51 protein-coding genes and 3 pseudogenes (1 of these 54 running past the window's edge) are annotated in these 57671 nt (G+C 35.3%); 10 read left to right on the top strand and 44 right to left on the bottom strand.

Annotated features, from left to right (window positions below; all coding sequences use genetic code 11):
- The 7 genes from AACZ49_RS13505 to metG form a co-directional block, all read right to left on the bottom strand.
- Window positions 1-1285 carry the 5' portion of a serine hydrolase domain-containing protein gene (locus AACZ49_RS13505; protein ID WP_339655843.1) on the bottom strand. The gene continues 2 nt to the left of window position 1, outside the view, so only the first 1285 of its 1287 coding nucleotides appear in the window; its start codon is at window positions 1283-1285; the stop codon is cut by the window's left edge — 1 of its three bases falls inside, at window position 1.
- A gap of 175 nt (window positions 1286-1460) precedes the next feature.
- Window positions 1461-1775 carry a phosphatase PAP2 family protein gene (locus tag AACZ49_RS13500; protein ID WP_339655841.1) on the bottom strand — a complete coding sequence of 105 codons (315 nt, stop codon included), beginning with the start codon at window positions 1773-1775 and terminating at the stop codon, window positions 1461-1463.
- Window positions 1776-1802: 27 nt separating this feature from the next.
- Entirely contained in the window at window positions 1803-2117 is a 315-nt protein-coding gene (locus tag AACZ49_RS13495) for a hypothetical protein (RefSeq protein WP_339655839.1), read from the bottom strand.
- Window positions 2118-2289: 172 nt separating this feature from the next.
- Window positions 2290-3192 carry a histone deacetylase gene (locus tag AACZ49_RS13490; RefSeq protein WP_339655837.1) on the bottom strand — a complete coding sequence of 301 codons (903 nt, stop codon included), beginning with the start codon at window positions 3190-3192 and terminating at the stop codon, window positions 2290-2292.
- A gap of 8 nt (window positions 3193-3200) precedes the next feature.
- A complete protein-coding gene (locus AACZ49_RS13485; RefSeq protein WP_339655835.1) occupies window positions 3201-5327 on the bottom strand; it encodes a Tex family protein in 2127 nt (708 codons plus the stop codon).
- Window positions 5328-5396: 69 nt separating this feature from the next.
- Window positions 5397-6443: a cellulase family glycosylhydrolase gene (locus tag AACZ49_RS13480; RefSeq protein WP_339655832.1), complete on the bottom strand. Its 1047-nt coding sequence runs from the start codon at window positions 6441-6443 to the stop codon at window positions 5397-5399.
- Window positions 6444-6595: 152 nt separating this feature from the next.
- Window positions 6596-8704: a methionine--tRNA ligase gene (gene metG, locus AACZ49_RS13475; protein ID WP_339655829.1), complete on the bottom strand. Its 2109-nt coding sequence runs from the start codon at window positions 8702-8704 to the stop codon at window positions 6596-6598.
- A gap of 208 nt (window positions 8705-8912) precedes the next feature.
- Here metG and AACZ49_RS13470 point away from each other — a divergent pair, with 208 nt between their 5' ends.
- The gene (locus tag AACZ49_RS13470; protein ID WP_339655826.1) at window positions 8913-9044 is read left to right on the top strand and encodes a hypothetical protein; all 132 of its coding nucleotides are present in this window, start codon (window positions 8913-8915) and stop codon (window positions 9042-9044) included.
- Between the two features lie 106 nt (window positions 9045-9150).
- Here the strand turns inward: AACZ49_RS13470 and AACZ49_RS13465 are convergent, their stop codons facing one another.
- The gene (locus AACZ49_RS13465) at window positions 9151-10854 is read right to left on the bottom strand and encodes a DUF1501 domain-containing protein (protein WP_339655823.1); all 1704 of its coding nucleotides are present in this window, start codon (window positions 10852-10854) and stop codon (window positions 9151-9153) included.
- An 11-nt stretch (window positions 10855-10865) separates the two neighbouring features.
- Window positions 10866-12359 (bottom strand): DUF1800 domain-containing protein, encoded by a 1494-nt coding sequence (locus AACZ49_RS13460; protein WP_339655820.1) that lies wholly within the window; start codon window positions 12357-12359, stop codon window positions 10866-10868.
- Between the two features lie 186 nt (window positions 12360-12545).
- Here AACZ49_RS13460 and AACZ49_RS13455 point away from each other — a divergent pair, with 186 nt between their 5' ends.
- Entirely contained in the window at window positions 12546-12905 is a 360-nt protein-coding gene (locus AACZ49_RS13455; protein WP_339655817.1) for a YraN family protein, read from the top strand.
- A gap of 89 nt (window positions 12906-12994) precedes the next feature.
- Window positions 12995-13654 carry an aspartate kinase gene (locus tag AACZ49_RS13450; RefSeq protein ID WP_339655814.1) on the top strand — a complete coding sequence of 220 codons (660 nt, stop codon included), beginning with the start codon at window positions 12995-12997 and terminating at the stop codon, window positions 13652-13654.
- Here AACZ49_RS13450 and AACZ49_RS13445 read toward each other — a convergent pair.
- From AACZ49_RS13445 to AACZ49_RS13390, 12 genes are all read right to left on the bottom strand, one after another.
- Complete coding sequence (locus AACZ49_RS13445) at window positions 13651-14970, bottom strand: thioredoxin-like domain-containing protein (RefSeq protein ID WP_339655811.1); 1320 nt, start codon at window positions 14968-14970, stop codon at window positions 13651-13653. The two genes, AACZ49_RS13450 and AACZ49_RS13445, sit on opposite strands and share 4 nt — an antisense overlap.
- A 154-nt stretch (window positions 14971-15124) precedes the next feature.
- Window positions 15125-15469, bottom strand: coding sequence for a hypothetical protein (locus AACZ49_RS13440; RefSeq protein ID WP_339655809.1), 345 nt, complete (start codon window positions 15467-15469; stop codon window positions 15125-15127).
- Complete coding sequence (locus AACZ49_RS13435) at window positions 15453-15782, bottom strand: hypothetical protein (protein ID WP_339655806.1); 330 nt, start codon at window positions 15780-15782, stop codon at window positions 15453-15455. Before AACZ49_RS13435 ends, AACZ49_RS13440 begins: the two co-directional genes overlap by 17 nt.
- Window positions 15783-15891: 109 nt before the next feature.
- Window positions 15892-17160 carry a serine hydrolase domain-containing protein gene (locus AACZ49_RS13430; RefSeq protein WP_339655803.1) on the bottom strand — a complete coding sequence of 423 codons (1269 nt, stop codon included), beginning with the start codon at window positions 17158-17160 and terminating at the stop codon, window positions 15892-15894.
- A 42-nt stretch (window positions 17161-17202) separates the two neighbouring features.
- Window positions 17203-18216: a 3-dehydro-L-gulonate 2-dehydrogenase gene (gene yiaK / locus AACZ49_RS13425; RefSeq protein WP_339655800.1), complete on the bottom strand. Its 1014-nt coding sequence runs from the start codon at window positions 18214-18216 to the stop codon at window positions 17203-17205.
- A 164-nt stretch (window positions 18217-18380) separates the two neighbouring features.
- Window positions 18381-18713, bottom strand: coding sequence for a TerB family tellurite resistance protein (locus AACZ49_RS13420; RefSeq protein ID WP_339655797.1), 333 nt, complete (start codon window positions 18711-18713; stop codon window positions 18381-18383).
- A gap of 1 nt (window position 18714) precedes the next feature.
- A complete protein-coding gene (gene mfd / locus AACZ49_RS13415; RefSeq protein ID WP_339655794.1) occupies window positions 18715-22083 on the bottom strand; it encodes a transcription-repair coupling factor in 3369 nt (1122 codons plus the stop codon).
- Between the two features lie 127 nt (window positions 22084-22210).
- Entirely contained in the window at window positions 22211-23014 is an 804-nt protein-coding gene (locus tag AACZ49_RS13410; protein ID WP_339655791.1) for a tryptophan-rich sensory protein, read from the bottom strand.
- Window positions 23015-23080: 66 nt separating this feature from the next.
- Entirely contained in the window at window positions 23081-23746 is a 666-nt protein-coding gene (gene pdeM / locus AACZ49_RS13405) for a ligase-associated DNA damage response endonuclease PdeM (RefSeq protein WP_339655788.1), read from the bottom strand.
- 13 nt (window positions 23747-23759) lie between these two features.
- Window positions 23760-26228: a ligase-associated DNA damage response DEXH box helicase gene (locus AACZ49_RS13400; protein WP_339655786.1), complete on the bottom strand. Its 2469-nt coding sequence runs from the start codon at window positions 26226-26228 to the stop codon at window positions 23760-23762.
- Window positions 26228-27838 carry an ATP-dependent DNA ligase gene (locus AACZ49_RS13395; RefSeq protein WP_339655783.1) on the bottom strand — a complete coding sequence of 537 codons (1611 nt, stop codon included), beginning with the start codon at window positions 27836-27838 and terminating at the stop codon, window positions 26228-26230. Before AACZ49_RS13395 ends, AACZ49_RS13400 begins: the two co-directional genes overlap by 1 nt.
- Window positions 27835-28860 carry a ligase-associated DNA damage response exonuclease gene (locus tag AACZ49_RS13390; RefSeq protein WP_339655780.1) on the bottom strand — a complete coding sequence of 342 codons (1026 nt, stop codon included), beginning with the start codon at window positions 28858-28860 and terminating at the stop codon, window positions 27835-27837. The genes AACZ49_RS13395 and AACZ49_RS13390 overlap by 4 nt, the downstream gene beginning before the upstream one ends.
- A 102-nt stretch (window positions 28861-28962) precedes the next feature.
- Between AACZ49_RS13390 and AACZ49_RS13385 the strand changes: the two genes are divergently transcribed.
- Window positions 28963-29385 carry a TerB family tellurite resistance protein gene (locus AACZ49_RS13385; protein WP_339655777.1) on the top strand — a complete coding sequence of 141 codons (423 nt, stop codon included), beginning with the start codon at window positions 28963-28965 and terminating at the stop codon, window positions 29383-29385.
- 44 nt (window positions 29386-29429) lie between these two features.
- Here the strand turns inward: AACZ49_RS13385 and fbp are convergent.
- A pseudogene (gene fbp, locus AACZ49_RS13380) lies at window positions 29430-30415 on the bottom strand (class 1 fructose-bisphosphatase).
- Window positions 30416-30523: 108 nt separating this feature from the next.
- On the opposite strand from fbp, the gene AACZ49_RS13375 reads away from it, so the two are divergent.
- From AACZ49_RS13375 to AACZ49_RS13365, 3 genes are all read left to right on the top strand, one after another.
- Entirely contained in the window at window positions 30524-31006 is a 483-nt protein-coding gene (locus AACZ49_RS13375) for a GNAT family N-acetyltransferase (protein ID WP_339655775.1), read from the top strand.
- A 41-nt stretch (window positions 31007-31047) separates the two neighbouring features.
- Window positions 31048-32295 carry an aspartate kinase gene (locus tag AACZ49_RS13370; protein WP_339655773.1) on the top strand — a complete coding sequence of 416 codons (1248 nt, stop codon included), beginning with the start codon at window positions 31048-31050 and terminating at the stop codon, window positions 32293-32295.
- An 81-nt stretch (window positions 32296-32376) separates the two neighbouring features.
- Entirely contained in the window at window positions 32377-34194 is a 1818-nt protein-coding gene (locus AACZ49_RS13365; protein ID WP_339655772.1) for a lysophospholipid acyltransferase family protein, read from the top strand.
- A 1-nt stretch (window position 34195) separates the two neighbouring features.
- Here AACZ49_RS13365 and AACZ49_RS13360 read toward each other — a convergent pair whose 3' ends face one another.
- The 17 genes and pseudogenes from AACZ49_RS13360 to serS form a co-directional block, all read right to left on the bottom strand.
- Entirely contained in the window at window positions 34196-34696 is a 501-nt protein-coding gene (locus AACZ49_RS13360) for an N-acetyltransferase family protein (protein WP_339655770.1), read from the bottom strand.
- A gap of 11 nt (window positions 34697-34707) precedes the next feature.
- Entirely contained in the window at window positions 34708-35193 is a 486-nt protein-coding gene (locus AACZ49_RS13355; RefSeq protein ID WP_339655767.1) for a DUF6428 family protein, read from the bottom strand.
- A gap of 15 nt (window positions 35194-35208) precedes the next feature.
- Window positions 35209-35532, bottom strand: coding sequence for a metalloregulator ArsR/SmtB family transcription factor (locus AACZ49_RS13350; protein ID WP_339655764.1), 324 nt, complete (start codon window positions 35530-35532; stop codon window positions 35209-35211).
- A gap of 81 nt (window positions 35533-35613) precedes the next feature.
- Window positions 35614-36102 (bottom strand): NINE protein, encoded by a 489-nt coding sequence (locus tag AACZ49_RS13345; RefSeq protein WP_339655762.1) that lies wholly within the window; start codon window positions 36100-36102, stop codon window positions 35614-35616.
- 55 nt (window positions 36103-36157) lie between these two features.
- Window positions 36158-36544, bottom strand: a complete 387-nt coding sequence (locus AACZ49_RS13340) for a VOC family protein (protein WP_339655759.1) — start codon at window positions 36542-36544, stop codon at window positions 36158-36160.
- Between the two features lie 31 nt (window positions 36545-36575).
- A complete protein-coding gene (locus tag AACZ49_RS13335; RefSeq protein ID WP_339655757.1) occupies window positions 36576-37031 on the bottom strand; it encodes a DUF1801 domain-containing protein in 456 nt (151 codons plus the stop codon).
- Window positions 37032-37976: a 2-hydroxyacid dehydrogenase gene (locus AACZ49_RS13330; protein WP_339655755.1), complete on the bottom strand. Its 945-nt coding sequence runs from the start codon at window positions 37974-37976 to the stop codon at window positions 37032-37034.
- Window positions 37973-38194 carry a hypothetical protein gene (locus AACZ49_RS13325; protein ID WP_339656004.1) on the bottom strand — a complete coding sequence of 74 codons (222 nt, stop codon included), beginning with the start codon at window positions 38192-38194 and terminating at the stop codon, window positions 37973-37975. Before AACZ49_RS13325 ends, AACZ49_RS13330 begins: the two co-directional genes overlap by 4 nt.
- A 68-nt stretch (window positions 38195-38262) precedes the next feature.
- Window positions 38263-38649 (bottom strand): annotated as a pseudogene (locus AACZ49_RS13320) (alpha-amylase family glycosyl hydrolase); the annotation flags it as partial.
- A 155-nt stretch (window positions 38650-38804) separates the two neighbouring features.
- Window positions 38805-40157 carry a magnesium transporter gene (gene mgtE / locus AACZ49_RS13315; RefSeq protein WP_339655753.1) on the bottom strand — a complete coding sequence of 451 codons (1353 nt, stop codon included), beginning with the start codon at window positions 40155-40157 and terminating at the stop codon, window positions 38805-38807.
- Window positions 40144-41010 carry a 16S rRNA (adenine(1518)-N(6)/adenine(1519)-N(6))-dimethyltransferase RsmA gene (gene rsmA, locus AACZ49_RS13310; RefSeq protein WP_339655750.1) on the bottom strand — a complete coding sequence of 289 codons (867 nt, stop codon included), beginning with the start codon at window positions 41008-41010 and terminating at the stop codon, window positions 40144-40146. Before rsmA ends, mgtE begins: the two co-directional genes overlap by 14 nt.
- A 20-nt stretch (window positions 41011-41030) precedes the next feature.
- The gene (locus AACZ49_RS13305; protein WP_339655747.1) at window positions 41031-41663 is read right to left on the bottom strand and encodes a DUF4286 family protein; all 633 of its coding nucleotides are present in this window, start codon (window positions 41661-41663) and stop codon (window positions 41031-41033) included.
- A gap of 86 nt (window positions 41664-41749) precedes the next feature.
- Complete coding sequence (locus tag AACZ49_RS13300; RefSeq protein WP_339655744.1) at window positions 41750-43507, bottom strand: tetratricopeptide repeat protein; 1758 nt, start codon at window positions 43505-43507, stop codon at window positions 41750-41752.
- A gap of 99 nt (window positions 43508-43606) precedes the next feature.
- Entirely contained in the window at window positions 43607-44251 is a 645-nt protein-coding gene (locus tag AACZ49_RS13295) for a DUF1801 domain-containing protein (RefSeq protein ID WP_339655741.1), read from the bottom strand.
- An 85-nt stretch (window positions 44252-44336) separates the two neighbouring features.
- Window positions 44337-44662: pseudogene (locus AACZ49_RS13290) on the bottom strand (multidrug efflux SMR transporter).
- Window positions 44663-44795: 133 nt separating this feature from the next.
- The gene (locus AACZ49_RS13285) at window positions 44796-45209 is read right to left on the bottom strand and encodes an OsmC family protein (RefSeq protein ID WP_339655738.1); all 414 of its coding nucleotides are present in this window, start codon (window positions 45207-45209) and stop codon (window positions 44796-44798) included.
- 1366 nt (window positions 45210-46575) lie between these two features.
- On the bottom strand, window positions 46576-47847 hold the full coding sequence (gene serS, locus AACZ49_RS13280; protein WP_339655735.1) for a serine--tRNA ligase: 1272 nt from the start codon (window positions 47845-47847) through the stop codon (window positions 46576-46578).
- 79 nt (window positions 47848-47926) lie between these two features.
- Between serS and AACZ49_RS13275 the strand changes: the two genes are divergently transcribed.
- Window positions 47927-48307: a VOC family protein gene (locus tag AACZ49_RS13275; protein WP_339655732.1), complete on the top strand. Its 381-nt coding sequence runs from the start codon at window positions 47927-47929 to the stop codon at window positions 48305-48307.
- Window positions 48308-48311: 4 nt separating this feature from the next.
- On the opposite strand, the gene AACZ49_RS13270 is transcribed toward AACZ49_RS13275, so the two are convergent.
- On the bottom strand, window positions 48312-49643 hold the full coding sequence (locus AACZ49_RS13270) for an HTTM domain-containing protein (RefSeq protein ID WP_339655729.1): 1332 nt from the start codon (window positions 49641-49643) through the stop codon (window positions 48312-48314).
- A 1-nt stretch (window position 49644) separates the two neighbouring features.
- Window positions 49645-50571, bottom strand: a complete 927-nt coding sequence (locus AACZ49_RS13265; protein ID WP_339655726.1) for a bifunctional riboflavin kinase/FAD synthetase — start codon at window positions 50569-50571, stop codon at window positions 49645-49647.
- Window positions 50572-50623: 52 nt separating this feature from the next.
- Between AACZ49_RS13265 and AACZ49_RS13260 the strand changes: the two genes are divergently transcribed.
- A complete protein-coding gene (locus AACZ49_RS13260; protein ID WP_339655723.1) occupies window positions 50624-54388 on the top strand; it encodes a reprolysin-like metallopeptidase in 3765 nt (1254 codons plus the stop codon).
- Window positions 54385-55071 (top strand): hypothetical protein, encoded by a 687-nt coding sequence (locus AACZ49_RS13255; protein WP_339655722.1) that lies wholly within the window; start codon window positions 54385-54387, stop codon window positions 55069-55071. The genes AACZ49_RS13260 and AACZ49_RS13255 overlap by 4 nt, the downstream gene beginning before the upstream one ends.
- 1 nt (window position 55072) lies before the next feature.
- Here AACZ49_RS13255 and pth read toward each other — a convergent pair whose 3' ends face one another.
- The 3 genes from pth to AACZ49_RS13240 form a co-directional block, all read right to left on the bottom strand.
- Window positions 55073-55702: an aminoacyl-tRNA hydrolase gene (pth, locus tag AACZ49_RS13250; RefSeq protein ID WP_339655720.1), complete on the bottom strand. Its 630-nt coding sequence runs from the start codon at window positions 55700-55702 to the stop codon at window positions 55073-55075.
- 86 nt (window positions 55703-55788) lie between these two features.
- On the bottom strand, window positions 55789-56412 hold the full coding sequence (locus AACZ49_RS13245; protein ID WP_339655717.1) for a 50S ribosomal protein L25/general stress protein Ctc: 624 nt from the start codon (window positions 56410-56412) through the stop codon (window positions 55789-55791).
- A 46-nt stretch (window positions 56413-56458) separates the two neighbouring features.
- Window positions 56459-57400, bottom strand: coding sequence for a ribose-phosphate pyrophosphokinase (locus tag AACZ49_RS13240; RefSeq protein WP_339655715.1), 942 nt, complete (start codon window positions 57398-57400; stop codon window positions 56459-56461).
- Window positions 57401-57671: the final 271 nt, after the last annotated feature.

Genomic DNA, 57671 nt, shown 5'->3' with positions numbered 1-57671 from the left:
AATCATCAATTGAAGAGAAAAGCATTTGTTTAAACTTCCAGCTAGTATTATCGTCTATAGGACCTTGGGTTTGTTTCATTAATATACCAATTACATCTTCTTTTGGGTCGGCAAAATATTGGGTATTAAAATAACCGCCCCATTCAAAGGTTCCGGTACTTCCTAAACCGCCAGCAATTTCACCTTTTTCATTTACTATTGAGAACGCTAGTCCGTGGTTTTTTGGACCATCCCAAATAGCTCCAATTTGATTGCCCAAAATGCTTCTTACCGTAGTTCTACTCAAAAGTCGTACTCCATTCAATTCACCCTCGTTCAAATACATTTGTAAGAATGTAGCGTAGTCTTTAGCTGTACTCGAAAGGCCGGCACCACCAGAAAAGAAAGTTTTTGCCCCTTTAATTGGATAGTCTGTGTCGTAAAAGGTGACAGGGTATTTTACCCATTTTTCATTTTCTTTTTTTTGCACTGCTACCAATCTATTATAGTTTTCTTTCGGTTGGTAGAACCAAGTATCTTTCATGTTCAATGGTTCGAAGATTCTTGTTTTTAGAAACTCATCGAAGGATACACCAGAAATAACTTCGATAAAATATCCTAAAACATCTAATCCTTCGCTATAGGTAAAAGCTTCACCTGGTTCATGATGTAAGGGTAAGGCAGCCAATTTTTTAACACTTTCTGCAATGGTGATTTTTTCTGTTGTGAATAAATCGGTAATTCCTGCTTTTGCATATATTTTCTTAAATCGTTCATCTCCATCAATCACTCCATAGCCAATACCTGAAGTATGGGTTAACAAATCTCTAATCGTTATTTGATTTTCAGCAGGTTTAGTAGTGTAAGTTCCGTCAGCTTCATTAAAAGTAACTAGTATTTGTGCTTCACCAAATTCAGGAATGTATTTGGAAATATTGTCATCTAACTGAAACTTTCCCTCTTCCCACAGCATCATCACTGCTGTTGATGTTATCGCTTTTGTCTGGGAAGCTATTCTAAAAATGGCATCTTTTTCTAATGGTATTTTCTTTTCTGCATTTGCCAATCCATAGGATTTATGAAATACAATTTTTCCTTTGCGTGCGATTAAGGCAACAGCCCCAGGAATATTGCCATTAGTAACTTCTGCTGAAATCATAGCGTCAATTTTTGAAAGACGTTCTGTTGATATCCCTACTTCTTTTGCACTTGCTTCAACAAGTGTAGGAGATTTAATTTCAGACGGTGTTTGTGATAGGCTAATAATTGTAAAGAGAAGACAGGATAAGCGAATTAACAATTTCATTGGTTTGGATTTTAGGTATTAGACTAAAGTACTGAAAGTTTAACAAAACATCAATGAAAAATTAATCCTTAAAAAATAGGACTTTTTAATTTAGAAATTGATGGTAATACCCATTTGACCCGGACCAAAATTTAAGTTCCAACTTACCAATTTTTGTTGGCTGTTATATTTCTCGTCATGTTTTTTTGTCTAGATATCTATCTATTGATTCGACAGTAGCAATACTTATTGCGAATGCAAAAACCATATTGCTTAACCAATGTTGACCATCCCAAACTCTCGATATACCGGGAATAACACCCACGGTGTAAATACTTGCTTTTACCCATGGATTTTTAAATTGTTTTGCAATAGCATATGCATTGGTGAAAGCCAACAGAGCATGCCCCGATGGAAAAGAATGAAAGTTTCTACTGGAATTAAAAGGGTCAAAGGTTTCCTTGCCTAAGTTAGCTAAAGGTCTTGCCCTACCTAGAACCGATTTTAGCACTTGTTGTAAAAGTCCGGCCGAGGTGGCCTATGAAATCAATAGTACTTCTGTTCTTCTTAGTTTTTCATTTTTAGTGATCAATCCAGCAAAATATACACCAGATGTTGCTATATAATTATTTTCAGGACTTCCATAAATCTCTCCATAATCACGTAAGAATTTTGGAACACCTTCCCTGTTGTTTCGTATAAACCTTGATGTGTCATCATCAGATAGATATACTAAACCAGTCCCACCAATAACAGCGCCAAATTGTGCCCATTGCTGAACTTGCCAATGAAACGGTCTTGCATAAGAATAACCCACACCTTTGAAGATATTGCCAACATCAGAGGTAAACATATTCCATCGTGTTTGTGTTGAATCTGTAGCTACATTTTGGGCACATAATGTTGAGCTATAAATTAGAACAAAGAGTATAACTAATTTTTTTCATACCTTAAATTTAAGCGCCTGGGGAATTTGAAAATAACTTGTATAAAATAATTTTGAGTTGTATACGTGGTAAATCGATCTAAAAATATAGAGATTGCGCCAACCGAAACGTATTTGCATGTGCTTCCACAATAATTTTAATGTCTTTGGAATACCCGCCACCCATACTACATTGAACAGGGATTTTCAATTTTCGACAAGTGTCAAGTACGTATTGATCTCGTTTCTTACATCCATCTAAAGTAAGACTAAGTGTGCCCAATTTATCACTTTCAAGAACATCAACGCCACTGAGGTAAAAGATGAAATCTGGTTTCACTGTATCAATTAATTTGGGTAAGTGATCTTTTAGAATGAAGAGATATGTTCTATCGTCGGTATCTTTTGGTAATGGAATATCTAAATCTGATTGTTCTTTTTTAAACGGATAATTTCCTGCTCCATGCATTGAAAAGGTAAAAACATGTTTGTTGTTTTGAAAGATTTCTGCTGTACCATTACCTTGGTGAACATCTAAATCTACAATAAGAATTTTTTTTACCAGACCTTTATTCAATAGATATTTGGCACCAATAGCTTGATCATTTAACATGCAAAAAGCCTCGCCATGGTCGCTATATGCATGGTGGGTTCCGCCAGCTATGTTCATTGCAATGCCATGTTTTAATGCAAATTCGCAGGCTTTTATAGTGCCATCCGCAATAATGCGTTCTCGTTCTACTAAATCTTCCGATATTGGAAAACCAATTTTACGAGACATTTTTGCTGAAATCATCATATTCAACAAATCGTAAAAATATTCGGGATCGTGAACGGCTACAATATGTTTGTCATTCGGAATTTCAGGTTCGAAAAAATTAGATTCCGTGCAGGTACCTTCATGTATTAATTGCTGTGGTAGAAGCGCATATTTCATCATAGGAAAACGGTGTCCATCTGGCAATGGATGTTTATATATAGGATGGTAGGCTATTTTGAGCATTAGCCGAACTATTTATGCAGCTTTAGTTGAATACGCTTTCTAGGTACATCGACTTCTAAAACCTTCACTATTATTTGTTGATGCAAATGAACATGTTCATTTACATCCTTAACAAATGTATCTGAAAGGTTGGATACATGTATGAGTCCGCTTTCTTTGATGCCAATATCCACAAAGCAGCCAAAATTGGTTATGTTGTTTACGATACCCGGTAACAATTGCCCGCTATGTAGATCGGTAATCGATTTAATGTTTTGGTCGAAGGTGAATACCTTCGCTTTTTCCCGTCTGTCCAGTCCTGGTTTTTCAAGTTCTGAGCGTATATCTTCTAAAGTAGGTAGACCAACATTATCGGTGCAATATTTTTTTAATTCTATTTCTTTAAGTAAAGTCTTATTGCCAATCAACGATAGAATTTCGGTGCCTTTATCTTTAGCCATTTGCTTAACTATAGCATAGCTTTCTGGGTGTACCGCAGAATCATCTAAAGGGTTTTCAGCGTCTTTTATTCGTAAAAATGCCGCTCCTTGTTCAAAGGCTTTACCTCCTAAACGCGGAACATCCAGAATCTCTTTTCTACTTTTGAATGCGCCTTTTTCTTTTCTTTGAATAACAATGTTTTCAGCTAATTTTGGCCCGATACCTGAAACATAACTTAGCAAGGGAATACTGGCTGTATTTATATTTACGCCAATGGAGTTTACACAACTTTCTACTACGACGTCAAGCGAATTTTTTAGTTTAGTCTGGTCTACATCATGCTGATATTGGCCAACACCAATAGATTTCGGGTCTATTTTAACCAATTCTGCAAGTGGGTCGGCCAAGCGTCTCCCTATCGAAACGGCACCACGTACGGTAACGTCATAATTTGGGAATTCATCGCGTGCAATCTTGGATGCCGAATAAATTGATGCGCCAGCTTCGCTGACTACAAATACTTCAACCGGATTATTGAATATCACTTTTTTGACTAGATGTTCGGTTTCTCTAGATGCCGTTCCATTACCTATGGCGATAGCTTCTATTTTATATGCATTTGCCAGGGTGCTAAGTTTTTTAATGGCCCCGCCAACATCATTTTGAGGTGCATGCGGATAGATATTCTCATTATGCACTAAATTACCTTGGGCGTCTAAACATACCACCTTACAGCCCGATTTAAACCCAGGGTCAATAGCAAGTATGCGTTTTTCTCCTAAAGGCGCGCCTAAAAGCAATTGTCTTAGATTATTGGAGAATACGCTAATAGCTTCATCATCTGCCTTTTCCTTTGAAGTTTTTAATAGTTCGTTGGATAAGGATGGAAATAATAATCTTTTGTAGGCATCGGCGATTGCCAATTTAATTTGGGTGGCGCACGCGTTATTTGATTTTATAATTCTATTTTCAATTCGGTCTAATAACCGTTCATCATCCAATTCAATTTTAACCCGTATGAACTTCTCTGACTCGGCTCGTAAAATGGCTAATAATCGATGTGATGGGCATTTATTCAAAGGCTCGCTCCAATCAAAATAATCACGGAATTTTTGTGCTTTTTCATCATCTTTTTTGGTGGAGATTACCTTGGTGGAAATAATTGCGAAACGGGCTAATTGAGACCTTATTTGACTTCTAATGTCCGTTCGTTCGTTGATCCATTCAGATATAATATGTCGAGCACCTTCAAGTGCATCATCTTCGTTTTCTACTTCTTTACTCAAATATTTAGACGCTGTAAATTTAAGATCATCATTACGTTGAGACATGATGATTTTGGCTAGAGACTCTAGCCCTTGTTTACGGGCTACTTCAGCCTTGGTCTTTTTGCTCTTTTTAAAAGGAAGATAGAGGTCTTCTAACTGCGTTATGTCTTCTGCAGTTTCAAATTTTTTAAGAAGTTCAGGAGTTAAAGCATCTTGTTCTTCAACTGCCTTTATGATAGCTTTTTTACGTTTCTCTAGTGCTTCAAACTGTACTTTAAACTGTACAATGGCGCTAACTTGAACTTCGTCTAGATTGCCTGTTTTCTCTTTTCGATACCTAGAAATAAAAGGAGTCGTACAATCTTCGTTTAAAAGTTCAATAGTATTTTGAATTCCCTTTTCTGGAAGTTGGGTGTGTTTAAGGATGTAGGCAGTTATTAGCTCCATATTTTTTATTCAGGGCTTACAAATTTAAGCAAATAAGATACGTTTATAAACTAAGGAAAGCAGCAAGTATTAATTGTTTTCTAGAAAGGTTTTAAAAGTTGTGCCCCAATTAAAGTTATTGGTATTATTAGGTTGTCCTTCATCTGTTAAAAGAGAATTTTGGTCTTCTGTATTTGTGTTCCATAACCAAGCTAATGCACCAATAGACAATTCGTCACAAGCTTCAAGAAAATTAATTGGATTACTTAGGGGTGCACCTTCTGTAACAACGCCAACTTCCCCGAAAAGAAAAGGTAATTTTTTCACCTGTAGCTTAAATAATCGCATTTTTAAACTCTCAAGACTTGCATTGTCATGCCATTTTCCGTAGGCGTGAAGGTCAAATAAAATGTTACTGTAGTCAGTTAAAAGAAGTTCTCCTTTTTCTAATAAGGCAGTTTCTCCTTGTCCTTGTTCATTTCCAGGAACCACAATGATATTTGTAAAACCGTTAATGCTTCTTAGGTTTTCAACCATTTCTCTCGAATCTTTCAGCCAAAGTTCATGAGAATATCCATTTTCATTTTTAAAATGATAAGGTTCGTTCCATGTTTGAATCCATACATCTTCTTGGTCTTTAAAAAAGCTAGCAATGCTCTTTAGTTTTGATTTATACCCGTCGTAAAAAGACATTTCTGAGGGGTTTTTTCCGGTAAATAAGGTTTGATTTCCATTATTATCTACCCATCCAAAAGGGCATATTATGGTAATTCTATTGTTTTTACGATGCTCAATCACTATAGAATCTAGTGAATGTAAAAATTGGCCTTGGGCATCATTTATAGCACCACCGGAAATAGGCTGTTCCCTTAAATTACCAATGAATTCTCGAACAATTTCCACATTCCACTCCTTCATCCTTCCATTTTTGGAAATACCAAAGGAGTTTAATGCATTTACTCCTTTAAGTTGAATAACTTGGTTGTTTTTATAAATGGAGCCATTTATAACTTCAATTTTTTTGGAAATATCAACAGGAAATTTTGGTTCATTTTCAATTGATTTTAATTCATCCCTTGAACAAGCAAAAAATTGAAAGATGAGAAAAGCCAATATAACTGAAAAGTACTTTTTCATGGAAATCTTTTAGAATAACGTAAATTATTAGTTAATCTTGTTCGGTTTTCAAGTTTATGTAATAGGCCATTATCATAGATAACCAACGTATATGTTTTGTTAGAACTAAGGTTTAGCTATTAAGATTAATTTTATGAAAAATATAGTAAATGTTAGCTTATAGTTAGCCCATTCCCAACCCCATCTTCATCAGGATTCACGAAAACTAATTTTCCATCGGCATTTTCTGTCATCAAAATCATACCTTCACTATCTATACCACGAAGTGCACGAGGTGCAAGGTTAATTAAAACAGTAACTTTCTTACCAATAATTTCTTCTGGCGAAAAGCTTTCGGCAATACCAGAAACTATAGTGCGCACATCTAAACCAGTATCTACTTTTAAAACTAAAAGCTTTTTGGCTTTTACCATCTTTTCGGCTTCGATAATCGTACCTACACGCATGTCTAGCTTAGAAAAATCATCAAAGGTAATAGTGTCTTTTTGTGGCATCAGTTTTTTGTTTTCGTTCGCATTCGCTTTTTTGGTGGCTTCTAGTTTATCTAGCTGCGCCTGAATTTCACTATCCTCAATTTTTCTAAAAAGTAACTCTGCTTGGTTTATTTGATGGTCTGCAGTCAGAAGTATTTTGTTTGTTGAAACTGATTCCCAATCTAGACTCAGGCTACGCTCGGTCGCCTTGCTTTGGTTGCTGAGCGGAGCCGAAGCAATATTTAGTATGTTTTTAAGCTTACCTGATGTAAATGGTAAAAATGGTTCGCTTAAAATGGCCAAGCCTGCCGCTATTTGTAAGGCTACATTCATAATGGTTTTTACTCGTTCTTCATCAATTTTAATTACTTTCCAAGGTTCGGCATCGGCTAAATATTTGTTTCCTAAACGGGCTAGGTTCATTAATTCTTGCCCAGCTTCTCTAAAACGATAGCGCTCTATTGAGCTAGATATAGTACCTGGAAACTTGCGAAGTTGCTCTAGTGTTTCTATATCAACATCAGATAAACTTCCAGCAGCTGGCACTTTTCCGGCATAATATTTATTGGTCAATACTACTACTCGGTTTATGAAATTCCCCAAAATAGCAACCAATTCATTGTTGTTTCGGGCTTGAAAATCTTTCCATGTGAAATCGTTATCTTTTGTTTCTGGTGCATTCGCTGTCAACGTATAACGTAACGAATCTTGTAATTCTGGAAAATCAATTAAGTATTCGTGCAACCAAACCGCCCAATTTTTTGAGGTTGATAATTTGTTGCCTTCCAAATTTAAAAATTCGTTGGCAGGTACATTATTCGGTAAAATATAGCTTCCTTCTGCTTTCAACATAGAAGGGAAAATGATACAATGGAATACGATATTGTCCTTCCCTATAAAGTGTACCAATTTGGTATTTTCATCCTTCCAATACGGTTCCCAATCCTTACCTTCATGTGCAGCCCATTCCTTAGTAGATGAAATGTATCCGATAGGTGCATCAAACCAAACATACAATACTTTGCCCTCACCACCCTCTACAGGTACGGGTATGCCCCAATCTAAATCCCTGGTTACTGCCCTTGGTTCCAATCCGCCATCTATCCACGATTTACATTGTCCGTAAACATTAGGTTTCCAATCGTCTTTATGGCCTTTTAAAATCCATTCTGTTAAAAACTCTTCATATTTATCCAATGGTAAAAACCAATGTTTGGTCTCTTTTGTAGTCGGAACTGTTCCTGTTATGGTTGATTTCGGATTAATTAAATCCGTAGCATTTAAGCTAGACCCGCAATTTTCACACTGATCACCATACGCTTCTTCATTACCGCATTTAGGGCACGTGCCGATTACAAAGCGATCTGCCAAAAATTGCTGCGCTTCTTCATCATATAGCTGAGCTGTAGTCTCTTCAATAAAATCGCCTTTTTCATAAAGATTTATAAAGAATTCCGATGCCGTTTCATGATGTATAGGTGCAGATGTTCTAGAATAGTTATCGAATGTAATTCCGAAATCCAAGAAAGACTGCTTAATTATTGTATGGTATTTATCTATAATATCTTTTGGTGTTACACCTTCTTTTTTAGCTTTCATTGAAATAGCAACACCATGTTCATCGCTGCCACAAACGAAGGCTACATCTTTTCCTGTTAAACGAAGATAGCGGGCGTAAATATCTGCCGGCACGTAAACACCTGCTAAATGGCCAATATGAATAGGACCATTGGTATAAGGTAATGCAGCGGTAATCGTATATCGAGAGGGTGATTTAATATCGGACATCAAAATAAATTAAGCTACAAAAATACTGAATTTGATGGGAGAATCACTAAATACTTTCCATTTGTAATTAGCACTTAAATAGATTAATTGGTAAAATTTTAATTAAAACAGATGTTAAACAGTGTGTCTTGTCGATTATTTATACGAAAGATTTATAAAAATTTCTTCATTGTAAGAAAGAACTTTTTTTAACTAAAATTTTGAAGATATGAGTATTGGTAAACCTAAAAAATTAAGATTCGCTGAAGGGTTGCAAAAGATAGAGAAAGCCGTAAGCAATGTAGAAGCCGATTTAAGCGATATCTCTTTGGTGCATAAGGATAAGAACTATAGGGTATAAGGGAATTGTCTTTTAAATCGAAGAATAACCAGTCGAAATTTACATAAATAAAAAGGCCCTTATCAAAGTAATGGAATAGGGCCTTTTTAAAATAGGGGGAAACTGTTTATGAAACCATCACGGATTTACTCATCTTTTGATTCTGTACACTGATACGATAAATGTACTTTCCGGTTGATAGTTGTTCGGGCATGCGCTCTCGTATATTTATTTCGGTTGAACCTTCGAACATCATTTCGTTAAAAACGGTGCCGATTTTCTGCCCGAGAATATTAAAAAGTTGAATATCTACATGTGCCGAAAACGGCATCTCTAGATAAATGTGTGGGGTACTATCGGTAGGATAAAATGGTTTGTGAACAACGGCATTCAACAAATCTGGATTAAAGGGGGTTTCAGCCTCTTCCTCAGGTGGTAGTGGTGGTGTAACCTCACCATCGCTATACGCTATTTCTGGGAATGGTTCACCACTACAGCTAAAGCCTAAATTAACGGGTACATAAGGTTTGTAATTCAATAAATGTGCCTCTACTAAAGGAACATCTACACAAAGCCATTCTGCAAGAACTGTTGCATATAGGTCTCTGAAATCCATCGTATACTCTAAGTTACCTCTTCCATCTGGGTCATCTAATGTTGGGTGGTCACCAACAAAAGCACTACCATTTAAGCCTGAACCAAAAAAAAGTGTTGGTGATGCTTTACCATGATCGGTACCATTAGAGCCATTTTCAAAAATACGTCTACCGAATTCTGAAAAAGTCATACTCAATACCTTATCGTCTTGTTGTGTAAATGCTAAATCTTCATAGAAATTGTTGATTGCAACAGAAAGATTTGTCATTAAACGTGCGTGGGCTTGTGGCTGATTGCCATGGGTATCAAAACCACCCATTGAAATCATAAATACTTTGGTGCCTAAATTTCCTTTTATTAAACGTGCCAAAAGAGCCATTTGACGTGCAAAGCCATTATCTTGATATTCAACTTGATTTTGACCACGCTCATAGGCTTCATGAATGAGTCCTGAGTATTCATAAGTAGTATTTGCTACTCCTCTAAGAAACTTAAGTTGATCGCCATACATACAATTATTAAAAAGAGAATCATCTAAACCATAAACCACCCCTGATTTGGCAATTTCTTCTAGTTGATCTATGTTCGACGTGACAAAAGCATAATTTGTCTCTTCACCTTGAAAGACTAAACTACCGAATTGACCTATTTGAATTGCAGCTGGGGCCGCTGGTGGGTTTATCAAATAATCTGGATAAATATTTTCAAAATGTCTACCCATCCAACCAGTGTTCAGACCACTAAACCCTGTAGTCTCAATATCTGTATTGGCAAAAATATCAGAACCTGTGAAATGCGAAAGACTCTGGCCTTCATAGCCTACACCATGCACCGCTTTAAATTGACCTTCTTGCCACATAGGCGCCAAGGCGTTCATATAAGAAGGCACACCAAATTCATCAGTTAGTTTTAAAATTTTACTTTCAGGAACATAGATATTAGGTCGGGCATTGGCATAACTGTCGAACTGTTCTAATGGTATTACAGTACTTAGGCCATCGTTACCACCTGATAGCCGTATTAATATCAAAATATTGTCTGTCTCAGCTGCCGCAATACCGGCTGATAGGGGTGAAGGGGCAGAAGCTGTTAACATGTTCGAACCGAGCATCATTGAACCAGAACCGGCAATGCCCATTGCTTGTAAAAATGAGCGACGGCTCCATGTTTTATGTTCGTCATCATGACCTTCATGTTGAAGACCTTTGAATGGGGAGTGGTGTGTTTTACACATAGCAGTAGGTATTATTTTAATTGAAACTCAGGTTGTCTAGCTAGATATTGTAATAGAAGGTATACTTGAAATGGGGCTTGTGGCCATGTGCCCAATGTCCAAGATTCTTGGTTGCCACCTTCATAGTATACTTCTTCAATATCACTTCTGAATATTGCGAATGCTTTTATATATTCAGGTTCGTCTAAAAGTCCTTTGGGGAGAATAAAATCAATGATTAATCTAGCGACTGTATCTGGATTTGTACTTGTTAAACCGGCATTACCAGATATATCTAAACCTAATGTTCTAAATTGTTCATTATCGGCCATATAAAAGTTTTCCAATATGCTTTCAATAGTAAGCCAACGCCCAATCATAAAATTGGTATTGATCCAAGATCTGTCGCGTTGCCAACCAGCTACATCAACAGGTTCAAAGATTTCTTGGCTCAGTAAAGCACTATAGTTGACCATTTCGGCAACATTTGTATCCGTATAGCTAAAATCTGTTTCTTTTAGTGTGTTGAAATAAAAATCTATCGGACTTTTAATGATTACACCAATTGCTTCGTCATCAAAGAAATGTTGACTTTTAAATAGCTGTCGTAAGACTGGCGCGATTTCAAAGTCATTTGATACGAAGGTTGCTGCCATACCATCAATTATAGTTTGTGCATTGTTAGCTTCATCTTTAGAATCGGGATGTACAAAAAACTCATATAATTTGCGACAAATAAATTCTGCAATTTCTGGTGCTCTCTGATCAAAAAGAATATTGATAACATCATCGTAACCCCAATTACCGGTCTGCCCAAAAATAGTTTTGGATCCTGCATCGTGTTTAGTGGCATCAAAAGTTACTGGTGAACAGCCTATATCGCTGCGTTCAACATAACCACTTAGAGCTTTGGCCGTTTCTATGATATCCTCTTCTGTGTAGCCATTTCCTTCACCTAGTGTGAAAAGCTCATATAACTCACGACCATAATTTTCGTTAGGATTGTTGCCGTTATTGAAAACTCCATCTAAGTAGTATAACATAGCGTTTGTCAACCCTATTTCACTTACAAAAGTTTTAAAGTTACGTAGTGAATTTCGCTGTAGACAATTGATGTATTCATATAAATATGAATTACAATTATAGACCTCTAGTTCCGTTACAAAATGGTTGCTCCAGAAAAAGCTTAATCGATCTCTTAGATTATTGTTTAATATCCCTTTCGCATAATCTAATTGAAATTCAGATTTCTGCTGATTCTTCAATTGGTTACGGGCATCGTCGTCTACAGGATAATTAGCATTTGTCCAATTTGCCCATGCTGGTGCGAGTATTGGTGCCATGTTTAGAGCTTGGTCCACTAAACTATCTACTAAGGCTGCCGCAGATTGACCCGTGGCTTGATTAATAGTAGCGACCGAGGCACTGAATCCTAATCTTCTGTATAGATGTGATGCTCGTAATTGGTCTAAATTAGCAGTGTACGGAGCAAGAGTAGAAGTATTACAATTAATGAAATATTCCATATCTTAAAATAGGCATTTATATTACGTTCGTAGAGTTGGGGCTTCTATGCTAAACGTTCCGAAATTTGGTATAGTATTTTAAACTATCTATTTTCGATGCTTATCATCTAAATAACGATATTTATTAATAAAAAAGCGCCGAAAGGCCGGTATTTTCGATGAATTGCACAATCTTGAGGGGTTATTATGGGAAAACATAATGAATTTGGTAAAGAAGGGGAACAACTAGCGGTTGACTATCTAATTAAGCAAGGCTACACTATTAATTATAGGAATTACAGATACCTACAAGCAGAAATAGATGTCATTGCACAAAAGAATGATACATTGGCCATTGTTGAAGTAAGGTCAAGAAGATCTGATTATATTGAGAATGTAGCAGAAACGGTAACCCCAAAAAAAATTAAACTATTGGTAATGGCCGCAAATCATTATGTTACCGAAAACGAAATTGATGTTGATGTCCGTTTTGATATTATTACAATTCTGAAAAATACAAATCGATTTGAGCTAGAACATTTGGAATCTGCGTTCTATTATTTTTGAATAATCTACTTGTTGAGTAGATTTTATATAAAAACATTTTGTTTTATTTATAACAAGTTGTTATATTTGCACAACAACCAAACAGTAAAATGAAAACAATCTCATCAGTAGTAGAAGAGTATATTAAGAAAAAACCATTTCTACAAAGTGCTCTAGCACAAGGTATCATCAACCTGACATCATTATCAAGAATAGTAAAACCAGAAATTGAGCACGAATTAGGTAAAGACATTCGTAATGGTGCCATCGTAATGGCATTGAAACGATTATCTGATGATCTTGAATTTAGAGCTACCCATAAAATCTTAAAGGTGCTAAAGAATATAGGAGAGATAACCGTACGTTCTTCACTTTCAGATTATACTTTTTTAGCTTCTGATAAAATATTGGTTCATCAAGCAAAATTATTAGAAGAGATTAATAACAATCAAGATGTGTTTTATACCTCTAGCCGAGGTGTGAATGAAATAAATATTGTTATTAGTAATGTGATGGACAAAACGGTCGAAAGATTGTTCAAAGATGAAAAATGTACTCAGAAGGCAGAGGAGTTGTCTTCTATTACGGTAAAATTACCTGCGGAAAATGTTTCAGTACCCGGTATTTACTACTTTATATTTCAACGTTTAGCCTGGGAAGGCATTGTTCTTTACGAAGTAATTTCTACTACAAATGAATTTACTATTCTGGTGAATGACGAACAGGTAGATATTGCATTTAAAACAATTAAGGATTTAAAGGCTCTTTAATTTTCTAGAAATTCAACCACTTCCTTATCTGATTCAGGTTTTGCTATAAAACGTTTTTCACTATCTAAAATAAAGTAGGTGGGTGTACTTTGAATCTTGAAGGTTTGCGCATAATCACTTTCCCATTTTCCAAGAGCGATGGCATGACTGAAATTGGGTAGAGTAGCTGATACTTTTTTCCAATTTGTTTCATCATCTTCTAATCCTATGGCTAGTACCCTTAAAGAACTAAAACCCTTTAATTTTTTATGTAATATGGGTAATTCTTTAAGGCAATGTGAGCAAGTACTGCTCCAAAATACCAACAAGTAGTTTTCTGCTTTTTCCATAGTAGAAAGAGCATGTTTTTTTCCATTTGTTTGCCAATTAATTTCGGGGGATTTTGCACCTATTCTTAGTCTTGTAGAAGATTCTATATCATCAACCATTTTCTGATTTCCATTAGCTATAGCTAATTTTTTTAAATGATTTGTGAAAATGTAATCTTGTACAGAGCCCATAGTATTTGTTTCGGCGATTTCCCAAATTTGATGTAAGGCTTTTGTTTGAAAGTTTATAGGCGTATTTTTTATGAAGTCGGCAGCAGTATTTACATTTTTAATTATTTCTACAACTAACGCATTGTTGGTTGTAATATCTGATGGTAAGGCAGAGAAAACATAACTGGAAATTTTATCGGTTAGAAAATTTGAACCTTGTAAAATTGGGTCGTTTAAATTTAAATTATCAAAATGATGTTCCTTCTTTTGTTTTAGAAATGTTTCTAAATCCTCATAATCTTCGGGAAGATAAGATCTATTTGCCTTTATGAATTTTTGTGCTATGGTATTAATATGGTTTTCCTCGTAAGACTTTTGAATAGTTTTTAACTCTTTTATAATATCAGTAAACTCATTCTTCGATTCACTTCCTTTTTCATAATACTCCATTAACCTATCTTGGGAGGTATTGATTTTAGAAAAATATTCGTTGAACCACTTATTCTCTATTGAATTAGTAATTGTTAATCCATCTTGAATGTTGAAATTGAATTTTACCTGCTCCTTTTTATCATAGATAACATCGATATAAAATTCATTCTGTGGTACGGCATACACCAATCTATACATGCCGGGTTTTGCATTCATGGGCATTTCTAGGGTAAAAGAACCGTCTTTTACTGCTGTGTCTGCGGTGTATCTTTCACCGCCTGGGGTCAATTCATAGGCTATTAACCATTTAAAATCTTTTGCAGGAGAGAAATTACCAGAGATAGAACCTTGAGCATTTAACCCAATTGAAATAAATAAGATGCAGAATATAAAAAAAACTTTCATAAAAAAGGGAAAAAAATTATAGGACCAGAATTGCTTAAAAACAATGATATTTTAATGTCTTTTGATGTGCTAAAGGTCTTGTTAAATAACTTTTAGTTGTTTATGAGCTGTATTGGTTAATCGGTTAAGTTAATCGAATGGCACTTAAATTCTTTTATGATAACTCTTTGCAAATTTTCATGTGAATAAGAGCTTCTGTTATTTTGATGATTTCTTTTTCATGGATAAAGCCATCAGATATGGCAACTTCATCTAAAAGTTGAGCTAGGGTTTTCTTCTTGCTCAAAGACATTAGACTTAAAGTTTTAAAAGCTTTATTTAAATTTCTCGCTTGCCCAATAAAAAAGCTATCAAAACTAAACCGTTCCATTAATTGAGTAAGTAAATTCATTTCGGCAGGATCTACCTTACTGTCCGCTAGTATTACATAATCTACCATTTTAACGACAGCTAATTTTTCCTCTCTTGTAAATTCCAAACGACTATTCTGTTTCTTCACCTAACCCAATATTAATAAATGTATCTATGATCAAAGCCATTTCTTTTTTGTGAACTGACCCATCAGATATAGCTACCTCGTCTAAAATAGTTGCCAAAGCTTTCTTTTGCTCATGAGGTATATTGTAAAGAGTAACAAGGGCATTATCGTAATCTAGCTTTTTAGTTCGTTCTAAAAATGCGTCATCAAAACCTAGGATTTTTTTAAGATCTTTAAGTATTTTTAATTCTCCGGGGTGAACATAACCGTCTGCATGTATAACCTCGAAAATCATCTTTACAAAGGCTGCTTTTACATACTCTTCAAACTTCATTTGTTTTTTTTAAGAGTAGAAAGATAAGCAAAACCCAATAAATTTTGAATGAACTTTATTAACGAGTTTTTCAAGATTGTTAAAAGTTATATAGGAATAGAACTTTGTGTTATTTTTCAAACGGATATGGGCCGTATACGGCATCTCTAAATTGTTTATGAAGACCTATTTGGTCATAAGGGAATAGTTGTACAAAAAGAACTGCGGTTAATTTGTTTACTGGATCCACCCAAAATAAAGTAGAAGCGGCACCATCCCAGTAAAATTCTCCAACTACACCATTATTTTCTTCAGGAGTTTTAGGTGTTGCTACACGTACGGCAAAGTCGATACCGAAACCAACTTGGCCTTTAGAAGGTAACCAAGAACGTTCAGTAACACTATCTGCCAATTGATTGGTTGCCATAAGTTGAACGGTTTCAGGTTTTAATATTTGTACTGAGTCCAAGCTACCTTCATGAACTAACATTTGGGCGAAACGCATATAGTTGTCTAAAGTTGAGGTTAGACCAGAACCACCTCGGGTAAGGGGCCATTGTTCAGTATAATTACTGTAGGTTATAGAATCTTGAACTAATTCCCCTTCATCTTTTCTTATGTATAGTTTAGCAAAACGTTCTCTATCCATCTCTGGAATAAAATATCTAGTTTCGCTCATTTCAAGTGGGTCCAGAATGTGTTTTCTAACATATTCCCCATAAGGTATACCCGCTATACGTTCTACCAATAGCGCTTGTACATCAACACATGGTCCATATTCCCATTGTGTGCCTGGCTGAAACCATAATGGCACTTCTCCCATTTTTTCACCCATTTGGGTTAGGGTATTTTCGCGATTCATTGCATCGACTTTTATCATAAGTTCACTAAGTCCGGGTATGTCTGCTCTGTTTGGAAAACCTGCGGTATGTCTTGTAATATCTCTAATACTAATTTCTCGTTTAAGTGGTTCGGTTATTACATTTCCTTTTGAATCTACACCTGTGTAAACGGTCATATTTGAAAATTCTGGAAGGTATTTCGAGATTGGATCGTCTAGTTTAAACTTGCCTTGTTCGTAAAGGGTCATTAACGCTGTACCCGTAATAGGTTTGGTCATGGAATAAATTTGGACAATGGTATTGCGGTCCATAGGTCTTTTTGCATTTAGGTCTGCATAGCCAAAAGCATTGTAATATACTTCCTTGCCTTGTTCAAAAATTAGAGCCGAAACACCAGCAATATTTTTGGTATCAACAAAATTTTTGAGAACAGAATCTATTCGAGCTTTGGCTAATGAGTTTATTATCTCGGGCTCAACAATCAATTCTTTTTTTGGTGATTCTTTACAGGATGAAACAAAAAGTAATAATGCAAATAAAAATGACAAATTTTTCATGAAAGGTTGATTGATAGTGTAGTTACTAAAAGTACTAAATATTTATTTTGAAAGTGAGCATATTTGCCGCCAGATTTTTGAGCTTACCGGAATCCCTTCTTTTTGGTTTTTTAATCTTGTAGCCAATGTTCGTTCCCCAGGATAGTAGGTTCGATTTTCTTTACTCATTGGTAAGACGTCATGGTTATATTGAATAATTTCATTCAATAAATTCTCTTGTAATTGGAAATCAAAAAATACATTTGGATCAATACAAAGGAACACTTGTGAAATGGCTGTTTCAGCTCCTTTCTGACCAATTTTATAGGTAGAATTACCAGCAGATAATAAGGTAGCCAACATATCTAAAACCATCGATAGTGCGGAACCTTTCCAATACCCAACCGGTAATGACCGACCGGACGTAATAATGTCTTTAGGGTTTTTGCTTAGCTGATTATTAGTGTCCCAACCACCATGAAATGGTAATTGTTCCCCTTTTAAATGTAGGTTTTCCATCTTGCCAAATGAAAATTGTGAGAGTGCCATATCTAAAACTACATGACCTTCTTTTCTAGGAATCGAAATCACCAAAGGATTATTTCCTATTCTATTCTCTTTACCGCCCCAAGCTGGCATATTGGGTGTGGTATTGGTAAACATTATTGAAATACAGCCTTGTTCGGCTGCTCGCCATCCATAAGTTCCGCCGCGCATCCAATGGTTTGTATTGCGTAGTGCTACCATACCAATGCCATGTTCTTTTGCTAATAAAATTGCTCTGTCAGTACAGGTGATAGCATTTAAAACACCCGAGCCAAGGTTACCTTCCCATCTTTCAATACTTCCCATTGATGCTACTATGGAAGGGGTAGGATTTATTTTTACCAGACCTTTAGTGATGTAATCTAAAAAGATGGGGACTCTATTAATACCATGAGAATTAATGCCGTCTAAGGTACTTTCCGAATGAATTTTCGCCAGTAATTCGGCGTTTTCTTTAGTAAAGGAATATTTGCGGAATGCAGATTCCAAAACCAGTTTCATTTCATTAAATGAGATTTTTACTTCGCTCAACGTAACTACTTTTTAAATTAGTTTCTTTCATTAAGATACAATAGTTAAGAGCCTTTTCGTAATTATGGATTATTATAATCGGAAGGATTCCATTTCTTATGCGAATTTAAAATCAATATTACATTCGAAATAGGACTAGTATAGCTGTTTTAAAGACAATTTTGCTAATTCTTTTGTCTCTTGACAATACCGATAGATGAATAAATATGATTGATAACAGCGTTCTCTTTATCATGAAAGTAGCCATCCGATAGCGCAACATCTTCTAAAATTTTTGCAAGCCTATCTTTCTTTTCTTGTGGCATTCCTTTAAGAATGAAAATACTTTGCTCGGTGTCAATCGTTCGGGCTTGAATTAAAAAATTACTGTCAAAATCTATAATTTCCATCAATTTGCTCAATTCATTGATTTCGCCCTTATGAACTTCGCCATCTGCAACGATTACAGAGTCAATAACATTGACCATTGCTAATTTTTCAGAGATATCAAATATCATTTTAAATAAATTGTTTTTCCTTTATTTCGAATGGCTTCAATGCCAGATATGCCCTATCTACGGATCGTATGTTTTCAAAAACCAATAATAAGCGTAATCCGTTTCTGGTCTGTTTTTCCTTTATTTTACATTGCTGCGCGTGCGATTGAACATATTGTAAAACACGCGTAAATGTAGGGGTCTGATAAAAGGCTGACTGTTGGTCACTAATGAAATAACCAATCATTTTGCCTTGTTTCATAACTATTTTCTCTAAACCAATACTATTTGCTATCCATTTTATACGAACAGAATTTAATAAGTCTGCTGCTTGATCAGGTAATTCGCCAAAACGGTCTACCAATTGTGCTTCAAATTTTTGAAGCGCTTGCTCATCTTTAACCTGATTTAAATCAGTGTATAAGGTAAGCCTTTCAGTTATATTGTTGATATAATCGTCTGGGAAGAGCAATTCAAAATCTGAATCGATTTGTGTTTCCTTGACAAAAATTTTCTCATGTGGGCCTTCAACCTCGTCATATAAGTCCTTAAACTCATTTTCTTTCAGTTCGTCAATAGCTTCTGCTAATATTTTCTGATAGGTTTCAAAACCTATTTCGTTGATGAAACCACTTTGTTCGCCTCCTAATAAATCGCCTGCGCCTCTAATCTCCAAATCTTTCATGGCAATATTAAAACCACTGCCTAATTCGGTAAACTGCTCCAGCGCTTCAATTCGTTTACGGGCATCGTTTGTCATTACTTCATAAGGCGGAGTTATGAAATAACAAAATGCTTTTTTATTGCCACGACCAACTCGACCACGCATTTGGTGAAGATCGCTTAAACCAAAATTATTGGCATTGTTGATAAATATAGTATTGGCATTGGTAACGTCTAACCCACTTTCTACAATGGTCGTAGAAACTAGAACATCGAATTCGCTGTTCATAAAACCGAGCATTAGGGCTTCTAATTTCTTTCCTTCCATTTGGCCATGACCGACCGCCACTTTTGCATCAGGCACCAAACGCTGAATCATACCTGCTACTTCTTTTATATTTTCAATACGATTATGAATAAAGAAAACCTGACCGCCACGTTCAATTTCATAACTAACGGCATCTCTGATTATTTCTTCATTAAATCGTACAACCTGACTTTCAATTGGGTACCTGTTCGGTGGGGCAGTCGTAATGGTAGAAAGGTCACGAGCGGCCATGAGGCTAAATTGTAGTGTACGTGGTATCGGTGTTGCGGTCAACGTTAGTACATCAACATTCTCTTTTATAGATTTTAATTTATCCTTTACGGCAACACCAAACTTTTGTTCTTCATCTACAATTAAAAGGCCAAGGTCTTTAAACTGTACATTCTTGTTCACCAACTGATGTGTGCCTATAATGATATCGACTTTACCTGCAGCCAGTCGTTCTATAGTATCTTTTTTCTCTTTTGCCGTACGAAATCTGTTCAAGTAATCTACCGTTACAGGCATGTCTTTTAGTCGTTCTGAAAAAGTACGATGATGTTGAAATGCCAAAATTGTGGTCGGTACTAAAATGGCTACTTGTTTGCCATTATCTACAGCTTTAAAGGCTGCGCGAATAGCTACTTCGGTTTTTCCAAACCCAACATCTCCACATATTAAGCGATCCATAGGTCGCTCACTTTCCATATCCCTTTTTACATCTTCGGTAGCCGTACTTTGGTCGGGGGTATCTTCATAAATAAAAGATGCCTCCAGTTCGTTCTGTAGGTAACTATCAGGGTTGTATTGAAATCCTTTTTCGAGTCTTCGCTTTGCATAAACCTTAATAAGGTTAAAAGCAATATTCTTGACTCGGCTCTTTGTTTTATCCTTTATTTTTTTCCATGCACCTGAACCTAACTTGTAAATCTTTGGTGGCGCACCGTCCTTACCGTTGAACTTTGAAATTTTATGTAGTGAATGTATGCTTACATATAATATATCACGCTCACCATACATCAGTTTTATGGCTTCTTGTTTTTTGCCTTCGACATCTATTTTTTGGAGTCCGCCGAACTTACCTATACCATGGTCAATGTGGGTAACATAATCACCTATTTCAAGTTTGTTCAGCTCCTTTAATGTAATGGCTTGCTTTTTTGCATAACCGTTTTTTACATGAAACTTATGATAACGTTCAAATATTTGATGGTCCGTATAACATACTAATTTTTGGTCATCATCAACAAAACCTTGAAACATTGGAAAAACAATAACTTGATAATGAACTTGCTGGTTTACCTCTTCAAAAATATCATGAAAACGTTTGGCCTGCTGTTCGCTGGCACAAAAGATATAATTGGTATAGCCTTGCTCGCGATATCTATTAAGGTTCTCGATAAGTAAGTCAAATTTCTTATTGAATGATGGTTGAGGTTTGGTATGAAATTCTACAAGAGACTCATAATTGCGTTTAGAATCTTGGGTTAAAAGGGTAAAATCTAAAAGGTGCTTTTTAAATTCTGCACCACCCATAAACAATTCTTCTGGTTCGGCATGTTTAATGTCTTTAGAAAGTTTGGTGAATGCTTCTTTTGCCTTCTCAAAAAAATCATCTAAACGATCATAAAGTAGGTCAGTATTTTTTGCAAAAACCAATGTTTTTGATGCAACATATGTTAAAAAATTCTGTCTTTTTTCAGTTAAAAACTTGTTGGCCATATTCGGCACAATAGTTATCGACTTTACCTTCTCTTTAGAAAGTTGTGTTTCAACATCGAAGGTTCGAATACTGTCTATTTCATCACCAAAAAACTCAATACGATACGGTTCGTCGTGTGAAAAGGAATACACGTCAACAATACCACCTCGAACAGAAAACTCGCCTGGTTCGGTAACAAAATCTACTCGTTTGAATTTGTATTCAAACAAGATTTCATTTAAAAAATCTAAGGAGAGTGTATCCCCCAATTTCATTTTTAGAGTATTCTTATCTAGCTCTTTTCGCGTAACAACTTTTTCAAAAAGAGCATCGGGGTATGTAACAATAACCGCCGGTTTTTTTCTAGAATTTATTCTATTTAATACCTCGGCGCGCAATAGCACATTAGCATTATCGGTTTCTTCGATTTGATAGGGTCTTCTGTAACTACCTGGGTAAAAGAGAACATCGTCTTCTCCAATAAGTCGTTCCAAATCATTTAAGTAATAAGCAGCTTCTTCCTTGTCATTGAATATTGCTAGAAAAGGACGGTCTACATCTTTAAAAACATTTGCTAAAACAAAGGATAGAGATGAACCTACAAGCCCTTTTAATTGAATATTTTTTGTTCCCGAATTTTCAGAATCGGCAATAGTATTTAGCAGTTTTCCTAGTTGGGAAGACTGACCATACTGTTGTTGGATAGAGGATTGACTCAACAATTTAAAATTTGTGCAAATATAAGAATACCTAAGAAACGATTTCGGGGTAATTTTTAGATTACTTTTTTAAGGTTTATTTGTGAATTTTAAATGATATAAAAACGATAATTATTAGAATAATTGTTTAGAGGTATCCATGAAAATATTCTTGCAATTTTTTAATCGGATTTGTTTTCCTGTTTTTAAATGCATGTGCAGTAATACCTATAAAAAGAAAGATACTTCCAATCAAAGCTGTGTTTGCGATAGAATTATAGGTGCCATCATGTCTAATATATATAGCGAATAAAGCCCATATGCCAACTAAAGCGAATTCGCGCATATTCCTTTTCCAAATCATTAATAAATTGAGAATTATAGCCACCACGATCATACTTATCGTCCAAGTTTGTTCAGAGAGTATACCACCGTTCCAATCAAGTTTACTTAGATAAGCCGAAATATTTGCGATGGTGGCGACAGAAATCCATCCGCTATAGAAACATATCGGCCACCAAACGAATGCTATTGTAGTTATGGGAGCATCCCAACGTTCCATGTTAGTATTAATAATAATCTTAACAAGTGAAATTAGGATACCGAACATGATAAGTACCGAAAGCCCGGTAAAGTCATAAACAAAAGCAAATACCCAACAACAATTTAAAATATTGGCTAAAATGAACCAGTATCCTGTTTGCTCTATGAATATGCTTTCTTTTTTACTGAAAAAGGCTCTTCGAACTTGAAATATACCATATATTAATAATGCTATAAATATGATACCCCAAATGGCAAAGGCATAACTAGCAGGGGTAAACAGGTTTACATACCTTGAGCTAATTTCACCAATAGTGGTGTTGTTAAACTCCATAATCTGAGAAATATAATTTACTACGATTACCAAAACAACAGACATTAGGTTTAGAATGGATAGTTTTTTCTTCATAATATGTAAAATTGTTAAGGTTATTTTATAAAGTAATGTTCTTTAGTTATTTAAATGAACTTTTATTCAATAATAAGGTTTATTTTTTACTTCTTTTATGGGCACGGGCAACACCGAGTCTCCCAATAGAGCGAATACTTCACACCCGTAAGAAGGTTCTAAAGTATAATTACCGGTAAATTTTCCAAAAGCTGGAAGAATCATTTGTGATTCCGTTTTATAAAAGCAAGGCAATCTTACCGATTGTCGCCCCAATCCACTTAATTTTATTGCAGGATGAATATGACCTGAAAAATTAAATAGACTGTCCCGTTCTTCAGGATGATGCGTTAATATAAAAGAATCAAGTATCAGTTCGGGGATAACCTTTATTGCTAAAGCTTCATATTTTAAGGGGGAAATGATATCGTGATTTCCACTTACTAGAATCATTTCTGAAGTTATTGAATGAACCCAATCTTCAAAAAGAGCCCATTCACTATTAAGTGAAGAATGGAATAAATCACCAATAAAAGTGATGACTTTTGGCTTAAAAAACTTAACAGCAGTATTTAAAGTGTCGAAATTTTGTTGAATAGCTTGTTGAGGAACGGCAGCCCCATATTTTCTAAAATGAGATATTTTGCCAAGGTGAACATCACTAATTAACAACATAGATTTCTCTACCCAAAAAAGTGCACCCGAGAAATGCATTTGAAAAGATTGGCCATGAAGCTGAATGGGGTGGGTCATAAAACAAAATTACCTATTTCTTCATCAAAATAGCAGCCATTTTTTTAATACGGTCTGCTAATTTTTCGCTCGATAATTTTTCGCGGCTCATACGATCAGTAATTAATGGAAAAGAAAACGGAGTAGCCTTTTTACATTGCTTCCATACCATGTCTTGGGTTGCAATACGTTCTAATGAAATACGCAAACGGCCTTCTTCTAACTGATGCTCGAAGGTTTCAGTAAATGCTTGTTGAAAAAGTAGATTGTCTGGTTCATAATCTCGAAACACATCGAACAGTAATTGAGAGCTACTTTGCAAATGCTTCATTTTAATACCCTTCTTAGGGTATCCAGTAAAGACCATTCCGCTAATGATGGCGACATCTCTAAATTTACGTCTTGCCATTTCAGTTGAATTGAGACTTTTCTGTAAATCAGCTAACATATAATCTGTAGTAAATAAATCATTATCTAACACTTGCTGTATATCTATGGGTTGGTCAGAAAGTAGTTCAAAGCCATAATCATTGAACGCCAATGAAAATGTAATAGGAGAAAGTAAGCTAATGCGATAGCCTAGCAAACTTCCCATTGCCTCATGAACAAATCGACCTTCAAAGGGATAGAATAGGTGGTGATACCCATCTCGTGTTTTAAATGTTTCTATTAAAAATTCAGAAGGTTTAGGCACAATACTTTCCCTTCGCTGACGAGCAAAAAGAGGCGCTAAGGCGCGTATTTCCGTCGACTGATTTTCTAATGGCTCGCTAGAACTGTACAGCTCGTTTCTTAGTAATTCTGACATTTGAGCTGATAGCGTTAGTCGACTACCCATCCAACTAGATATTTTATTGGTTTTTTTAGTAGAGTTTTTAACCTGCACGGTCATTTCCTTAATCCGTATAAACTCTAGATTTCTACCTGCAAAGGTGAAAACATCGCCTTTGTTTAATTTGGAGATAAAGAACTCTTCAATGGAACCGATATAACCACCTTTTTGGTATTTAACGGCTAAATTTACATCTCCGACAATTGTTCCGATTTGAAATCGATGTCGCATTGCCACACCTCGGTTGGTTACGGTAAACTTACCATCGCTTTCTACTTCTACTTTTTTGTATTCGTCATACGATTGTAAACTCTGGCTACCTAACACTAAAAAGTTCAAAAGCCATTGCCATTGTTGTTCAGACACGGCTTGGTAACAAAAGGTCTGTTTAATTTCTTGATAAATTTCATTAGGATAGAATCCGTTTGAAATTGCCAATGTGGTCAAATACTGTAAAAGCACATCGTAACTGTTGAGGTAGGATAGGCGGTCTTCAACTGTGTTTTGCTTTACCGCCTTTTGTAATGCTGAAGCTTCAATAAGTTCTATGGCGTGTGTGGGAAGAAAATAAATGACACTTTCTTTACCAGGTCTGTGGCCACTTCGTCCAGCGCGTTGTAAAAAACGAGCAACACCCTTTGGCCCTCCAATTTGTATTACTGTTTCTACTGGGGCAAAATCGACACCCAAATCTAAACTTGAAGTGCAAACTACAGCTCTAAGCTCTTCATTTCGAATTGCATTCTCTACCCAAACACGTGTTTCTTTATTAATACTACCATGGTGCATGGCCATTTCTCCGGCGTATTCTGGATGTTTTTCCAAAATTTTCTGAAACCATATTTCGCATTGGCTACGAGTATTGGTGAAGAGCAATGTAGTTTTGCTATTGTTAATTATAGGAATTACTTCTTCCAATAAATGCAAGCCTAAATGACCGCGCCATGGAAAAGTTTCCATTTTTTTTGGGATGATACTTTTTACCGTAATCTTTTTATTGAGATTCGCTTTTATGAGAACGGAGTTGTTTAAAGCATCTGATTCAATTCCTAATAAAACATCTCGAGCCTGTTCTAAATTACCTATGGTTGCAGATATGCCCCATATTTTTAATGTTGATGATACATTTTTTAAACGGGATAGTGCAAGCTCCATTTGTACACCTCGTTTTGTGCCCAGAATTTCATGCCATTCGTCAACGACTATTGCAGAGCACTCTTTAAAAATTTTGTCATAGTCTTTTGTAGCCAATAACAATTGTAGGCTTTCTGGAGTAGTAATTAGAAGGTCGGGCATTTGTTTTTTCTGTTGGGCTCGTTCTTTGGTAGAAGTATCTCCTGAGCGAATACCAACAGTCATTTGTGTGCCTAAGTCTAGTGTAATACGTTCTGCCGATTGCTTTATCTCTTGGGAAAGTGCACGTAACGGAGTAATCCAAATAGCTTTTAAACCTTTCTTATGCTTAGTTTTATAATCTGGATTTTTCTTGATGTAGTTTAATACAATGGGGAACCAAAGCGCGTATGTTTTGCCGCTGCCTGTAGGTGCATTTAGCAGTCCGTTTTTACCCAGTAAAAAGGCCTTCCAAGTATCTTTTTGGAATTTAAACGGTTTCCATTGTTGTTCTTGAAACCAATTTTCTGCGATATTAAAAAGCTCTTCTCTATTCATTATGGAATTAGTGCTTTTAAGTCATCTAGTGAATTCGCTTCATGAATATTCTTGTCTTTTCGCCAGCGTAACATTCTTGGAAACCGAGTAGCAATACCACTTTTATGTCGTTTTGATAACGCAATACCTTCAAAAGCTATTTCAAAAACATGGTGCGGATTAACACTTCGCACGGGTCCGAATCGTTCTAAAGTATTTTTCTTGATCCATGCATCCAATTTTCTAAATTCAGCATCGGTAAGACCGGAGTAGGCTTTTGCAAATGTCACTAATTCATTTTCACCTTCTTCGTTTTTATTCCAAAGTGCGAAAGTGTAATCTGTAAAAAGGTTACTTCGCCTGCCATGACCACGCATGGCATAGGTGAGTACAGCATCAACAGTTAGTGGGCCTACTTTCCATTTCCACCAGCCCCCTTTTTTACGGCCTACTAAATACGGAGAGTCTTTGCGTTTTAGCATTAGACCTTCACTATGTTTTTCTCTTGATTTTTCCCGTTCTTGGGTTGCTTCTTCCCAAGTTGAAAAATGCATGGTTTCTGAAAGATAGAGGGGTGCTGCACTCTGTTTTTGCTCAATGATTATAGAAAAAAGCTGTTTCAATAGCTTTCTACGTTCTAAGAAAGGTAGCTTACGTATATCTTTTCCTTCCCATTCTAAAAGGTCATATGCTTTTAAGATTACAGGAACTTTTTTCAATAATGCTGCTGAAACAGTTTTGCGCCCAATTCTAGTTTGTAAGTCATTAAAGGTTCCAATGCTGCCTTTTTGGAAAGGTAAAATTTCCCCATCTATTACAGTGCCGTTTGGTATGGTGCCAATGATTTTTTTGAATTCTGGGTATTTGTCGGTCACTAATTCTTCACCACGACTCCACACGAACAATTCATCATTCCTTAGAATTACTTGTGAACGTATACCGTCCCATTTATGTTCTGCAGACCAATCTGATACATTTCCTAAATCTTGAGGCTCACCCTCTATGGCGTAGGCTAAATAGAATGGATAGGGCTTTGAGAGATGATCATTTTCATTTTCTTCAAGTACCAATTGTTGAAAAGAGATAGTGTTGGGATTCCAATTGCCCATTAATTTGTAGGCCAAGATATCCTCATCTATTTCAGTGGCTTTCGCTAATGCTCTTGTCATTAGTTTTTGACTGACCCCAATTCTAAAACCACCTGTTATCAATTTGGTAAAAACAAAGCGCTCGTAGTAATTGAGCACTTTCCAGTTCTCATATAAATAAGCTTTTTTGTCCTCGTCTGATTTTTTTTTGAGTGTAATCATTTCTTCAAGAAAACTTGTTAAGCTTTTCTCTGATGTTTGTTGTGCCGTAGGTATTACCAGGGCTATAGTTTCTGCTAGGTCACCAACTATATGATAACTTTCTTCAAAAAGCCAAAGAGGGATATTAGCAAGGTCAGATGCCCATTCTCGCAATAAAGTTGTATTTACCGGTCTTGGTGGTCTACGGTGCGAAAGAATGGCAATTGTCCACACTTTATCGGTGTCACTTGCATTTAGAAAATAATCTGTCAATGCTTGAACCTTTATGGTTGTCTTGTTGGTGCTATCTAGCGCTTTTATGAGAAGGGCGAAATGTTTCATGTTGTTGCGGTAGATTTTGAAGCTAATGCATCTTCTATTTCTTCTTCTCCGTATTGAGTTGCTTCGGTACGTGCATCATAACCTTGCTCACGGAGATATTTTGAAAATATATCTGTATAACCATGGGTGCATATTACTTTTTCCGCCCCAGTTTCTTTAATGCTAGAAAGCAATCCTGTCCAATCACAATGGTCACTGAGAACAAAGCCTTTGTCGATGGCCCTTTTTCGTCTTGCTCCTCTAAAAGTCATCCATCCACTGGCAGATGCCGTAACGTAAGGTACCATTTTACGTATCCAAGTACTACCATGTACGCTTGGTGGTGCTAATACTATATGGCCTAATAGCTGTTCTTTTTTTGTGTCTTTTGTAATGAGCGTTGTTTTAGGAAAATCTACTAATGGCCGTAATACTTCAGTCATATTCTCTATTGCGCCATGGGTGTATATTTGGCCTATATCTGAATTTAAATATTTGAGAAGACGTTGTGCCTTCCCTAAACTATATCCGAATAAAATAGAAGTTTTCCCTTCAGCTCTATTTTCAGCCCACCAATTATTTATATTCTCGAAAACTTCAACCTGTGGCATCCATTTAAAAGCGGGTAACCCGAAGGTGCATTCTGTTATAAACGTATTGCACTTAATGGGTTCATATGGAGTTGAAATTCCGTCGTTTTCTGTTTTGTAATCACCAGTAAATACCCAAACCTCATCTTTATGTTCAACTCTAATCTGTGAAGAGCCAATGATATGCCCAGCAGGGTGTAAACTAAATTTCACATTGTTAATGACAAAAACTTCTCCCCATTCTTTGCCAATAACATTAATATCTCCTAATCGATGTGAAATAATGGAAACATTTCTAATGTGAGTAATGTACTGTTTATGTCCATAACGACTATGGTCGGCATGGCCGTGAGAAATAATGGCTTTGTCCACAGGTTTCCAAGGATCAAGATAAACTTGGGCCTTTTCACAGTAAATACCATTACCAGTAAATTGTAAAAGGGGTGATTTCATAGCCTACGAAAGTTACAATTTTTTGAAAGCAACAAAGTTGTGTTAGATGTAAACTTTGACCTCTAAAAAATTTATATTTGTTCAATAATTAAAAAATAAGATATGTCTTTTGCAGATTTATATACAAGTGGTGAGCATAGAAGAAATTTGGCCCATTTTGCCGCTTTAGCAACTTTGGCTTCTATTGACGGCGAAATTAGTTCAGAAGAAAAAATATTGTTAGATCGTTTCGCGAGTAAATTAGATATCACTAAGGCAGAGTACGAAGAGGTTTTAAGAAAGGAAAATAAATATCCTATTGATTCTACTCCAGATTCTGAGAAAAGATTAGAGCGTTTGTATGATTTATTTAAAATCGTTTATTCGGATCACGAGATAGATGGTGAAGAACGAATTTTGATAAAAAAATATGCTATCGGCTTGGGCTTTACTGATGAAAAGGCCGACAAGGTTATTGAGCGTTCTATTGCTATTTTTGGAGGTAAAATAGATTTTGAAGATTATCTATACCTTGTGAAGCACTAACGTTTAAAAAAGAAAGTAAAAAGGGAGCATTTTGCTCCCTTTTTTTATTGATACTTATTTAAAAATTCTTGAAGTTTTTCAACCATATTACGACTTCCGCAGAAGAACGGTACACGCTGGTGCAATTCAGTGGGTTCAATATCCATAATACGATTTACTCCACCAATTGCAAGGCCATTGGCTTGCATTCATAAAGCAATCTTAGTTTGCCTCTCTGGGTTACACTACTTTTCGGATACATGTAAATACCGCCTTTTATCATGTTTCTATGAAAATCTGAAACCAGCGAACCAATATATCTAGAAGTATAAGGTCTATCACCTTCTTCCATTTGACAGTATTTAATATAGTCTTTTACCCCTTGATGAAAATGAACATAATTACCTTCATTTACAGAATAAATAGTACCATCTTCAGGAAATTTCATGTTCGGGTGCGATAGGTAAAAAGTACCTAAGGCTGGGTTTAAAGTAAAACCATTTACTCCGTCGCCAGTCGTATAAACTAACATTGTTGAAGTGCCATATACCACATAGCCTGCAGCAACTTGTTTATTCCCGGGTTGTAAAAAGTCTTCTATGGTAACAGGCGTGCCAACAGGTGTAACCCTTCTATAAATTGAAAAAATTGTTCCAACAGATACATTTACATCAATATTCGAGGATCCATCTAAAGGGTCGATAAGCACAACATATTTGTTCTGATGATTATCATCATTACTGTTAATGCTTATAAAACTATCTTCTTCCTCTGATGCAATACCACAAATAATTTCTCTATTTTTAAGTGTTTGAATGAATTTGTCGTTGGCGAATAAATCTAATTTTTGCTGGTCTTCGCCTTGTACGTTAGTTTCACCTACACCACCTAAAATATCTATTAAGCCAGCTTTGTTTACTTCGTGATTTACAACTTTTGCCGCTAATCGTATGGCATTGATGAGTTTCGATAATTCTCCTGAGGAATATTTAAAAGAATCTTGATTTTCAATAATAAACTCCCCAAGAGTTTGATTTTTTTTGGGTAACATTATTTAGTTTATGGTAATATACAAATATCCGATATTTTGTTAAACGTTCAGGTTTGGTTTTAATTTCATTTTTTAAATTTATAACTTTGTGTTTTATTTGTAACAATTATGAAATACACAATCAGAACAGCCCAAAAAGGAGATATGAAGCAAGTACTTCAATTGATTCATGAATTAGCCACTTTTGAAAAGGAAGAAAATGCGGTAGAAGTGAATGAGCAAAATCTTGTGGAAGATGGTTTTGGTAAGCATAAGTTGTTTCATTGCTTTGTTGCTGAAAAGGAGGAAAAAGTTGTAGGTATGGCATTGGTCTATCCACGTTATTCTACATGGAAAGGACCTGTAATTCATTTAGAGGACTTAATCGTAACCAAAGAAATGCGTGGTACCGGTTTAGGTACTGCACTTTTAGACGAAGTTGTTAAATATGGAAACGACTTAGGTGTTAAGAGAATTAGTTGGGAGGTAATTGACTGGAACGAACCTGCAATCGGATTTTATGAAAGTAAGGGAGCGAATGTAATGCGAGATTGGGATGTTGTACAGTTAGATGAAGTAGGCATAAAAAATTATTTAAACGCAATAGCGTAAACAAAGACAGATAGAAATAAGATTTAAGATAAAAGAAGACTATGAGGGTTTTTAAATTTGGAGGTGCATCGGTTAAAGATGCAGATGCAGTAAGAAATGTTGTTAAGGTTTTAAAGGAAGTAGGGTATGATAATACTTTGCTAGTTGTTTCTGCCATGGGTAAGACCACAAATGCCATGGAAGATATCATAAACGCATATTTTAATGATAAAAAAGACATACCATCGAAGGTGTCAGAAATGGTAGATTACCACCTTGGTATTGTCTCTGAATTGTTTCCTAATGCTCAACATTCCATCTACAAGGAAATCAAAGTTCTGGTTGATGAAATAAACGGTTTTCTCGTTTGGAACAAATCGCCAAATTACAACTTTGTGTACGATCAAATAGTAGGGTATGGCGAATTGATGTCAACTACAATTATTAGTGCATATTTCAAAGAAATCGGCATTCCAAATAATTGGTTAGATGTGAGAAACTTCATTAAAACAGATAGTAACTATAGGGATACAACTGTTAATTGGGAACGAACTCAAGAGAATGTTGCCAAAATAGACCAAAAACTTTTAAATATTACACAAGGGTTTTTAGGTAGTGATGATAATAATTTCACTACAACTTTGGGCCGTGAAGGATCAGATTATACGGCTGCAATTTTGGCATTTTGTTTAAATGCAGACTCAGTAACTATTTGGAAAGATGTACCGGGCGTTTTAAATGCCGACCCAAGGTATTTTAAGGAAACACAATTATTAAACAACATCTCGTACGGAGAAGCAATAGAATTAGCCTTTTACGGGGCATCGGTAATTCACCCAAAGACATTACAGCCATTACAAAGAAAAGAAATACCGTTGCACGTTAAATCGTTTATAAACCCTACGAATAAAGGAACTACTGTTGGTAAGGGAATTGGTATTGAGCCAAAGGTTCCGTGTTTTATTGTTAAAAAGAATCAAGTTTTAATAAAATTATCTTCGCTCGATTTTTCGTTCATTGTAGAAGATAGTATCAGTGATCTTTTTAAGTTATTTCATCAGCATAAGATTAAAGTAGACCTTATTCAGAACTCTGCTATTAGTTTTTCGGTTTGTATAGATAATAAGTTTGGTGGTTTAGATGCGATGCTTCAGCAATTGAAAAGCAAGTTCAAGGTAGCTTATCATGAAAATGTATCCTTATACACTATTCGTCATTTTGATACGCTTTCCTTAGAATCATTACAGAATGGTAATGAGTTGCTTTTAGAACAGCGAGGAACAGAAACCGTACAGCTAGTTGTAAAGTAACTTCCTTTTAATTTCACTTAGTTTAAAAGCGAAGCTACTATTGCTATTTTCCTATATTTACAGTCTAATTGAGGATTAAATATGGGTTTAGTTACCGCTAAAGAAGTTGCCAAGGCCATTAATCTAACCAAATATGGGGTATTCGGTACTTTTATCGGTTGGGTTTTATTAAAGGTTACCCGATTATCTGGCATAAATAGGTATTATGATTCAATTGCTCATTTAGAAGGCGAAGCCTATGCCGATGCAATTTTAGAATATTTTGAAATTGACTATGAAATACCTGAGGAAGATTATAGAAGGTTGCCTAAAGATGGTCCATATGTTACTATTAGCAATCATCCTCTAGGTGCTATTGATGGTATTTTGCTTTTTAAGTTAATGGTGAAACAACGACCTGACTATAAGATAATGGCTAATTTTCTATTGCAGAGGATGGTGCCATTAGAACCTTTTATTTTACCGGTAAATCCTTTTACCGAACATAAAGATGCAAAAAGCAGTATTGCAGGGTTTAAAAATACACTTCAACATTTAAAAGATGGTCATGTGTTGGGCGTTTTTCCTGCTGGGGAGGTTTCTACGATTAAAGAAGGTAAAATGATGGTGGATAAACCTTGGGAAGAGGCTGCCATTAAATTGATTAGAAAAGCGGATGTACCTGTAGTGCCTATATATTTTCACGCAAAAAATAGTGGACTTTTTTATCGTATCGCTAAAATGGGCGATTCATTACGAACCGCAATGATACCTTCTCAAGTTTTTACTCAAAGAAATAGGCCTATTAAAGTTAGAATAGGTCAGCCAATTTCAGTCGCTACCCAAAAGGAGCAAGAGAGTTTAGAGGAATATACAGATTTGCTACGTCGCAAAACCTACATTTTGTCGAATGCATATGAAAAAGAACGTTTAATAGATCAAATACCAACTTCTCTTAAACTTCCTAAACAACCAAAGAAAATTGCCACAGCTGTGCGAAAAGAGGTGATGGAAGGTGAGATTGAGAAACTTAGGGAAAAGGATTGTCGTTTATTGCAAAGCAAGAACTACGAAGTGTTTTTAGCTAAGGAAAAGGATATGCCTTTTATCTTAAAGGAAATAGGAAGACAGCGAGAAGTTACCTTTAGAGCTATTGGTGAAGGTACCAATAAGGCGATTGATTTAGATAGCTTCGATTCGTATTACCACCACTTATTTCTTTGGGATGATGAGGCCAAATGTATTGTCGGAGCATACAGAATGGGAATGGGTTCTGAAATTTTCCCTCAATATGGTATTGACGGTTTCTATGTTCAAGACTTATTTAGAGTTGAACCAGAATTATATGATATGATGCAGCACTCTATAGAAATGGGTAGAGCTTACATCACAAAAGAATATCAACAAAAACCAATGCCCTTATTTTTACTTTGGAAAGGCATTGTACATACTACCTTAAGATTTCCTGAGCATAAATATCTTATTGGTGGTGTAAGTATAAGTAATCAGTTTTCAAATTTCTCGAAATCATTGATGATCGAGTTTATGAAATCTAATTACTGGGATCCGTATGTTGCACAGTATATAAGACCAAAAAAAGAGTTTAAAGTAAAGCTAAATGATGCCGATAAAGAGTTTGTATTTGATGAAACCCAGGCAGATTTAAATAAGTTCGACCGATTGATTGATGAGGTAGAGCCAGGTAATTTGAGGTTACCTGTATTAATTAAAAAATACATTAAGCAAAACGCAAGGGTAGTTGCTTTTAATGTGGATCCTCTATTCAATAACTCAGTTGATGGTTTAATGTATATAAAGATTGAAGATTTACCTGAAAGCACGGTTAAACCGGTAATGGAAGAATTTCAGGCGGAATTGGAGCGCAGACTTCAGGAAGCCCAAAATTCTGAAAAGGAGTAATTTAGTCTATACCGACTATACGACTTCTACGTTCAAAAAGTACATTATCGATCCATTGTCCATTTAATTTTCCAACACGTTCGCGTTTACCTATTAATCTAAAACCTACCGCTTCATGCGCTTTAATACTGCCATGGTTGGATGGAAATACTCCAGATTGTAATGTCCAAATACCTTCTTGCTCACTGGCGTCTATTAAATATTTCAATAATAATTTGCCAATACCTTTACCTCTACTAGCTTTTGAAATATAGACACTGACCTCTGCAACCCCTCCATATACACATCTACTAGAAACAGGTGAAAGCGCCACCCATCCTAATATAGTATCAGAGAGTTCCGCTACAAACCTGCAAGAGGTCATATGAGCTTTGTCCCAAGATTCAAAAGTGGGTACGGTAGTTTCAAAAGTTGCGATACCGGTTGCGATACCTTCTTTGTAAATGTCTGCTACAGAGTTCCAATCTGTTTCCGACATTTTTCTTATAGTTACCTTCTTCATAGTTTCGTTAATTAACAGCAGCCACTACCTGGAGCGCATGAAGATTCTATAACTTCTGTAGTTTCAGGTATACCACAAATTTCTTTAGCCTTACAATCTGTCTTTTCAACACCTAAATGAAGAAGTAGGCTGTTATCCTTTATTTGATAGGATAAAACAAATAGCTGAGCAGTATGAAAAAGGGCGTTGCTATATTCGAATTTTACTTCAACATCTTTTTCCATCAGTTTTATTTTATCCACCTTATTTAAAATGGCCAATGCTTTAAAGGCAGACATGTAATCTCTTTTTCCAATCTCTTCCGGACTTTCCCATAGCTGAATAATCGTTTCTTTCCAGAAATCGGTACCTGCACCACAATCAACAGAATCAATTGTAATATTTTTTACCTCTGTAATATGATAATTCGCACCTACCAATAAACCAGGTGCATATTCAAATACTAAACTTTTATCTGTGTTTTCCTTTAATAAGGCTAGAAATTCATTCGTTTTCATGTTTTGAAATTTTAATTAACAACAATTGCTTTTTGTGGTGTTGAAGAAGGTATTAAGAAGGGTTTGTACCTCTGTCCATTTTGGTAGGTTAATGCAATAACAAACCTTCTTACCTTCAATTTCACCTTTAATCAAGTCGATAGTTTTAAGTTCTTTTAGATGTTGTGAAATAGTAGGTTGGGCCAGTCCAATTTCATCAACAATATCATTGCAAATACAAGATTCTTGTTGACTTATATATTGTAAAATGGCAATACGAGCAGGATTAGACAACACCTTAAAGATAACTGCCAATTCGTTTTGCTCTATATTGAATATTTGTGTTTTGGTAGCGCCCATAATATATTTATATATTGCAATATTACGATAATAAAAAATATAAAAAAAGTCAGAAGCTAATTTTTTCTGACCTTTAATGTTTTAGAACCAAGGTTTTTTACCCACTTGGTAGGTATTATAAAATTCTTCATCTGATTTTGTTAAATAGATGATTCCTTCTATTAGACCAACTATTCCCATTGCAGAAGCTCCAATACCGCAGGTGAAAAATCCAATTACCAAAGTTATAACCAACATGATTATTCCTTCTTTTTGATATCCTAAAATAAATTTGTGAATTCCTAAACTTCCTAAAATAATTGCTAAAATACCCGCAAGCATTTTTTTATTTTCTCCCCCGTTTCCACTAAACGCTTCTTTGGCACCAGCTGTGAATTCATTTGCCGCCTTTTTAGCACTCTCGCTAAATTCTTTTGCCGATTCTTTTGCGTCTTCTGAGAATTCTTTTGCAGATTCTTTAGCATTTTCAAAAGCATCTTCGGCTTTATCCCCTAAGTCCTTTGCAGTTTCTTTTGCTTTGTCAAAGGCATCTTCTGCCTTGTCTCCTAAATCTTTTTTCTCGTCTGACATTTTTGTTGTTGTTTGGTGGTTATTAGTAATTATAAATGTAGCAAATATTTGAACATCATAAAAATGCTTTATCAATAGGTTCCCAAAGTTCAATTTTATTACCGTCAGGATCTATTATCCAACCAAATTTTCCATACTCAAATTCCTGAATTTCACCGACTATCGTAACACCTTCTTCTTTTAAAATCTGTAGTAATTCCACTAAATTCTCGACCCTAAAATTCATCATAAAACGTGATGTACTAGGCTCAAAATAGGTTGTGTCTTCCTTCATCGGACTCCATTGTGTAGAGCAGTCATTACCCTCTTTGTCTTTCCACCAAAAGGTACTCCCATATTGGTCCGTATTTAGGCCTAAATGCTTATTGTACCAATTCTTTATCTTGTTGGGGTCTTTTGTTTTATAAAAGAAGCCTCCTATTCCTGTAACTCTTTTTTTCATGATTACGCTATTTTATAAGTTTCGAAGTATGTTATTTCTTTATATTTTTCTCATACAATGTAATCCATTCCTTAGTTGTCATCTTAGTACATAACTCTGCAATTAATTTATAAGGTATATCATCAAGATTTTTAAATCGAATACAACTTTTACCCATGTTTAGTTTTAGTTTACAATACTTCGGATATTCTGTAATGAACCAGTCTAATAAATTAGTGTCGGCATAAATGCCAGAATGGTATAAAGCGATAAAATTCTTTTGTGAAGCCAAGTTGATAAATGGTAGGGGTAATTCTGGATTTACATGATACCCTGGCGGATATACTGAATGTGGTACAACATATCCCAGCATACCATGGCTTAGCTGCTCTTCAAACCCCTGTGGTAAATTTCGTAAAATAACGGCGCGTATTTTTTCAATAACTTCTCGACGTTCTTGAGGAAGTTGGTCAATATAGTCGATAAGTGAATTGGCCGCATATTTCATTTAAGCTATAAATTTTGCTTTAATTTTATCCACTATAGTTTGGGCTAACTTTATTTTACTTTCAACCGTCCAGCCTGCTACGTGTGGAGAAAGTATTACCTGGTCAGACTTTATTAAATATTGAAATGCATCTGGTAAATTATTGTCTGAAAACATATTCTCGAAAGAAGCTTTTTCATATTCTAATACATCTAACCCTGCACCTAAAACTTTCCCAGATTTCAAGGCTTCCACTAAATCTGAGGTTATAATACATTTTCCTCTAGCGGTATTTATAATCCAAATAGATTTTTCAAATTTGTTTAGGAATTCGGAGTGAATCATACCTACCGTCTCTTCACTTTGAGGTACATGTAGACTTACCACATCAACACGGTTTTGAAATTCCATAATACCAACTTGACGCGCATACTCATCTTCTACACCACCTTTTATGTCATAACAAATTACCTCTTCAACATCAAAACCTATTAGTTTTTTCGCAAAGGCTTTGCCCATATTGCCATAGCCAATAATACCAACTACTTTTCCTTCTAATTCTAAACCTCTATTACCTTCGCGGTCCCATTTGCCATTTCTAACTTCACGGTCTGCTGTATTTAACTTATTAAATAGAGATAACAGCATACCCATGGCATGCTCACCTACTGCATTTCGATTACCTTCTGGCGCTGCAGCTAGAAATATATCGAGCGATTTTGCGTATTTTGTGTCAATATTTTCAAGTCCAGCACCTAATCGACCAATAAATTTAAGGTTCTTCGCCTTGTCTAAAAATTGAGAGTCTATAGTAAATCGACTACGAATAATTAAACCATCGTACTGATCAATTTTATTCTCGATTTCTTTTTTAGAGGAGGTGTAATCTTCATCATTCTGAAAACCTAATTCAGAAAATTGTTCAATAATTAATGGGTGGTTAATATCTACATGTAATACTTTCATTTATTAGGGGATTTTATTTTTGAATAAAAGGTTTGCGTTAATTCAGTTTCAACTTTTCCTGTATGGTTTGTAGTTAATTTTTCAAATAATAATACCTGAATGTCTTCATTGTTTTTTGTAATTGGGCAATGCTCAACTCCTATTGGTACTATAATTATTTCATCTTCGTTCATGACTTCGATGCGGTTTCTAAATGGCATATGCAAAGTGCCTTTTATAATATGAAATAGTTCATCTTCATTTTTATGGGCATGCCATACGAATTCACCTTTTAACTTTGCGACCTATGGTAATAATCGCGATATGGATTGTCTCTAGAACTTCTAGATTGTTTAAACCATTCATGTTCATCACTACTATGGTTTACAACAACATCCATTATAAGTTTTAAATCGCGCTCGTGCATTTTTCTTAGCATTTGGTCAAAATCTGCCATGGTGCCGAAATCAGATATGATTCCTCTATAATCACTAACATCGTAACCATTGTCATCATTAGGAGAACTGTAAATTGGATTTAACCATATCGATGTCACCCCCAAGCTTTTTATATAATCTAATTTTTCGATGATGCCTTTTAGATCTCCTACTCCATCTCCATCAATATTCTTAAAACTTCTTGGATATATTTGATACACGATAGCTTCTTTCCACCATACTTTATCCGTTGGTATTTCTGTAGATTTTTCTTTACAACCAAGGACTAAAAGAAGTGTAAGTAGCGTAGCTTCACCAATATTTTTGATGTTTAATCGCATTTCGATTTGCTTTTTTTTGTTTAATTAAGATACACAAAGTAGTACTATTCTAAAACGAGAATGAGCCGTTATTAAATACCCAAAATAAGCTTGGCAATAGAGAAGTAAATTAAAATACCGAAAATATCATTACTCGTGGTAATAAATGGTCCGGTCGCTATTGCTGGGTCAATACCTCGTTTGTCTAAAAACAACGGTACGAAAGTACCTATAAAGCCTGCTACTACTATAACGGCAATAAGAGAAATGGAAATTGCCAAAGATGTTAGGAAGTCACCTTTCCATATCCAAGTAAAAACCAATAACAAACAAGAAAGTATAAATCCGTTCAAAAGAGCTAAGAGCATTTCTTTGATCAAGCGACTGCTTATGCTTCCTTTTATATCGTCATTAGCTAAACCCTGTACAATAATAGCACTTGATTGAACCCCAACGTTCCCCGCCATTGCCGCAATAAGTGGTGTAAATAAAAAAAGCACGGTGTATTCTCTGAACATTTCTTCGAATCCGCCCATGATTACGGCGGCAGCGGCACCACCAAAAAGGCCCAGAATTAACCATGGTAAGCGTGCACGGGTCAATTCCCAAATATTTGCATCTGCTTCGACTCCTTGTGAAATACCTGCCGCCATTTGGTAATCGCGCTCGGCTTCCTCTTTTATAACATCTATAATATCATCAATGGTAATACGACCTACCAACCTACCAATTTCATCTATTACAGGTATAGCTTCCAAATCATATTTACTCATAATTCTTGCAACCTCTTCTGGGTCTTCATTTACATTTACAGAATCAACGTTGGGAATAAAAACATCTTTTATGTGTGTTTTGGTAGAGGTGGTCAATAAATCTTTTAACGATAAACGTCCTTTAAGTTTGTCCTCATCATCTACGACATAAATAGAATGAACCCGAGTTACGTTTTCTGCTTGCGCCCGCATTTCTTTAACACAGGTTAGAACGTTCCAATTTTCGTTAACCTTTACAAGCTCTTTTGCCATAAGACCACCTGCAGAATTTTCTGCATAACGTAAAAGGTCTACAATATCTTTGGCGTGTTCACGATCTTCAATTTTAGAGATAACATCTTGTACTTGCTCTTTGGGGAGTTCGCCAATTATATCAGCAGCATCATCAGTATCAAGCGCTTCTAATTCACTAGCAATTTCTTTTGAAGAAAGGTTGCCTAAAATTGCTTCGCGAATATCTTCATCTAATTCAGTAAGAATATCAGAGGTTTTATCGCTATCTAATAATTTAATTAGGTAGGTAGCCTCATCATCATTAAGTTCATTGATGATCTCTGCAATATCAGCATAATGTATATCTGCAAGCATAGCATTGAGCCCAGCATTATTTTGGTTTTCAATTAGCTGTTCTATTTCAGTAACAAGTTCTTCTGTTAGTTTAAAGGGTATCATCTGCTATTTTCTTCGTCAATGCAATAAAATCTTGAACGGCCAGTTGCTCGGGCCTTAGATCAAATATAGTATCTTCTTTGAGATTATCAGATAGAGTAAATGTTTTTAAACTATTGCGTAAGGTCTTTCTACGCTGATTAAATGCGGTTTTTACTACTCTATAAAATAGTTGTTCGTCGCAAGAAAGTTGAAAATCTTTTTTTCTTGTAAGGCGTAACACACCCGATTGTACTTTTGGTGGTGGGTCGAATACATCTGGTTGTACCGTAAAAAGATATTCGGCATCATAAAATGCTTGAACCAAAACAGATAAAATGCCATATGCCTTATTGCCTTCTTTTGAACAAATTCGCTGTGCAACTTCTTTTTGAAACATGCCAGAGAATTCGGGAATTTGATCTCTTAATTCTAGCATTTTAAAAACAATTTGAGTAGAGATATTATATGGGAAGTTACCTGTTATACCAAATTGCTCTGTGCCAAATAAGGATTGAATATCAAAAGTTAAGAAATCGGCTTCGATAACCTTAAAAGAACCATCACCTTCAAATGCCTTCGGATACTCTAATGGAAAGGTCTCATTTAGATATTCAATAGACTCGGTATCTAAATCCATGGCTATTAAATTGCTGTTTCGTAGAAGTAGGTATTTGGTTAAAACCCCTGTACCAGGACCTATTTCTATAACATTATGATATTCTTTTTGTAAAAGGGTATCGGCAATTTGTTTGGCGATATCTTCATCTTTTAAAAAATGCTGGCCTAAGTATTTCTTGGCTTTTACGGGTCCTTTTTCGTGATGCTTTTTATGAGCATACTTATCGCCTTTATTCTTTTTCCTTTTCGTTCCCATAATTTGTTCTTAAACCAAGCTTATTTCGCAATATACACCCAGGCATTTTTACCAGATGCCAATTGTATTTGAATTCTTTCGTAGGCCTCACCTTCATAAATATCTGCTTTTCGTAATTCTTGATGGGATAGCGTATAGACTTGCCCTTTAATACCATCTTCTTTTTTTCCGGTGTGATGTAAAGTCGGATATAGGTCTGCTATTTTTTTGTCCGAAAGAATGTACTGTGGTAATTCATCTTCAAAACCAGTTAAGGGTCTTGAGAAAACCCCTAATTGTACCTCCCGTTCCTGTAAAGTACCATAAGTAAACAAGTAATGTGTGGCGGTAGCGCGCTGCACGAAATATTCATCTATAACCTCTAATTCAGTTTTAAAGGAGACTAATTTGCCTGCGAAATTACGTTGAATACTTTCTATTAATTTAGGAGCATCTTCCTCATAATATCGTTCTAAAGTAGCTTTATCCTTTACAGAATATTGTACCGAATAGGTAAAACCGCCCATGTCTTCTTCAATCAAGACTTTTGTGAATTTTGCACTTAGAAATTTACCTGTAGATAGTACTTCTGGGATATGAATTTCTTTCATCCAATTTACCCAAGTTTCATGGCTGGTTTCTTCGATATTAGTGGTTACGTTATAGATATACATATGTTAAATTCAGGTTCTTCCTTAAAATCAAATGTCAGATACAAAATTAACTGAACGGTATCTTAAATATAATTGTGAGGATGCTTTTAATTAATTGAGTCGCCTCTTAAAATTCTAAAGTTCTTTCGTGCTTGTGGAAAATAATAACTGTCTTGATAATTATAAATTATTTTCTCATACTGTTCTTTAGCTTTTGTGGTGTCTTTGTAAACTTTTCTGTAAAGCTCGCCCAAAGCATAATATGCATCATCTGCCAATATGCCATTACCATAAAAAGTGATTATTTTTTGATAGTTTAATTGAGCTTCGTCATATTTTTTTTGTGATTCGAACAACTCGGCCTGTTTAAATAAGGCTTCGTCTTCAATTTTTTCACCTTTATGGTTTTCAAGAATATCGTTCAAGGCATTTATAGCATCATCGGTTTTATTTTGATAGGATAGAAAATCTGCTCGGGCATACTTTTTTAAAGCCGTTTGTGTAGAATCTTCTATGGAATTATCTGAAATCAACAAGCTCAATTGCATGGCATCATTGGCAATTAATTGTGAAGTTGAACTTCTTAAAACCTTTAACTGGGTCAAGGCCCAATCAAAATCTCCCTTATAAAAACTTGTTTGGGCAACTTTAAAGCGGGCATCTTGCCCTAGAACATCATTCTTTAATTTTTGTTGTATCTGTGAAAAATAAATAAGTGCTTCGTTGAATTTTTTATCATAGACCAATATATCACCTAAAGCCAATTTTAGATACGCAGTTCCCCGGTCACTTAAAGGAAGTTCAAGACTATTTTTTAAAAGCTTTTCTGCTGGTTGTGGTTCATTTTTTTTAAACGTGAGAAAATTTGCGTAGGCTACTTGAAGTTGTAGTGTTTGTGCCTTATAACCGTAGTTATCTATAAGTTGGTCATATCTCTTTTTAATTGTATCTAATTGACCTTGAGAGGCATTTATTAACTCAATATCGATTAGGTTTAATTCTGCATCTAATTTGGTAATCTCATTGTTGGTATTGTCGATTATATAGCTATAGATATCTTTAGCGACTTCGTAATCTTCAGCTTCTAAAGCATTACTGCCTAAATTTTCTAAACGTACTGTAGAACTACCGTCTATTCGTTTAAATATGGCTCTTTCTTGCCTGAAGGCACTATTATATTGATTTTGTTGAGTAAAAAGCCAGCTAAGTAATTCGTTCCAAATGATATCAGGGTATTTCTGAGCTCGTTCAAGTAGTACCTTCTTTAATAGCATATTATTTGTATCCTCGGGATTTTCTGTAACGAAATCATCGATACTCCTTAAAATATTCGATTTTGAAGTTTTACCATCTATAACCAAATTCAAATACGCATTGTACATGGCTTCAACATTACCTTGCTCCCCATAAATACGTGCTAATTGAAAGTTGAAATCTAATGCTGGGTTAAGCTGCATGGATTTTTCAAAAGCGCTAATCGCCATATCTAATAGACTATACTTTTGAAACTGAAGACCGATGGCATAACCGTAATTCGGATTTTTAGGAATAATTTCTATGGCTTGAGTATAATAGGTTTGTGCCATTTCTGGTTGCTCTTGGAGGGCGTGATTGTATCCTAAATCTACCAATAAAGTAGGGTAGGGGTTTCGTTCTTTTAAACGTTTTTTAAGAAATTCACCTGCGTCTTCGTAACGCGATAATTGTTGGTAGCAGGAGACTAGATCTTGTGCATATTCTGTTCGTCGCGGATTTTTCTCTACTAATTTCTCGTAGAAAACCACCGCCTTTTCAAAATCACCGTCAGCGAAATATTGCTTTGCCAAAAAATCTTCTTGAGCCCAAGCAAAAGTGGTCAGTGACATATACGAAATAAGGAAAATTAAAAAACGCATATTCAAAGATACGTAGAATGCTATAAGATGGTGTAAAGTTGACAGGAACAACACATGTGAAAAAAATAATTATTTCGAAGAGAGTTGATTATGAGAGCCATCACAATTTGGCATTCGTTTGGAAAGTCCGCATATACAATCGTTTAATCCCTTGCCATTAAAAATTCGTTTTGTGTTTTTATCTATTCTTGATAGTCGTGTTGAGGACTGTTTTGCTTGCGAAAAATGTAATAAATATCCTTTTTGTCGACCAGGAGTAAGATTTTTGAAGGCAGTTTCAAGTTCAGGATTTTCTTTGAATTTTTCTCCTAGTTCTATCGGAAAATCAAAATCAGACACCTTTTTTATTGGTATTTTTCGACCAGATTTTTCATGCTCTACGGCTTCTAGCAGGTAACTTTTGATTGAAGCCTCTAATTTATTTATATCTTCTAAATTTGTAAATCGAATTTGTCGACCGGCCTGTACATTTTCTGTTTGTTGAATCAGTATTTTCTTTGGGTCTTTTAAAAGGGCACCTTTGTAAAATAGAAGGGCGCTGTATTCTTTAAAACCATGCAGTAGTACTATGTTTTTACCTTTGTAGGTATAGCATGGATGCTTCCATTTAAAATCTTCTACCAAGTTACAGTCAAGAATTATCTCTCTAAGCTTTGTTAACTCTTCCTTCCATTGGGTAAGTCCATTAAGATAATCTGTAACTTTTATGTTCATGGCAATCACAATTGCTATTTATATTCTTAAAAAGAACAGGCTGCAAATTTACTTTTTAGTTGCTGTATTTCTAATTGGTGTAAATTTAATGAGATACAATTTTTAAACCAATAATAGAGCCAATAAGCGTGGTAATAAATAGTAGTCTAAGAAATGTGGTAGGTTCTTTGAATACCACGACCCCCATTAATACTGTACCAACAGCGCCAATACCTGTCCACACTGCATATGCGGTGCCTATAGGTAAGGTTTGTGTAGCTTTCACTAAAAGGGCCATGCTAATACATAGTGCAAATAAAAGCCTATATGCCATAGGTACATTTCGTTTTCTGTAGTTTCTTTGGCCTTTCCCAAACAGAAAGCAAAGACAACTTCGAACAGCCCTGCAATAATTAAAATAATCCAATTCATATTTTGGTATTTATTTATTGTAAAAGTGGTGTCTCTTTTTGGCTAAATCGTTGTCATATATATTCATTTTAAAATTGTTAGTTCAAAGAAATTATGAGGCTAATTATGTTGTAAAAACAGGCTGTTAAGACCTTCACCTTTTCTGATCTGAAATTTTTTCTATGCTGCCATTTATTGTACAAGATGATTTGATGGTATTATAAATAGTCCCGAACTTTTCTATATTTTTTTTTAGTAAGTCTATATTTAAGTTCTTGTCTTTGCTATATACCTTTAGTACATAGTTGATCTCGTCCATTCTGGAAGGTTTTTCGAAACGTGTTGCCTTTACTGAAATTTCAGCTGTGGTATATTCAAAATGCATAAGAATGGAGAAACGTTCAACATTTTTAAGAACACATGACGAAAATGAACCTAAAAATAATTCTGCAGGATTTGGTAAACTATCGGCTGTTTCTGGGGTGATTCCAAAATCAATTTTTGATTGTTTTATGACTATTGTAGCATTTGTTTTTGCGGCAGAGTATGCTTTTGTATAGTATTCCATAGTTTAGATATCGTTATAATTTATTAATTGGTAAGTCTCTTAATATACATAACTTAAGATAAACCAATAAAGAAAGGGATATAGTCAATTAACTGCCAATTAGATATCTACTATATTTTGGAAAAAATCTTTTTACAATAAAAGTCACAATTAAGGAAAGGAAAAATACGGTTGAGCCAACCACGAAATATATTACAAATGAATTTGGGGTAAATGAAAAATCTAATCTCATTTTAGTAAGTCTAATAATATAAATAACAATCCCATGAATAAAAAATATACCAAAACTATTGGCAGCTATTATATCAAAAAAACGAAGTTTATAATGTTCAAAACGATTTAAAAAGACCATAAAAAAGAGACATAGGAGGATTTTTTGTACAATCATTAAATCCACCCCACCGTAAATAAAAGGCGATTTCTGATAATTCCCCAACTCGCCAATATATGCCTGATATATTGCGAGTGTAAGTGCGATACTTAAGATATAAAATTCTCTTTTTTTTAATTTAACATAAATAACATCTTTCTTTTCCGAGGATATGATGCCAAATAAATATATAGGTGTAAAGAATAAAACATTCTGAAAAACAGAAAATGCATTTGATTCGATGCCCCTATGCATAAAAATGGAACAAATTAGGAGCAAAATGGTAATTAATATCTGGGCTTTAAAATTAAGTTTTATGAATCTGATAAAAAGAGGTGATAGTAGGAAAATGATTAAAATAAAAGGGATATACCAGTAGCCAATAAAATTTTCATCAACTCCGGTGAGGTAATGACCAAATATTGGAAAGGAAAAAAGTTCATTATAACGGTTTGTAATAGAGCTTGAAGATGAAATGCCTGCAATGGAAATTCTAAGAAGTAAATAGGCTATTGGTAGTGTTGATAAAATTAGGTATGGTAATAAAACGTATTTAGTTTTTTTATTAAAAACTGCCTATATTGAAATTTCGCGTAAAAAATATGATGAAATAAAAAACCAGAAATAAATACAAAAAAAGTCGTTCCTCCTAGAGTCAAGTTATAAATAGCATTACCAAAGACAGAATCATAAGAAAAATCAGCTAGACCTAAACAATGTCCAAAAACGATGAAAATTATTGAAATACCTCTAAAAAAGTTTATTGAGTTTAAATACATTTAATCTAACCTTTGTATGAATTTTATATAGCAACGAGAAAATGAGTTCAGGTTTTTTGTTCAGGAAATTTAAAATAAAGTCATGTCTGGACGATTTACCGAACGGGTTGGTTAATGAGTAAATACTACTAGTATATGAATTCATTTTAAAAACAATCAAGATTTGAACAATATAATACGTACCATGGTTAGCGTTCTTAGTCTCTCAAGTAGGTGGCTAAACAATCATATCAAACCCACAATAAGGTACTAATACATCTGGTATTCTAATACCTTCAGGGGTTTGGTAATTTTCTAAAATACCTGCCAAAACACGAGGTAAGGCCAAAGAGCTACCGTTTAAGGTATGTGCTAATTGATTTTTTCCGTTTTCATCCTTATACCTCAATTTTAATCTATTGGCTTGGTATGTTTCAAAATTTGAAACAGAGCTAATTTCTAGCCAACGGTCTTGAGCAGTAGAAAATACTTCAAAATCAAAAGTTAGAGCGGCCGTAAATCCTAAATCACCACCGCAAAGACGAAGAATACGATATGGTAATTTTAATTCCCTTAAAATATTTTTCACATGTTCTACCATGCCATCTAAAGCTTCATAGGATTTTGTTGGATGCTCGACTCGAACAATTTCAACCTTGTCAAACTGATGTAAACGGTTTAGACCACGTACATGTGCCCCATAACTACCTGCTTCTCTTCTAAAACATGGTGTGTAGCCAGTATATGTGATAGGAAAATCACTTTCATTCACAATGACATCCCTAAAAATATTGGTGACAGGAACTTCTGCCGTAGGTATTAAATACAGGTCGTCTGCGGTAACATGGTACATTTGACCTTCTTTATCAGGTAATTGCCCAGTGCCATAACCAGATAGCTCGTTCACTAAATGGGGAACCTGAATTTCGGTATATCCCGCTTCGGTGTTTTTATCTAAAAAATATGCAATTAAGGCGCGTTGTAAACGGGCTCCTTTTCCTTTGTATACAGGAAAACCAGCTCCAGCGATTTTTACTCCTAATTCAAAATCTATGATGTCATATTTTTTTGCAAGTTCCCAATGTGGTTGGGCTCCTGTATTTAAAGTAGGTATATCACCTTCTTTAAAGATTTCTTCATTGTCCTCTTCAGATGAACCTTTCCGAACAGAAGTGTGTGGTGCATTTGGTATCTGATATAGCAATGCTTGGAGCTCTTCTTCGACAATGTTCAAATCTTCACCCAGTTGTTTAGATTCGTCTTTTAAATGGACTGTTTTTTCTTTTAATATATTGGCCTCTTTAGCCTTACCTGTTTTGTACAAAGCACCAATTTCTTTGGAAAGTGAATTGGATTCTGCTAAGACATTATCTAATTGGGTTTGAGTAGTACGTCTTTTTTCATCCAATTGAAGTACATTGTCCAAGAGGGTTTGAGCGTCAATATTTCTTTTTCCAAGGGCAAGGATAATATTATCCTTATTCTCCCGTATGGTCTGTAATTGTAACATTTTAAGTTGTATTTGACTACAAATTTACGTTAATCTTAGTTTTAAATTAGATACTTTTAGGGTCTAATCATCGATTAAAATGACTTTTGAACACTTTGCATTAAATGTAGTTGATATTAACGGGGTAGTTAATTGGTACTGTACCCATTTAGGGCTAACGATAGCGAACCAGCAGAAGGAATCTCCATTTATGACTTTTTTGGCCGATAGTACAGGTCGCGTCGTTATTGAATTCTATAAACGAGAAGACGAATTAGCTGAGGATTATAGGAATAAGCACCCGCTAACGTTTCATGTAGCTTTTGTTTCTGAAAATGCAGACGAGGACAAAAAACGATTACTCAATGCAGGGGCTAGTTATTTTGAAGAAATTTTAAAGGAAGATGGCAGTCATTTGGTAATGTTACGGGATCCTTGGGGCATGCCCCTTCAACTTTGTCAGCGAACTGTTAAGTTCTAAAATGTTACTTGGGTTGCTTTAAGTTCGAAGGCAGTATCCAATTATGGTGTTTTAATGGTTTCCAAGGTTCTGCCGCCAAGTCGGTGGTTGAATCTAAAAATGGCACATAAGGTTTACCGTTGATGCTGATTTGAGAATCTTCTAGATACACGGCAACGTCCATATTCTTATTTTTAAAATCCATTTTTAAATATTGGGCGAATTGCCATGCAAAATCTGGATAGGATAACACTTTTCGTTCTTGGTTTGCCGTAAGGTAATTATTAGGTGTTATCTCAAATATTTGTTTAGTATTTTTATTAACGACCGTAAAGTTACCTTTGCCAACTCTGCTGCGCAACATCATTCGCCAGCTCATTCGATGACCTTCTTCTGTCCATAGCACATCATCTTCAATAATATAATGCCTAATAGGTAATAATAATTGAGCTAAAAAATATATCGACATTAGTAATACCAGACTGTTTTTGTTATTGGTAACCACAAATTCATTAGTGCTGTTATATGGCTCTTTTGATTTAAAAAATATTCTGCGGATGGTTTTCGGTTCAAAAAAGAATACGCTGAAGGCAATTGAAAGGTAAGGAAAAATACCTATTTGAAATATAATGGAATTGAATAAATGAAAGAATATTGAAATGAAAAAGGCTACTTTTCTGGTAGGTTTGAAAAGTAATGTGGGTACAATGAAAAGGTCGAAGAATATGCCAGCCGTACTTATAATACTATGTAGCCAAGATTGTTGCAAAATTTCGCCGATTAACCAGTAATTTTTTCTTGGGCGCATTAATACTTCAATCATACTGAAGTCTAACCAGTCTACGTATATTTTGGCGATAGATGCGTATGCGTAAACAATAAAGAGTTGAAGCACTATAATCCATTTTACATAACTATACATAGAGTTGGTCTCTAGGTTTGTATTTAGTTTTGTATCAATTGATTTTGCTTTTTCCGCTGGAAAAAAGCACATCAAAATGGAAATCAGAATAAGTAGATAGTAGTGATTATTGTAGGCTGTCTTTTGCATCAAATAGGTTGCTGTCCAAAGCAGGGTGAACGTAATCATGCTCATCCTATATTTAAAGCCAAAAGCTATACATAGACCCAAAAGGCCCATAAGGCCAAAATAGAAATACATGCCTGATCCAGGTAATGGGTGTAACCAGTCAAAATCTATAAAAGGAAAATTGTATTTAGGGTCTATAAGATTTCGCTTTACCCATCCTGTAGCGATTGCCCCAAAACACTCAAGAGATATTAAAATGCCGAAGAATATGCGAAAAATGATCAGTGCGCTATTATCTATCTTTTCAAATAATAACTTGTTAAACATTTTATTGCTGAATATATTGGAGCGATTTTTCTTTGTCTTTTGCCAATTGCGCTTTTAAACCATCTATCGATTCAAATTTGTGTTCGTCACGTAATCGGGTTAATATATCTACCTGTATTTTTTTGTCATAAAGGTCGACATCGAAGTCGAAAAAATTAATTTCAATTGATTTTTCGGTGCCATTAACGGTTGGGTTAAATCCAATATTCATCATACCATAAACGATTTTTCCGTCTAAAGCACTTTTAACGATATAGGCTCCATTTTTAGGTATTAGCTTATAACTTTCAGCTATAGATAAGTTTGCTGTTGGGTAACCGAGTTGCTTACCAATTCCTTTTCCTCTTACTATAGTACCGGTAAGCATATATTCATAACCTAAATAACTGTTTGCAGTATCGATATCCCCATTCTCTAAGGCTTTTCTTATTTTTGTTGAACTAACCGATACATCATCAACTTCTTGTGCGAGTATTTCGTCTACGGTAAAATCAAATGCATTGCCGAAAGCAATTAGGTCTGTAATATTGGCATTTCTATTGCGCCCAAATCTATGATCGTAACCGATAATAACTTTTTTGATATTCAAGGTATTCACTAGAATGTCGCGAACGAATTCTGTAGCGGTAAGTCTAGAAAACTCTATTGTAAAAGGATGTACAATTAAAATATCTAATCCAAGTCGTTCTAAAATGCTAATCTTTTCATCTATTGTATTCAATAGTTTAATATCGGTATCTTTCTGTAAAACCATTCTTGGATGAGGGAAAAAGGTAAGTACTGATGATTTCAATTTTGTACTCTTGGCATGGTTTATGACCTTATTCAGTATTTTTAGATGACCTATATGCACCCCATCAAAAGTGCCAATAGTAATGACTGTAGGATATTCTTCTTTGTATTTGGAAATGTTGTGGACTGTAATCACTTATGATGAATAATAAAAAGACTTATATTTGATTTGAGATAAAAGCTCCTTAATGATTGCAAAATTACGTCTAGTTTTTTCAATTACCATAGCATTTCTTCCATTTTACGGGGTGGCTCAAACTACATATTGGAAAAATACGGAATTAAATGCAAGCGCTAAACAATTTACTAAGCAACGTTTACGTGTAGATAAAGGTCGGGCATTTACATTGAATCAAGAACAATTTTTAAATACACTGTCTGCAAAATCAAGTTCTAAGATAATTTACTTTCCAGATGAGCAAGGTAATTTGGTGCCTTTTAAGGTTGAAGAGGCCACTGTTTTTTCAAAAGGCCTTGCAGTGAAGTATCCTACTATAAAGTCATATAAAGGGGTGGCATTGCATAACTTAACCAAACAAGTTCGCTTTAGTGTTTCGGGTAAGGGCATTCAAAGTATGATTAGTACGGCTGGGGAAAATGGAGCGCTATTTATGCAAAAGTCAACTGATGACACCTATGTTCTTTATCGAAGAACCGAACAAGAAAAAAGTGATCTTAACTTTGTCTGTAGTACCATGCCAGACATTATGGAATATTCGCAGAATTTAACTGCAAAATTAGTCGATGATCAAACCCTTAGAAAGTTTAGGGTTGCCATTTCAGCCTCTGGGGAATATACTCAATTTCATGGTGGTACAAAAGTTGATGCTCTCGCGGCAATTAATGCGACCTTGACAAGAATAAATGCGATTTTTGAACGAGATCTAGCTATTACACTTGAATTAATTGATAATACAGATTTGGTGATTTATACTGATCCCGAAACTGATCCATATACAGGAAGTTTAAGTGCTCAAGTTCAAAATACCCTTACTAATATTATAGGTGAAGCTAATTATGACATAGGGCATTTGTTTAACCAACAGGATAATACTTTAGATGGTAATTCTGGCTTTATAGGTGCGGTTTGTACAGATAATAGAAAGGGTAGTGGTTATACTACTTTGTCAACACCCACTGGGGATGCTTTCGATATTGATTTGGTTGCCCATGAAATGGGGCATCAATTTGGTGCAAACCATACTTTTTCACATATTTCAGAAGGTACCACAGTGCAGGTAGAGCCAGCTAGTGGTACTACTATAATGGGCTATGCAGGTATTACGGGTAATAATAACGTTGCAACTAATAGTGATGATTATTTTCATTATGTAAGTATTGTTCAAATAAGGGATTTTCTACAAACTGTTTCTTGTGGTGAAACTGAAGTATTGACAAATACCCCACCAACGTTATTTCCTTTGACTAATTATAGCGTACCTAAAGGAACACCTTTCGTATTAACAGGTGCGGCAAATGATGTGGATGCTTCAAATATACTTAGCTATACTTGGGAACAGATAGATAATGGAGTGGTAACCCAAGCTACTTTTGGGCCTAATAATCCGGTAGGAGCTAATTTTAGGTCCTTGTCTCCGAGCCTTTCACCCCAACGTTATTTTCCAAATTTGACTCGGATTTTGAGCGGCCAATTGACACAAACAGTGCCTACAGTTGGCGATGCATGGGAAACACTCTCTAGTATTGCCCGCGAAATGAATTTTTCGTTAACAGTACGCGACAATGCATTAAATGGTGGTCAATCAATCTCAGATGAACTACAGGTGTCCGTAATAAACGAAGCTGGGCCATTTGTTGTCACTTCACAAATTACAGAACTATCTTTTGAGGCGGGATCGGTACAGACGATTTCTTGGGATGTAGCCAATACTAATATTGTACCGATTAGTGCTGAAACGGTATCGGTATTTTTGTCTATAGATGGCGGTTTTACCTATCCTATAACATTGCTTGAAAACACAATTAACGATGGTAGTCAAAGTGTAATTATTCCAAATATTTCAACCAGTGCTGGTCGTATAATGGTGAAGGCTGATGATAATATTTTCTTTGCGGTAAACGCTGCTGATTTTTCTATAACGCCGTCAGAAATAGTATTGAATTTTGAACAGGTGGTATACAATGTGTGTAAGCCAAACGATATTAGTGTTCCTTTTACCTATGAGATGGACTTAGGCTTTAATGAGCAGAGTACGTTCAGTACTATTGGTACGCCTGCAGGTTTAACGGCGCAGTTTACCCCGGTATCTGCTGATGTTACTGATACACCCGTGACTATTGATTTTCAAGGTATTTCGAATTTAGCTGTTGGTACATATCCTATTCGAGTTTTGGCTACTTCTGCGACAATCACAAAAGAGGTAATTCTTCAGTTAAGGGTATACGATGATAATTTTGAAACGGTGCAGTTGTTGTCTCCCGTAGATGGCATTGTGGATACTTCAAAGGATATTGTTTTACAATGGAATGCGGCAATGGGCAATACACTCTATGATATCGAAATTTCTACCGATGTGGGTTTTTTAAATATTATAGAATCTGCTACGGTAAGTACAGATACATATTCGCCTGTACAAATCGATAATAATAGTCAATACTTTTGGAGAGTAAAACCAAAAAATGATTGCGGCGAGGGGGTTTTCAGTACGGCATTTACCTTTTCTACCATACAGTTTAATTGCACGACAAAAGATGCTACAGCATTACCCATTGCTATTTCAAGTAGTGGTACACCTGTAATTAGTTCTAAAATTGTATTTTATGAAGACCTGCCTGTGGCCGACTTGAATGTTATTATAGACCTTGACCATACTTTTTTAGCAGATTTGGTCATTAACCTAATATCGCCAGCGGGTACTGTTGTTACTTTGGTTTCTAGTTCTTGTGGTGAATCGCGAAATATAAATGCCACTTTTGATGATGATAGTCCGTCGTTCAATTGCTCTATTGAGCCTGGTATAAGTGGAATGGTTAAACCGCTTGGTAGTCTTAGTACTTTTAATGGAGAATCTATATTAGGAGAATGGGTTTTGGAAATTCAAGATAACGCACCTTCTGATGGAGGTAGTTTAAAGGCCTTTGCTCTTGAAGTTTGTGTAGAAGGTGATTTTAGGCCAGATAATGATAACGATGGAGTTTTTGATGATGGCGATGATCTTTGTTTGGGAACACCAGAAGGTCTAGAGGTAGATGCCTCGGGATGTCCAGTTTACCGTTTTCCAGCTGAAAATTTTAGTATAAGCCTAGTTAGTGAAACATGTAGGGAAAATAATGATGGTGCATTAACCGTAATTCCGAAACTTGCCCTTGATTATCAAATAAGTGTATTAGGGAATGGACTTGATATAACTCAGAGTTTTTCAAATTCCTTTAATTTGGCAAATTTAAGTTCTGGAGTTTATTCGCTTTGTATTACAGGAATAGACGGTAGCATTTCATACAATGAATATTGTGTTGAAATTCAAATAACAGAACCTGAGGCGCTAAGCGTTACATCTAAAATTGCATTAGATGGCACGCAGATTACGCTTGAGATGGAAGGATCTTTTTTTTATACCATAGAACTAAACGGAATTTCAATACAAACCGAAGAGTCTAGTGTGGTTTTAGATTTAGGAAAAGGGTTGAATACACTTAAGGTATCTACTGATATGCCATGCCAAGGAATTTATGAAGAACAAATTAGCTTTTTTGAGAAGCCAATTGTTTTTCCAAACCCTGTAGTAGATTTTGTTCAAGTTTATTTGGGTGATAGTGAAGAAAATATAAAAGTGAGTATTTTTAGTGCTGATGGAAGATTGATTTACAGTTCTAGTGAATTTTCTCATCTAGGAATAATAGAGTTAAATTTAAGTTCATTGTCTACCGGTATATATTATCTGAAATATGAAGGGAAGACCATAAAAGGGACCTCTAAAATAATTAAAGAATGACACGCTTTTTGTTTTTAGGTATATGTATGATGATAGCTTGTACGAGCTGTAAAAAGAAGCGTACGCCGTCACTTCCCGAAGCTGTTCAATTAGTATTTCCAGAACAGAATTCTGAATGCACTACTGGTCTAAGCTTAGGGCAAGAAACCAGCCAGGTAGAATTTAGGTGGTCTGCAGCAGATAATACCGAAACATATGAATTAAGAGTGACCAATACTGCTACAGGTACAGTACAAACTATTACTTCTTCTACTACATCTACAAAACTGCCATTGGAAAAAGGGGAACAATTTTCTTGGATAGTACGCTCAAAAAATAGTCAGGTAGATCAAACAGTATCAAGTGAGGTTTGGAATTTTTATAATTCTGGTTCAAGAACAACGTTTGCGCCTTTTCCTGCATCTAATGTGAGTCCGGTATCTTCAGAAAATGTATTTAAAGACATAAATAATGAAGTTACCTTGTCTTGGACAGCATCTGATTTAGATAACGATATTGTTGGTTTCGAAGTTTATTTTTCGGTAGAGGCGATTCCTGTCGATTTAATTCGAGCACTTCAGCCTTCCGTAAATAGTATAAAGGTCTCGGTCACGGCAAATACTGTTTATTATTGGAGTATAGTTGTAATCGATGCTGAAGGCAATAAATCTAATTCAGGAATTTATAATTTTAAAGTACTATAGTTTATGTGTTATTATATTGATTCATAGTGCGAGCAATACCAGCTAGTACAAATGAATTGATTATTTCGGTTGATTTTTTTAATCGTTCAGGTAACAAAGCTTTTTCTTCATCGTCCCATTGCCCTAATACGTATTCTACTTGCCTACCTTTACCAAAATCTGCACCTACACCAAAACGATATCGATTGTAGAGAATAGATTGTAGAAATATCTCTATATCCTTTAATCCGTTATGTCCACCGTTGCTTCCTTTTGTCTTTATGCGAATAGTGCCAAATGGTAGATTGATATCATCGGTAATAACAAGAACATTGCTTAGAGGAATATTTTCTTTATCCATCCAGTACTTAAGTGCCTTGCCGCTTCGGTTCATATATGTTGAAGGTTTAAGGCAAATAACCGTTCGGCCTTTAATCTTAAATGAACCTATATCACCAAGCTTGGCAGTCTCAAAAGTAAAATCGTGTGCTTTGGCTACTTCATCTAACACTTTAAACCCTATATTATGACGGGTTTCTGCATATTCGTCTCCTATATTGCCTAAGCCGACAATTAAATATTTTTTCATAGGGTCTTTCTCTTCAGTAATTATATTCGTTTTCGTAAAAAGGGATTTTAAAAAACGAAACATAGCTTGTTTGAATTAAGATATAAAAATACAAAAGCATCCCGATACACATATCGGGATGCTTGTTAGTAAATCTTAAAATAAGATATTTATTCTTGAGCAGTTTCTTCTGCTGCATCTTCAGCACCTTCTTCTCCTTCTTCATCTTCATCATCAATAGCAACGGCAGTACGAGCAGTTTTAACTTGTACAACAACAGTAGTATCTGGATGTAGAATGCTGAAATCATCACTTAACAATGAACCAACAGATATGTTTTGACCGATTTTCAATTTAGAAATATCGATATCAAAGAAATCTGGTAATTTGGCAGGTAATGCTTTGATCGTAAGTTTACGTTTTCTAAATAATAAACGTCCACCGTTACGAACACCTGGTGAATTACCTTCTAAACGTACAGGAATATCCATAGTAACCATTTTGTCATCGAACAATTGATAAAAATCAATGTGTATGATCTTGTCTGTTACTGGGTGAAACTGAATATCTTGCATAACCGCTTTAAGAGAAGCTCCACCATCCAATTCAATTGCAACTGTGTGTGCATTTGGAGTGTAAACCAAGTCTCTGAACGCTAGTTCATCTGCTGAAAAGTGTAATGGTTTATCCCCTCCGTATACTACGCAAGGTACCTTTCCAGCATTACGTAAGGCCTTCGTTGCCTTTTTGCCTACGCTTTCTCTTTCTGATCCTTTAATTGTAATTGACTTCATTATATGTATTAAAAATTAATATTCTACTTTAAATTTTTCTTCTGAACTACATTAAAAATTTAGAAGAAATAGAGTTGTTGTTGTGAACTTTGTCCATTACATCTGCAAATAAATTCGCACAACTTAATACTCTTACTTTATTACTTTTTATTTCTATAGGAATAGAATCGGTTATAATTAATTCTGTTAGTTTCGATTTTTCGATTTTCTCATATGCGTCACCAGACAGTAAACCATGTGTTGTAATAGCCCTTACACTAATAGCGCCACGCTCCATCATTAAATCCGCTGCTTTTGTCAAAGTGCCAGCGGTATCGACCATATCATCTACGAGAACAACATTTTTTCCCTGTACGTCACCAATCAATTCCATATGGGAAATAACATTTGCCTTTGCCCTTTGTTTGTAACATACAACTACATCACAATCTAAAGCTTTGGAATAAGCATATGCTCTTTTGGAACCTCCCATATCTGGTGAGGCTATGGTAAGGTCATTTAAACCAAGGTTTTTCAAATATGGTAAAAACAGGGTAGATGCAAAAAGATGATCTACAGGCTTCTCGAAAAAGCCTTGTATCTGATCTGCATGAAGATCCATTGTAATAATTCTAGTAGCTCCTGCTGTTTCAAGCATTTTAGCAACAAGTTTTGCTGCAATAGGTACTCTAGGCTTGTCTTTTCTATCTTGTCTGGCCCAACCGAAATAAGGCATTACTGCAGTTATGTGACGTGCCGATGCCCTTTTTGCCGCGTCGATCATCAATAACATTTCCATTAAATTTTCAGGACCTGGGTGGGTTGATCCAATAATGAAGATTCGTGTACCTCGAATAGATTCTTCAAATGAGGGCTGAAATTCCCCATCGCTATAACGTGAAAATAGAACATTGCCCAATTCCATACCATATGCTTTGGCGATTTTTTCGCCTAAGATTTTACTTTGAGTGCAAGCAAATATTTTCGGTTGTGGAACTTGATATGGCATGTCTTTCTTATTGTTTCCAAAACAGTTGCTTCAAATATGTAGAAGTACCTGTATTTTAAAGAGGTGCAAATTTAAAAATTAAATTTGGTTGCTAATGCATAAATCTTGATATTTTTGGTGATAGTAACAAAAATATTATTTAGTTTTGCAGTCCTAATTTTTATAGGATGTCGTTTCAAGTTGACGATTATGCTCGAGTGGCGGAACTGGTAGACGCGCTGGATTCAAAATCCAGATTTGAAATTTAATGCCTCGGTGGCGGAATTGGTAG

Source organism: uncultured Maribacter sp. (genome assembly GCF_963975365.1).
Taxonomy (GTDB): domain Bacteria; phylum Bacteroidota; class Bacteroidia; order Flavobacteriales; family Flavobacteriaceae; genus Maribacter.
Note: the sequence above shows the minus strand (reverse complement) of the source record. Positions and strands in the feature narration are given on the sequence as shown.

Bases quoted from the DNA above. Each gene is read 5' to 3' on its own strand.
- AACZ49_RS13495 (WP_339655839.1), bottom strand. From the start codon at position 2,117: ATGTTTACCTCTGATGTTGGCAATATCTTCAAAGGTGTGGGTTATTCT.
- AACZ49_RS13490 (WP_339655837.1), bottom strand. From the start codon at position 3,192: ATGCTCAAAATAGCCTACCATCCTATATATAAACATCCATTGCCAGAT.
- AACZ49_RS13485 (WP_339655835.1), bottom strand. From the start codon at position 5,327: ATGGAGCTAATAACTGCCTACATCCTTAAACACACCCAACTTCCAGAA.
- AACZ49_RS13480 (WP_339655832.1), bottom strand. From the start codon at position 6,443: ATGAAAAAGTACTTTTCAGTTATATTGGCTTTTCTCATCTTTCAATTT.
- metG (WP_339655829.1), bottom strand. From the start codon at position 8,704: ATGTCCGATATTAAATCACCCTCTCGATATACGATTACCGCTGCATTA.
- AACZ49_RS13470 (WP_339655826.1), top strand. From the start codon at position 8,913: ATGAGTATTGGTAAACCTAAAAAATTAAGATTCGCTGAAGGGTTGCAA.
- AACZ49_RS13465 (WP_339655823.1), bottom strand. From the start codon at position 10,854: ATGTGTAAAACACACCACTCCCCATTCAAAGGTCTTCAACATGAAGGT.
- AACZ49_RS13460 (WP_339655820.1), bottom strand. From the start codon at position 12,359: ATGGAATATTTCATTAATTGTAATACTTCTACTCTTGCTCCGTACACT.
- AACZ49_RS13455 (WP_339655817.1), top strand. From the start codon at position 12,546: ATGGGAAAACATAATGAATTTGGTAAAGAAGGGGAACAACTAGCGGTT.
- AACZ49_RS13450 (WP_339655814.1), top strand. From the start codon at position 12,995: ATGAAAACAATCTCATCAGTAGTAGAAGAGTATATTAAGAAAAAACCA.
- AACZ49_RS13445 (WP_339655811.1), bottom strand. From the start codon at position 14,970: ATGAAAGTTTTTTTTATATTCTGCATCTTATTTATTTCAATTGGGTTA.
- AACZ49_RS13435 (WP_339655806.1), bottom strand. From the start codon at position 15,782: ATGAAGTTTGAAGAGTATGTAAAAGCAGCCTTTGTAAAGATGATTTTC.
- AACZ49_RS13430 (WP_339655803.1), bottom strand. From the start codon at position 17,160: ATGAAAAATTTGTCATTTTTATTTGCATTATTACTTTTTGTTTCATCC.
- AACZ49_RS13420 (WP_339655797.1), bottom strand. From the start codon at position 18,713: ATGATATTTGATATCTCTGAAAAATTAGCAATGGTCAATGTTATTGAC.
- AACZ49_RS13410 (WP_339655791.1), bottom strand. From the start codon at position 23,014: ATGAAGAAAAAACTATCCATTCTAAACCTAATGTCTGTTGTTTTGGTA.
- pdeM (WP_339655788.1), bottom strand. From the start codon at position 23,746: ATGACCCACCCCATTCAGCTTCATGGCCAATCTTTTCAAATGCATTTC.
- AACZ49_RS13400 (WP_339655786.1), bottom strand. From the start codon at position 26,228: ATGAATAGAGAAGAGCTTTTTAATATCGCAGAAAATTGGTTTCAAGAA.
- AACZ49_RS13395 (WP_339655783.1), bottom strand. From the start codon at position 27,838: ATGAAACATTTCGCCCTTCTCATAAAAGCGCTAGATAGCACCAACAAG.
- AACZ49_RS13390 (WP_339655780.1), bottom strand. From the start codon at position 28,860: ATGAAATCACCCCTTTTACAATTTACTGGTAATGGTATTTACTGTGAA.
- AACZ49_RS13385 (WP_339655777.1), top strand. From the start codon at position 28,963: ATGTCTTTTGCAGATTTATATACAAGTGGTGAGCATAGAAGAAATTTG.
- AACZ49_RS13375 (WP_339655775.1), top strand. From the start codon at position 30,524: ATGAAATACACAATCAGAACAGCCCAAAAAGGAGATATGAAGCAAGTA.
- AACZ49_RS13370 (WP_339655773.1), top strand. From the start codon at position 31,048: ATGAGGGTTTTTAAATTTGGAGGTGCATCGGTTAAAGATGCAGATGCA.
- AACZ49_RS13365 (WP_339655772.1), top strand. From the start codon at position 32,377: ATGGGTTTAGTTACCGCTAAAGAAGTTGCCAAGGCCATTAATCTAACC.
- AACZ49_RS13360 (WP_339655770.1), bottom strand. From the start codon at position 34,696: ATGAAGAAGGTAACTATAAGAAAAATGTCGGAAACAGATTGGAACTCT.
- AACZ49_RS13355 (WP_339655767.1), bottom strand. From the start codon at position 35,193: ATGAAAACGAATGAATTTCTAGCCTTATTAAAGGAAAACACAGATAAA.
- AACZ49_RS13350 (WP_339655764.1), bottom strand. From the start codon at position 35,532: ATGGGCGCTACCAAAACACAAATATTCAATATAGAGCAAAACGAATTG.
- AACZ49_RS13345 (WP_339655762.1), bottom strand. From the start codon at position 36,102: ATGTCAGACGAGAAAAAAGATTTAGGAGACAAGGCAGAAGATGCCTTT.
- AACZ49_RS13340 (WP_339655759.1), bottom strand. From the start codon at position 36,544: ATGAAAAAAAGAGTTACAGGAATAGGAGGCTTCTTTTATAAAACAAAA.
- AACZ49_RS13335 (WP_339655757.1), bottom strand. From the start codon at position 37,031: ATGAAATATGCGGCCAATTCACTTATCGACTATATTGACCAACTTCCT.
- AACZ49_RS13330 (WP_339655755.1), bottom strand. From the start codon at position 37,976: ATGAAAGTATTACATGTAGATATTAACCACCCATTAATTATTGAACAA.
- mgtE (WP_339655753.1), bottom strand. From the start codon at position 40,157: ATGATACCCTTTAAACTAACAGAAGAACTTGTTACTGAAATAGAACAG.
- rsmA (WP_339655750.1), bottom strand. From the start codon at position 41,010: ATGGGAACGAAAAGGAAAAAGAATAAAGGCGATAAGTATGCTCATAAA.
- AACZ49_RS13305 (WP_339655747.1), bottom strand. From the start codon at position 41,663: ATGTATATCTATAACGTAACCACTAATATCGAAGAAACCAGCCATGAA.
- AACZ49_RS13300 (WP_339655744.1), bottom strand. From the start codon at position 43,507: ATGTCACTGACCACTTTTGCTTGGGCTCAAGAAGATTTTTTGGCAAAG.
- AACZ49_RS13295 (WP_339655741.1), bottom strand. From the start codon at position 44,251: ATGAACATAAAAGTTACAGATTATCTTAATGGACTTACCCAATGGAAG.
- AACZ49_RS13285 (WP_339655738.1), bottom strand. From the start codon at position 45,209: ATGGAATACTATACAAAAGCATACTCTGCCGCAAAAACAAATGCTACA.
- serS (WP_339655735.1), bottom strand. From the start codon at position 47,847: ATGTTACAATTACAGACCATACGGGAGAATAAGGATAATATTATCCTT.
- AACZ49_RS13275 (WP_339655732.1), top strand. From the start codon at position 47,927: ATGACTTTTGAACACTTTGCATTAAATGTAGTTGATATTAACGGGGTA.
- AACZ49_RS13270 (WP_339655729.1), bottom strand. From the start codon at position 49,643: ATGTTTAACAAGTTATTATTTGAAAAGATAGATAATAGCGCACTGATC.
- AACZ49_RS13260 (WP_339655723.1), top strand. From the start codon at position 50,624: ATGATTGCAAAATTACGTCTAGTTTTTTCAATTACCATAGCATTTCTT.
- AACZ49_RS13255 (WP_339655722.1), top strand. From the start codon at position 54,385: ATGACACGCTTTTTGTTTTTAGGTATATGTATGATGATAGCTTGTACG.
- pth (WP_339655720.1), bottom strand. From the start codon at position 55,702: ATGTTTCGTTTTTTAAAATCCCTTTTTACGAAAACGAATATAATTACT.
- AACZ49_RS13245 (WP_339655717.1), bottom strand. From the start codon at position 56,412: ATGAAGTCAATTACAATTAAAGGATCAGAAAGAGAAAGCGTAGGCAAA.
- AACZ49_RS13240 (WP_339655715.1), bottom strand. From the start codon at position 57,400: ATGCCATATCAAGTTCCACAACCGAAAATATTTGCTTGCACTCAAAGT.